Here is a 57,671-nt window from a genome sequence, read left to right on the forward strand (position 1 = left end):
AGCCGGAGGGCGAAGATTTAGATGCTGTTCTGAATCAAGTCCGATCTGTCTATGACGAGTTAACGCGATCACTGAGTGAAATTCAAAAAATAATTCAGCAGTTGGAAACACAAATGGAAAGTCAGAAAGAGACAGCAACTGAAGGTGATGCGGCAGAACCGGCAGTGACGCCCTAGGTAAACTGGTGTTAAAAATTAACGATTGACCAGGGAGGGAATGAAATTTGCCTCCCAGTGCCCTGTAAATACTAAAACCAGTAGCCTATCTGGTTATAGTGGTTACAGGGTACTCATTTATTTGAGAAAATGGCAGTCATAATTTCGTGCTTGATCAGGCTAAGTTGGTGTATAATAATAGAGGTGTCATTTCAAAGGGGGGACGTCTCATGATCGGTCATCTGTTGATCTTTGATATTGACGGGACACTGATGTCATGTGGCGGAAGCGGCAGGAAGTCAATGAATGACGCTTTCTTGGAAGTGTTTAATATTGAAAACGGATTTGAAAAAGTTAATATGGCCGGGTGTCTGGACAGGGCGATTCTTAGGACTTCTCTTCAGATGCATCAGGTAAAACTGGATGATGAAGCCTCCTTTTTCAGTTTATACGGTTACCATTTAAAGAGAAATCTTCAGAATAATCCCGGTGTCATGGCTTACTCGGGCGTTCAAACGCTGCTTGAGGCACTCGCGGTTAAACCGGAAGTTCTGTGTACGTTGGGTACAGGCAATTGTGAAATAGGCGCATATGAAAAACTCAAAGCGGTTCACCTTCATGATCGATTCATTCTCGGTGGGTATGGTGACCACCACGATACCAGAGCGCAGCTGATTCAGCATGTCATTGATCAAGCGGAGTTTCGTTATGGTCATCAGCATCAGGGTTACAACACGGTTGTCATAGGGGACACACCATTAGACATAGAAAGTGGCAAAGCCGTTGGTGCAATGACTGTAGCAGTGGCAACCGGAAATTTTTCAAAAGAGCAGTTAGCTTTACATGCGCCTGATCTTTTGCTTAATGATTTGACGGACACAAACGAATTTCTTTTCCGTATAGGTTTAAGCGTCTAATAGTGCATTCGGGGGGTGGCATCATGGAGCATAAGGTCAGAGAATGGAAGCAGATCTTAATCCCATATGAACAGGCAGTGGAAGAGCTTAAAGTCAAATTTAAAGCAATCAGAAAAGAATACCGGGACATGAATGAGTATTCCCCTATTGAGTTTATTACCGGACGGGTTAAACGCATTTCAAGCATACTTGAAAAATGCAAAAGATATAACATCCCTGAAGAAAACATTGATGAAATGGAAGACATAGCAGGCATCCGGGTCATGTGTCAGTTTATTGATGACATTTACAAAGTGGTGGACTTAATTCGTGCGAGAGATGGAAAAGATCTCAAGATTGTTTATGAAAAAGATTATATTGGCAATCCGAAAGACAGTGGCTATAAGAGTTACCACATCATTATAAGCTATCCGGTACAGACAGCTTTTGGCACCAAAGAGGTTTTGGCAGAGCTTCAAATTCGTACGCTGGCCATGAATTTTTGGGCGACTATTGAGCACTCCTTGAATTATAAATATCAGGATAAGCTGCCTCTTGACATTAAGGCAAGGCTGAAAAAAACTGCGAATGCAGCGGCCATGCTCGATTTGGAGATGAGTGACATCCGTAATGAAATAATTAGGGCACAGCTCATGTTTGAACAAAAATCAAATTTGGTCAGTGATATCATGGAAAATCTGGAAGTTTTAATATCACTTGGGAGAAAAGCTGAAGCTTTCGAATTTCAGGAGAGATTTGACCTGTTGTGGGAAAATGGAAGCGAAAAAGAACTTGAAGAACTTTTACATGAAATCAAATTGACGCTTCCGAGATTCAGGATGTTTGAAAATGCTGATCGCGACCATGGAGCTGAATCTCCAAATCTATAAGGGTGCCTTGGACTCACCCTGCAAATCCAATGACAGTCACGGGGTGATTATGTGGCGCTTTATGCCATTGCAGACACGCATTTGAGCTTCACGGTTGAGAAACCTATGGATGTATTTGGCGGTGTTTGGACAGATTACATTGAAAAAATCAGAGAAAATTGGATAGCTCTTATTAAGCCCGAGGATGTTGTCATCCTGGCGGGTGACATAACCTGGGCGATGCGGCTTGAGGAAGCGGACGCAGATTTTGAATTTCTTGATCAGCTGCCAGGACAGAAGATCGTCTTAAAAGGCAACCACGATTACTGGTGGTCCTCAGTCAAGAAGATGCAGACGCGGTGGCCTAATTTTAAGTTTTTGTATAATAACTTTCAGGTCTATTACGACGTTGCCATATGCGGGACGCGGGGTTGGGTATGCCCTGGCAGCAATGGTTTTACGGATAAGGATGAAGCTATTTATCAACGGGAACTTCTTAGACTTGAAAACAGCCTGAAGCAATCAAAAACCGCCGGTTTCCAGAGAATAATAGGTGTACTTCACTATGCACCCACAAACGAAAAGATGGAGTCCAGCGGATTCACTGAACTCTTTGAACACTACGGCGTTGAATTGGTGGTCTACGGCCATCTCCATACAGAATTCGGATTTAAAGCAGGTATCAACGGGAATTTTGGCGGCGTGGAATACCGCCTGGTATCTGCGGACTACAGAGCTTTTATCCCCCTGCGATTATTGGAGGAAAAGAATGAGGAGAACTCATGAACGAGACAGACAATAGACTTTCTGGATCTGCAAAACTGCTCCTGACGGAGTTTTTCAATCAGCGGACCAATCTTATAAATCAGTTGGAATCCGGGGCGATCTCTAAGCGATATTATTTGGAACAGTGTCACTATTATTTTGAAAAGCGTGGGATCAGGCCCTTCAAACCCCGAGCGTCAACTTTTGAAGAAGGCCTGATGAATTATCAGTATCACAATACTTATGCGAAATTCTACAAAATGATGATAGATGAAAGTTATACGGCAGCTTATGCAGAGTTGAAGACGTTTGAGAAAAAAATGGATGACCATTACCTCCAAAAGGACCGTGCGACACAGGAAATGCTGGAGCTGGTGGACTATATCAACGTAGAGGCTTATTACCTTGAAATGAGGTCGGAGCGGCTTTCCGGAAAGCTTTTTGAAATAGTCTTCACCGACCGCCCCATGGCGATCCTCCATTCCATGGATGTCAGAATTCAACGCAAACTCAAAATGCAAGGCTGTTTTTTAGAAAGTCCCAAGAGATCGTTGATTGATGATTATGTGAATACAAAGTATTAATATGCGAAAGATCATACCAAAAATGAAAAATTAGCGTAAGGCCTCAACTTTTGGTTATCTATATAGTAGAAGTCGAAAGGAGGAATCAACATGATCAATGTTCCTGTTTTTGAACCGGGAGAATTCCTGACAATCCAAAAAATCGTTACCGAGGATGACACTGCAATCCACTACGGCTCCGGCGCACTCGACACCCTGCTCGCAACACCAAGTCTCGTTGCTTTAATGATTGAAGCAGCCACCAGGCTGATCGACAGTCGACTTCCGGAAGGTTATGTTTCTGTTGGCAAGACACTATCTGTAACCCACGAAAAACCGACTGTTTTAGGTGAAACAGTAACCATCAAGGTTTCTGTCGTCAGTCAGGAAAGCAACTATATCCAGCTTGAGACGGAAGCATTTGATGAAGAAGGGATTATTGGACACGGCAAACTGGACCGTTTTGTTGTCAATAAAATCAGACTAATGGAAAAAGCCACAGAAGACGCGCTGTCAAGTCAAATTGGTGTAAACGTCTGATTCGGCTTCCGTTTAAGGAAAACAGTCAAAATAATTTTTAGCCTTCCATTGTTTATCACAGTGGAAGGCTTTTTACTTGTTCCTGACTAAGCCTCTTATGACTGGGTAAAGATGAAGAAAAGCGTTGAGGAGGGCTTGTTTTGAAGATAGATACCGGAAAATATCGCGTGGATGAAGGTCAAAAGGTTGACCTTAAGGATTGGCCTACTAAGGTAAAGCCTTATTATGACTCAAAAAAAACATACAAAGAGCAGCTTGGACAATACAAAGATAAAATGACTGAAAAACAGAATATGTTTTACGCCCAGGATCGCTATTCTCTCCTGCTGATTTTTCAAGCAATGGATGCCGCCGGCAAGGATGGTGCAATCAAACATGTTATGTCTGGCGTGAATCCTCAGGGCTGTCAGGTGTATAGTTTTAAGCAGCCCAGTGCTGAGGAGCTGGATCATGACTTTTTGTGGCGTACGACCTGCCGCCTTCCTGAACGTGGACGGATAGGCATTTTCAACCGGTCCTATTATGAGGAGGTGCTGGTAGCCAAAGTACACCCGGAGTTACTGGCAAATCAAAGGCTGCCTGAAGAAATCGAAAACGGAAAGAATTTTTGGGAGAAACGTTATGAGTCCATTGCGGACTTTGAAAAGCATCTCATTAGGAATGGCACAAGGGTCATCAAATTCTTTTTGCATGTCTCTTCAGAGGAACAGGCAAGAAGGTTTCTGGACCGGATTGATGAACCTGAGAAGAACTGGAAGATGAGTCTTGGGGACATAGAAGAACGAAAGTTTTGGGATGACTACATGAAAGCTTATGAAGACTGCCTTGAAGCCACCAGCAAAAAATACGCGCCATGGTTTGTTATTCCAGCGGACGATAAGAAAAATGCGCGTCTGATAATCTCGCAAGTAATTATTGAAGCCTTCGATAATATGGAATTGCATTATCCGGAGGTTTCTGACGCGCATAGAGAAGAACTTTTGAAAATCAAAGGGGACCTTGAGGCAATTCTGGAATCCGAAAATTAAAATTACAACACTAACCTTGAAAAGAGAAAGGACCAGGTGAAGACATGGCAAGTGTTTCAATGTCTGAGCTGTATACTTCAGCAAAGGATGCGCTGGATCGCAGAGGCGTTAAAATTTCGGATATCGCGGTTCTGGTGATGCATCTGCAAAAGAAATATAACGAAAACCTTACATTTGAGGCATGCATGGAGAGTGTGGATGCAGTTCTGAATAAACGTGAGGTGGCTCACGCCATTATGACAGGTGTCGCCTTGGATGAATTGGCAGAGCGAAAGGCATTGCCGGAACCCCTTCAGCAGATTGTGGAATCGGACGAGCCGCTTTATGGAATTGATGAGATCCTGCCATTATCCATTTCAAATCTTTACGGGACAATAGGTCTCACTAACTACGGCTACCTGGACAAAGAAAAAATTGGGATCATCAAGGAGCTCGACGCCATGAAGGGGACTCGTGTGCATACCTTTATGGATGACCTTGTAGCCGCGATCGCTGCAGCGGCTGCCAGTAGGATTGCGCACGCGGATTAACAGTCTTTACCACGCTAACAGATGCCACATCAGACGCCACATCATACGCCGCAACAGACGCGACAACAGACACAACAACAGTTACCACTGGGGGTGCTGTTCTGAAGCCGGGTTTTGCGCTATAATAAAGAGTAAGATAAAATCAGGCTTTTAATAATCGAGCTGAGCGAAAGGGCTTATACATGAAAAAAAATCAAATAGTAACTTTTTGGATAGAAAAAATGGCGACGCTACAAGAAGGGGTTGGTTTTGTTGATCAAAAGCCTGTTCATGTCAAGGGCGCTCTTCCGGGTCAAAAGGTAGAGGTCAGAATTTCCAGGAACAGGGATCACTACGTCGAAGGTAAGTTGTTAAGCGTCTTGGAAAAATCAGAGTCAGAGATATCATCATTTTGCAATCATTACGGCGAATGCGGAGGCTGCTCGCTTCAGACATTGCCTTACAGTGCGCAACTGGAAATGAAAAAGGCTTGGATTTCCGGGCTTCTTGAGTCCCATCTCCCGGAAGACGTATTCAAAAGCATAGCGTTCACAGGCGTGCTTCCGAGTCCCAAGCAGTTGGCATACCGAAACAAAATGGAGTTTACCTTTGGGAATGCTTTCAAAGGTGGTGAGACAAATCTAGGACTTCACAAAAAAGGTCAATTTGGCGCGGTGATTACGACGGATCACTGTCAGATCTGCGACTCGGATTTTACGGAAATTTTAAGCGCGGTTTTAGAATTTTTTAAGAGGCGTGGCGTGGATCATTATAATAAATTTAGTCATGAGGGAATCTTGAGGCACCTCGTCATACGCAAAGGCGAAAAAACCGGTGAGATTCTTGTCGCGTTGTCGGCTGCGGGACCATCGGCAGAAGACCTGAGGGGCTTTGTCGATTTGGTGACCGGATTAAAACTGCAAGGTGAGATTGTCGGTGTTTTGTATGTTGAAAACACGGGAAAGGCAGACGCGGTCAACGGAGACCCAGTCGTTCTGTTTGGCAGGGATCATTACTATGACGAGATTCTGGGTCTAAGGTTTCGAATCTCCCTTTATTCGTTTTTTCAGACCAACACCGTGGGCGCTGAGCTGCTGTATCAGACGGCTTTTGACGGCCTTGAGGACATTCGTGGGAAATATGTTTTTGATCTGTTCAGTGGGACGGGTACGATCGCTCAACTATTGGCTCAACGAGCAAAGCGCGTTGTCGGCATAGAAATTGTGGCAGACGCGGTCGAAGCGGCCATTGCCAACGCGGCTGAAAATGAGCTTTCCCACTGTGAATTCAGGGTTGGGGACGTGCTGGAAATTCTGGATCATTATGAAGGCCACAAGCCCGAGGTTATAGTGGTGGATCCGCCAAGAATGGGCATTTCACCAAAAGCCCTGGAGAAAATCATCGCTTTTGGAGCGCCGGAGATCCTGTACATTTCATGCAATCCAAAAACGCTCGCGGAAAATCTTTCAATGATGGCTCTGGCTGGATATCAACCCGTAAAGGTGACAGGCGTGGACATGTTCCCGCATACGAGCAATTGCGAAACTATATGCTGGCTGAGGCGTCGAGGAGGATCTGAAGAATGAACAATGTCATTGAGGCCATTTTGAACCGCAGAAGTATCAGAAAATATAAAGCGGACGGCATATCTGAAGAGGATTTGGGGCAGATCATCGAGGCGGCTAAATACGCGCCAAGCGGTATGAACGCCCAAAGCTGGCACTTCAGTGTCATTCAAAACCGCGAGAAGATTGAGGCGCTGGAAGCAGTTGTTTACGAGGCGATAAAAGGCTCAGAAGACCCTTATCTGAAAAAAATGGGTGAGCTTGCGGAGTTTCACTACTTTTATGGTGCCCCTGTTCTGGTGATCATCAGCAACGCGGCAAATTCAATTTCATTATCTCCAGTGTCAGACGCTGCCCTTGCTGCAGGCAACATGATGCTCGCGGCTCATACCCTTGGTCTTGGCAGCTGCTGGGTTCACATTCTGACGCGGCTCAGAGATGAACCGGAGGTGAAGGCTGCGCTGAGGGCACTGGGTGTTCCTAAGGGTTATGTCGTTTGTTCAGCGCTGACCCTTGGCCATCCGGAGGGTCCTTCACCAAAAGCTGCAGAGCGTCGCGAAGGTACGGTCAATTTTGTTTTATAAAGCTGTGAGTGTCGTCAGGCACACACAGGTTACTTGCAGAAATTTTAGGAGGTGATGGCAGTTGAATCAGAAAACTTATAAAGACGAAGTAGAGGAAAAACTGGCCAAGTCGCTGACAGCACAGACCCCGGAACTGATCCCGTATTTGCCGTATCTGCTGATGGATATTTGGGACCTCGGCTCTTCGCCTGAGGACATGAGAACATTAATAGAGGAACATTTACCGTCGCCACACAAACTGCATCTGATCGACATGGGCTGCGCCAAAGGCGCAGCACCGGTATACCTTGCCCGGGCGTTCGGTTGTCATGTGAAAGGCATCGACATCATTCCTGAATTTATCGAAGCGGCCGTCAAGCATGCAGAGGCGAATGGTGTTGGAGACCTATGCGAATTTGTCGTCGGTGACATCAACGAAGCGGTTCTGATCGAGCGCAATTACGATATCGCGATCCTGGACGCCATCATGGATGTCCTTGGAACGCCAGCAGAAACCATTCGAATGATCCGACACGTCATTAAGGAAAGCGGCTATCTTTTGATCAACGACGCTTATAAATTCCACCCGGAAGATCAGAATCAGAAAGATAGCGGGACAGAGGCCAAGACGACTGGCTCTAAATACAGTTCTCCAAAAATGTCATTGGATGAAATTCCGGAGTTCCCGCCGGAAGTGCTTGAAGCCCCTTATCTGACCTATGCTGAGTGGCTGGCCCTCTTTAGAGCGGAAGGTCTGGAAGTGGTCGCGACCATAGTGACTGAAGGTCAAGCCCTTTTTTCTTTCAACGACGCTCAGAAAGAACTGATCCGGGTTCGTGCGGAGGAGCTCAAAGCCCTTCATCCTGAAAAGCAAGCGCTCTTTGACGAATTTATCAGAGCTCAGGGCATCAAGCAGGCGGCACCGGATATGCCGCTGCAAGGGATTACCTGGCTGGTCAGAAAAATTCAGTTCATGCCGTCGAGGTATCGCTAAGGCTGAAATTTCAAGGACTGAGGTTATGTCAAAAAATGATCTGAAAAAGGAAGCAGACAATGCTCTGAACACGGATTCAACCCGTCGCGAGGCTTTCCTTCAAGATTGGGTTTTCGAAGCGTGGTCTGATCTTTCGCTTAAATCATTGAATTTACTGGCTGAAGAAATCACCCATGTACGTTCGGTAGCAAAATTGATGGCGGTTCTGGCACCCGGCAGAGGCCTTGACTCTGAGCTCGCGGAGATTATTGGTCAGCTCCATGATGCCGGACGGCTAAGACCGGGAGGTTCCACTGAGGCGCATGCCGAACGTGGCGCTTCAGAAGTCATGGCGTTCTTAAAAGAAAACCGGTTGTTGCCTGAGTCCTCCCAACAGATTGTGGTGAACGCGATCCGGCGCCACAGCGCAAAGGGAAAACAACAGGAAGCCTATGATGAGTTGTTGAAGGACGCGGATGTGTTTCAGCGCCTTCTTGAAGGGGAGCCTGTCCTTTCGAGGCCAGCCTGGCGAAAGCGCGCGGCGCTTGTTCTTGAAGAGCTCAGACGCTATGCTGTTAAAGCCGGAGATCACACGCTGGTTCTTTCACCAAATGATCGAACAGTCGCGGAAGGGTACTCCAGATTTCTTTCAGAGGTGGCGTCCTGGCTGATGCTTCGCAAACATCAAAGTCTGGACGAAGAGCGTGTCCATGATTTCAGGGTCTATATCAGACAGATCAAGGCGCTCCAGTCTTTCTTCAAGCCTCTGCTCAAAACACGCCGCTATGAAGGTGGTCTGGAGCAGCTTCGAAAGGCACTGCATGCCTTTGAAGACGCCAGGGAAGGTGCGGTCGAGCTGAGGGCTTTGGAAGCTTACGCCGCGAGCCTTGATGCCGGTCTTGACGACAAGGCCCAGCTGGATTGGATCGCTTTCAGATCCGGGGTGTTGACTCAGCGCACCGGCGCTGCTCTCGCTGAAGCTGCAGCTGGAGACTATTCATGGGCAGCAGCCCTTCAAGTCTGGCACCGCGACATGTTGAAAGCGACCCTTTCGAGAGGAATTTCAAAAATGCCTCTGGACACCTTCGCCCTTAAGCGTGTTAGCCGATGGTTACGTCAATGGAGAAAGCATTATGGCAGCATGGATTTTGATAATGACACTTTAATTCACGAGAGCCGAATTGGCGTGAAAAAAATCAGATATGTCCTCAGGGCAATTCAAAAGATCGTTCCTATGGAATCCAAAGCCTTGCTTGACGCCCTTGAGACTTACCAGTCTTTGTCCGGCGCGCTGCACGATGTGGCGGTGTCGAAGATCCTGCATATGGACGAAGGTGGTATCCTCTTCGATGTCCAGGCAGATCCCGCACAGGATATGAAGCTTCTTTCCATTTATCTCAGTTTTAGAGAGCGTCAGGGACGTGAGTACCGAGCCCAGCTGAGGCATGCTCATGTCAGACTTATGGAAGAGATCGAGGCGTGGCTCAAGTGAGAGGCAGTCTTCTGACTTCTGACTGAAAAGGGTGACAAAAACATGAGACCGCTTTAAAAAGCGGTCTCATTCATTCAACGGATAGGCCTTATGAAATTTGTGCTGATAGCTTGAGGCGCATTGCTTGTTAAGGCTTGAGCGACAGAAAAGTCGGACTAAATCAGCCCTTGAAGGACATAAAGGATGGGCAGCACAACAGCCAGCATACCGGTATTAAACAGCCAAAGGGAGTTGGCCAGATCTGCGTCCAGACCATAGAGCTGAGGCGGAATCAGGGAATGAAAAGCCGGTGGCATAGCCGACATGATCAGTACAACCCTGACGACAAGGCCATCCTGCAGTGCGTCCAGTCCCAGGGCAAAGGCCGCGGATACGGCAATCACAGGTACGGCTATGAATTTTATAGCTGAGATTGCCAGGCATTCTTTCAGATAACGCTGGATTGCGCTGAATCTGATGCGATATCCAATAGAGGTCACCAGCAGGAAAGACGAAAATGGAATGATGACCGCGCTGACGGACGAGAAAAAGGTTGGGCGCTGAGCACCAAGGAAGTTGAGGATCAGTCCGGCTGAGATGCTGGTGATGTAAATCTGAAAGACGGGATCTCTTAAAATCTTCATGAGCGCGGATTGCTTGTCTGCTTCGCTGGCAGTTGTACCGTGAAGTCGAGCGATTGGATATCCAACCAGAAGATAGAGAAATTCCTCCAGCAAACGGTACATGGAGGCGAGGGCGTAGCTGGCCTCTCCCAAAAAAATATAGCAGAACAAACTGCCAAAGCTTCCCAGGTTCATAAAGGCGCCAGAGCAGATAAATGCTCCGGTTTGGTACCTTTCATGCTTCATGACTTTTGAAGTTATGTAAGCCAGAACACCGCCTGACAGGATAGCAAGGGCGCCAATCAACGGAAGCGCGACGTAGCGGAGGTCATCCAGCCGAACGACCCAGAAAGCGCCAAAGGTGACGATTGGATTTAAGCCAAACATGGCGAACAACTGCATTCTGCGCACTATGACTTCCGCGTCACCCAGATATTGTGAAGCCTGGTCAGCCTCCAAACGGGCAGCTTTGCGAAGCAGGATTCTGTTCAAGACCTGGCCAGTCAGAAGCCCTAAAAAGATTATGCTTATGGAAAGTAAAAATCTGCTCATAGGCCAAGTGGTTTTTCAAACGTTGACATGAGAGTGGGAAATACAAAAAACAACCTGATCACCTCGTATTCTTATACTTAATTGTAGACACAATTTCTTCTCAAAGCAACCTTACAACAATTTTTCGGCGGAAATGCTGCAAAGCTCTCCGGAGGTATGGAGTGACTCAACTATGAGACTAAACGTTTATATCAGCAGTACAGGCCTTTGCTCAAGGCGGGAGGCGGATCGGCTCATCCTTGAGGGAAAAGTCAGGGTGAACGGGAAAGTGGCAGTGCTTGGAACCCAGGCTGACCAGGGGGATCTCGTCGAGGTCGAAGGGAAAGTCCTGCGCAAAAAAGTTCCAAGTGTCTATATAGCCCTGAATAAACCCGTGGGCATTACCTGTACGACAGAGCGCCACATTAAGGGCAATATAATTGATTTTGTGAATCACCCCCATCGGATCTTTCCGGTAGGCAGACTCGACAAAGATTCGGAAGGTCTTATTATATTGACGAATGACGGCGGAATCGTCAATGAAATCCTTAGAGAAGAAAACGATCACGAGAAGGAATATCTTGTTCAGGTAGACCGGCCCGTGACACCCGAATTTGTCAAAGCTATGTCTAATGGCGTCAGAATCTATAATCCGGTCAAAAGGCAGCACACCAAGACTAAGCCATGCAAAGTCGTGCGGGTTTCTGAATACGGCTTCAGAATAGTTCTGTCTCAAGGACTCAACCGCCAGATTCGACGCATGTGCGAGGCCCTGGGCTATGAGGTGGTCAAGCTTAAGCGCACCAGGATCATGGATCTGCGCCTGGGAGATTTAAAGAGCGGCCACTGGAGACCACTCAGCAAGGAAGAGGTTGCAGGCCTCAGGCACAAACGCTCTGAAGACAAGGACAGCAGCAGAGGAGGCGGCAAAAAATGAGGATGCCAGCATTGTTTGTTGGTCATGGCTCCCCAATGAATGCTATAGAGGACAATGGGTTTACAAATGGCTGGGCGCGCATGGCGGAAAAACTGCCGCGGCCGGAAGTGATCCTGTCAATTTCAGCGCACTGGTATACAGACGGCACACGGGTCAACAATGACCCTGCCCCCAGAACGATCTACGACATGTACGGATTTCCAAAAGAGCTTTATGAGATTGTCTATAATGCGCCGGGGTCGCCGAAAATCGCGAAAGTCGTTCTCGACAGCCTGTCTCATCTTTCCCGCCCCTGCATGGCAGACAACTCCTGGGGTCTTGATCATGGCACTTGGTCGGTTCTGCATAAGATGTATCCTGACCGCAGCATTCCCGTTCTCCAGCTGAGCATTGACGGCAGTGCAGACGCGAAAACTCACTATGAGATTGGCCGTTCACTGTCAGAGCTCAGGGACCAGGGTGTGATGATTTTTGGAAGCGGCAATGTCGTTCACAATCTGAGACGCGTTCAAATGCAGCGTGCCGATGGTTTTGACTGGGCCTATGAATTCGATGGCTACATTCGCGACAATATGGTCAAGCGCGACGTCGAGGCCATTCTGGATCACGGTCAGGCGGGGGATTGCGCAAAGCTTGCCTTTCCAACGCCGGAGCACTATGATCCCCTGCTTTACGTCCTGGGAGCGAGCAGAGACGACGATAAGCTCACTGTATTCAATGAGGCATGCGTCATGGGCTCGGTTTCAATGACGAGCTATGCGTTTCATAACATCGAGCTTAAGTGACAGACCAACAAGCATTAAGCGGCTTTGAATGTTTGGAGGAAAAAGGGGGGCGGGGTTGTGAGACCATCGGCTAAACACAGAGAAAAGGCAGTGAGGCCAACGCCAATAAGGCGATTGGAAAGAGGGGTCCGCGGCTTTGGGCGCCTTTCACTCTGTCTGCTTCTCGTACTCCTGATCCAGTGGCTGCCTGTCTTTGCCAACAGCGGACCGCCCCGAATTCTGCCAGATCAAAATAAAGCGGTTTTTACTGAGAATCCGGGGGTGGCGCTCGTTCATGAACACCTCAAAATGGTGTGGGATCCAGAGCGCTATAGAGCTGAGTTTACTGTCACCTATACCTTCGAGAACACCTTAAACAGCCCTCAGGCGCTGACTCTGTGGTTTATGAGTGGCGATTATGAGGATCGAAGTTTTAAGATCCGGAGTTCAAGCGGACTGATCCCTTCAAAAGACATTGAGCCGGAGGCGTACCACTTGGAAAACTGGGCATTTGTAAAAGATCCGCCGTTTGTCACAGCTTATAATGAGCCGCTGGAGCAGCGTCTTGATTTTTACGGACAGACTCAGACACCAGCCAGAATCACAGAGTGGCTTCTTAAACTGGCGCCGCGGGAACAGACGGAGGTTGTGGTATCCTATGAGGCCAAAAGCGGGTATCTGAGTCATTCGGACTACTTTACGGTCTACAGAACCCTGTATTATGCCCTTTCTCCGGCCCAATATTTCGATGGTGAGGCGGTTGTCGATCTCGAATTGATTGTACCGCGGAACTGGTCGGCTGCGGCCAATCTGCCGCTGGAACTCGAAGCGCCGGGACTGTACACCTTGAAGGATTACGCTATAGGCACGGAGGACTTGTATATAAGCTTGCTCAATAAGGATGAGCTTATGCTCGGACTCAATTCGAGGTCTGCTTTGTTTGGATGGACCTGGCCGGCCGCGGCAGTCAGCTTCATGGGGGCTATACTTATTGCTCGCCACAGAAAGCGTTTGGCTGTCGGGCTCGTGATAGCCGGGACTTTAGCCATGTCACTCAACCTCATCAGGCCGTCTTATGGGATGATCTTTATGATGATGCTATTATTGCCGGTGATCGTGGTGAGCCTGCTCTTTCTTGCTGCTGTACTTGCCTACATCAGGTACCAAAAGAAGAGGCGCGGGGCCTCTCACATTGACAGTAATAAACCAATGGATTAGGAGCGCTGAACATGAAGCGGGAAAATAGGAAAACACATTGCTTTATCGATTACGAAAATGTTCATGAATCCGGATTTGAAGGCGTCGAGTCGCTGTCGGACGGCGACTCTGTCACCATTTTTATCAGCAGTGTCTCACACAAGATCAGCCTGGTGGTGCTGGAGACGCTGCTTCGAAAGAAGTGCGAATTGAACATCATTCATACCATAGGCACAGGAAAAAATAATCTTGATTTCCAGTTGATTGCTGAGGTGGGGTTTCAGATCGGGCGCCACACCTATGAGGCTCAGTCGACGCAGTTCGCTATTATCAGCAAAGACCGTGGCTATGAAAATGTTGTAACCGCCTTTCTGAATCGCGGATTCCAGATTATCCAGTGTGAAACCATTGAGAAAATAGGTAAAAACGTTGAACAGATCAGTGTTGAGCCTGTTTTGGAGGAACTGGATGAGGCGTGGGAATTCGCGGCGTCCGTTCAAAAGTGTTTGGTGAGCCTAAAAATGAGCACTTCAGACTTGAAGAAAGTGGATGCCATTTTTAGGGAGTCATTTACATTGAATACGCTGCATGACCGTTTAGTGAAAGCCTTTGGAAAGAAGGGCAATCACCCCATCTATGGTAAATTGAAGTCGCTTCATAAACAATATCAAAAGACGCTGCCGCCAGTGGCACCTGAGGATTATGAGGCAGTGCCTGAGACACAGGATGCCTTTGTGCTTTTGAAGGAGAGCGCTGTAGAGAAGCAGCCCGAAGACGGGCAACAGAGCTTGGAGGGTAATGGGGATCAGCCTATTGAGGAATCCAGCAGTGGTGATATGGCGGCTACAGACGCTGGGTTGGCTGAGGCAGCAGCATCAAGACCTGATGATCCGGTGATTCATCCTGAAAAACCGGTGGCGGAGACCAAGAAAAAGACGCGTGGCCGTAAAAGAAAGCAGCCGGCTTCTAAGTCTAAAACCGAACAAGAGGTAATTCATGCAGTCTCGCCTGAATCCGCAGCAGTACATCAGCCTGAGAAGCAGGATAAAATTGAGATTGAGCGAGACCCGGAACCACAGCCAAAGTTGGAACCTGAGGAAACGCAGGTCGAAGCCTCAGCAGAACCGGCAGAAAAACAGAGTGAGAAAAAGAAAAGAAGACCAGGCCGGCCCAGGAAGAAAAATGGGTCATCCAAGCCGTCGGAATCCCCTAATGTCAAGGAAGGCAGTGAAGCGACAGCTCAGGACGGGACGAAACTTCCGGAGGCTGAATAGCATAAAAGCCATGATATTTATGATATAAAAGGTCAAAACTTGAATAATGTGGATTAAGTCGGTAAAATGCACTTAGGCTTTAAATCTAATCATCATGAGGCGTTTTCATCAGAGAGTGCCGCGAGGGAGGCTTCAGCTTGAAAGTCAACAAACTGGCTATGCTGACAGATTTCTATGAATTAACCATGGGTAATGGCTATTTGCTGTCGGGAAAAATGGATCAAATTGTCTGTTTCGATATGTTTTTCAGGAAAGTACCGGATGATGGCGGCTTTGCCATCATGGCAGGCCTCGACCAGATCATGCGCTACTTAAAGGATTTAAAATTCGAAAAAGAAGATATTGAGTTTCTCAGGGAAAAAGGTATTTTTGATGAGAAATTCTATGACTATCTCGAAAACTTTAAATTCAGCTGTGATGTTTGGGCTATGCCGGAAGGGACGCCAATCTTCCCGAATGAGCCCATCTTTGTCGTGACAGGACCGGTCATACAGGCTCAGCTTATTGAAACGGTGGTGCTCCTGACCCTGAATCACCAGAGCCTGATAGCGACTAAAGCAAATCGTATAGTCAGAGCGGCTCAGGGAAGAGCAGTCATGGAGTTTGGATCCAGACGCGCCCATGGGTATGATGGCGCGGTTTTGGGCGCAAGAGCGGCCTTTATAGGCGGCTGTATAGGCACGTCCTGCACCGTTGTCGAGCAGACCTTTGGCATTCCCGCTATGGGGACAATGGCACACAGTTGGATTCAAATGTATGATTCGGAGTACGAGGCTTTTAAGACCTATGCAGAGGTTTATCCTGACAATTGCACGCTGCTGGTGGACACCTATAATGTTTTGAAGTCCGGGGTGCCCAATGCCATCAAGGTCTTCAAGGAAGTGGTCGTGGCTCAGGGCTTCAGACCAAAGGGCATCCGTATCGACAGCGGCGACATTACTTACCTGTCTAAAGAGGCCCGCAGGATGTTGGATGAAGCCGGCTTTGAGGACTGTAAAATAGTCGCGTCAAATTCGCTGGACGAATACATCATTCGAGATATCATCATTCAGGGTGCCAAAGTAGATACTTTTGGGGTCGGGGAGCGTTTGATCACGTCCAAGTCAGAACCCGTTTTTGGTGGGGTCTACAAGCTTTCGGCGGTACAAAAAGACGGTGAATGGATCCCAAAGATGAAGCTGAGCGAAAACATCAGCAAAACGACTATTCCTGGCTTTAAGCAAGTCTGGCGGCTTTTTGACCGAACCACCGGAAAAGCTATTTCCGACCTCATTACCCATCATGACGAGGTTGTGGATGATTCTGGAGCGTATACCATCTTCGACCCTGAGCAGACCTGGAAACAAAAAACCATTGAAAATTTTATTGCCAAGCCTCTGTTGATTCCTGTCTTCAAGAGCGGGGTATGTGTTTATGAAACGCCGTCGCTTCATGAGATTCAAGCATTTTGCATGAATCAGATTGAAACGTTATGGGAAGAAGCGCTTCGATTTGAAAATCCGCATGGATACTACGTGGACCTGTCCCAGAAACTATGGGATTGCAGAGATCGCCTGAGAAAAAGCATGAGTTCGATTTAATAACAAAAAAGGAAGCTGGGATCACCAAGCCTAAGGCAGGTGACACCAACTTCCTTTTTTGTTGTGAAATTACCTGAAGCTGTGGACGAAAAGTCCGCTTCTCAATTTTGGTTCAAACCAGGTTGACTTAGGAGGCATTACTTCGCCAGCGTCCGCAATGTCGAGCAGGTCGTCCATTGTGGTTGGGTACATGGAGAAGGCGACCTTCATGTCCAGCGCGCAACGTCTTTCAAGCTCTTCAAGTCCGCGGATACCGCCGACAAAGTCAATGCGCTTGTCTGTTCTTGGATCCTCAATGCCGAGAACCGGTCCGAGAAGATTCTTTTGAAGAATGGAAACATCCAGACGATCTACTGGATCCTTCTCGTCATAGATGCCGTCCTTTGCCTTGAGGACATACCATTTGCCGTCGAGCAGCATCCCAAAAGTATGCTTGGTCATAGGCTTATAAGGAGATCCGACAGGCGCGTCAGAAACTTCGAACTTCTCCGCTACTTTTGCGAGGAAATCTGCTTCGCTGTGTCCGTTCAAGTCTGTAAGAACGCGATTGTAATCCATTATGAAAAGATCGTCATCCGGGAAGATAACAGCCATGAAGTAGTTGAATTCTTCATTGCCTGTAAACCCTGGATTTTCTTCGCGTTTCTTGAGGCCGACCTTGACAGAGGAAGCCGAACGGTGATGGCCATCCGCGATGTAGAGGAAGTCGATATCTGAAAATTCCTTTTCAATTTCACTGACGATGGCAAGATCGTCAATTGGCCAGAAGATGTGTGTTATGGCATCATCTGTAGTGAAGTTGTAGGCAGGCATATGAAACTTGATCCAGTCGTTCATAATCGTAGTCAATGATTTGCGGTTGCGGTACGTAAGGAATACCGGCTCGGTATGCGCTTCGCAAAAGCTGAAGTTTTGAATGCGGTCTACTTCTTTGACTGGACGCGTAAACTCATGCTTTTTGATGATGTCATTGAGGTAATCATCAATGGAAGTGCAGCCGACAATGCCCGTTTGAACGCGGCCGTTCATCAACTGTCTGTAGATGTAGAACAACGGCGCAGCTTCTTCTTTCATGTAGCCTTTTTCGACAAAAGCGTCCAGGTTCTTTCTGGCAGTCTCATAGACGACGTCTGCGTACGGATCCTGATCATCTGCGAGGTTGATCTCCGGACGGACGACATGCAGGAAAGAATATGGATTACCTTTGGCCATTTCCCGAGCTTCTTCAGTATTCATAACATCATAGGGAAGACATGCGACTTTTTCTACCAGATCTGTCGCAGGGCGGATCGCTTTAAAGGGTTTTACAATTGCCATTATTTACCTCCTAGTATGGGTTGAGTCTCGTAGTTTACGCAAAGAATTTTTCGATAACGTCACAGACCTCAGCGCCAATGCGAAGCTGAGCTTCTTCTGTAGATGCGCCTATATGCGGCGTCATAGAAATCTTAGGGTGCTTCATCAGCCGCTCGTCCTTGAGTGGCTCTTCGATGAAGACATCAAGGCCTGCGCCGGCGACTTTGCCGGAGTCAAGGGCTTCAAGCAGCGCGTCAGGATCGATCAGACCACCGCGGGAGGTATTGATGATGTAGACGCCATCCTTCATTTTTGAGAACGCTGCCGCATCCAGAAGAGGTTTGTTGTCAGCGGTCGCCGGAATATGCAAAGTGATGTAGTCGGCATGTTCCAGGATTGTCTCAAAGTCAGCGTAATGGTACTCGTCAAGGCCCGCTCTAGGACCGAGCAAATCTTGATAAAGTACTTTCATACCGAGGGCCATGGCACGTTTAGCCGCTTCTTGACCAATTCTGCCAAAACCGATAACACCGAGTGTCTTGCCGCAAATTTCAGTGCCGACGTAGTGTTTCTTATTCCACTCACCATGTCTCATGGTGTGATTGGAAATATGAATAAAACGCGCCAGGCTGAACATGTGGCCAATGACAAGCTCTGCTACTGAAGCACTGCTGGAGTTAGGCGTATTTCTTACAGCAATGCCTTTGGATTCCGCGTACGCGACGTCGATATTATCGATGCCGACACCGGCACGGATCATTAATTTGAGTCTGGAGCCTTCTACAGCATCAATGATGTCTTTGCGCAGTTTTGTGGCGGAACGGATGACTATGACATCATAGTCGCGCAGGGCAGTCTTCAACGTTTCCTGATCGTAATTATTGGTATCAACCTCGTGACCAAGGTTCGTCAAATGCGCTACCGCGCTTTGTTCCATACCGTCGTTTGCGAGAATTTTAAGCATATAAAACTCCTTTTCCAATTGTTTTTAATAGCTCGGGATGAAGCTGTAACTCAAGTGCCAGGGCTTATAGTCCGAGGATATCTTCGATATTTCTAAGAACATCATGGACTTCTTCCATAGTCATATCAGCCATGTGCGCGATACGGAATGTCTTTTCCTTCAAATCGCCATAGCCATTGGAAATCTCAAAACCGCGCTCGCCGAGTTTCTTGTTGAGATCAGCAACGCTGATGCCTTTGGTGTTGACAATAGTCGTGAGCGTGTTAGAAGCGTACTTTTCTTCAGGATAAAGTGCAAAGTGCTTTTTAGCCCATTCGCGGACGACTTTCGCCATTTCAGTGTGGCGTGCGAATCTGTTTTCGAAGCCTTCCTCGATGATGCGGTCGAGCTGGTAATCCAGTGCGAACATATGGGAAAGCGTTGGTGTGGACGGATATTGATCGTCCTTAATGACGTTGTCATAAAGGGCAAGGAGGTCAAGATAGAGACCGCGATACTTGACTTTCTTCGCAGCTTCAACAGCCTTCTGAGAAAAACTGCAAAGTGCGATTCCCGGAGGAAGCCCCAGGCACTTCTGGCTTGAAGTAATACAAATGTCGATGCCGAGCTTGTCGACTTCGATTTTCGCGCCGCCCAGGGAGCTGACCGCGTCAACGCAGAAAATGACTTCCGGATACTTTTTCATGACTTCCGCGATTTCTTCAACCGGGTTCTGAATGCCGGAAGAAGTTTCGTTATGTGTGACGGTAACTAAGTCGTACTCACCAGTAGCCAGAGCTTTCTCAACCATTTCAGCTGAAGTGTGCTTGCCAGGCTCTGATTTGAAAAGATCAGCAGGGACACCGTTTGAGGTGGCCATTTTGTACCATCTGTCGCCAAAAGCGCCAACAGAGAATACTGCTGCCTTTTTGTTTGTGCAAGAACGAACTGCACCTTCCATGACGCCGCTTCCGGAGGAAGTGGAAAGCAGGATGGTGTTTTCTGTGTACATCATTTGTCTAAGCTTGTCTGAAATGCCTCTTTGCAGCGCGGAAGCCGCTTTTGACCGGTGACCGATCATAGGGGTAGCCATTTTCTGGAGGACGTCTTCTCTGACGTCCACTGGACCTGGGATGAAAAGTTTTTTATGCATAGTGACCCTCCTTGACATGTTTGTAATTGTTTTTTTCAAATCTTACGCCTAACATTCTTATTCTACCCTTTTTTGAGCAAAATCAAATAAATTAATTTTTTAACAAGACGGATTATGTTATCAATCTTGCATTTTTATGCCGGAATTTGTACTCAAATCCTAAGTCCAATTGTTAAGACATCCTCAGGACAACTGGTCAATTAACGAAAAATCCAGTATAATAAAGGCAGAACACTTGATAATTCGGAACCTGGATTTCGAGGTTTTGAGTGTTTCGAACGGTTCTTTTCTATTTTACAGTTTTGTATAATAAATAAATTGGTATATAATCACAAAAATTCAGCTGTGGAGGAGGGCAGGGCGAATGCCTGAGCGCGCTTTGGCGCATCTTGCTTTGGCGTTTAGCCCGTGAGGATGATCGATTTTTCAAAGGATGCATTATTTGTATTGGAACCATTCGATTTTAAAACTGCACTGAAACGTGTGACTCCAATGCTGATCGAAGGTGAAGAAGTCTTTGCTACTTTTTGTTTCGCCAGGGATTATGTTATTTTTACTACGAAACGCGTGATCATTATTAAAGAACGCGGTACAAGCGGACTTAAAAAGGACTACACATCGCTGCCTTATATTAAAGTTAAAGCGTTTTCTGTTGAAACGGCAGGGGAACCTGGACTCGACTGCGAACTGGACCTTTGGTTCTCCGGACTCGGTAAAATAAGATTTGAATTTAAAGGCACTTTTGATATTCTCGGATTCAATAAAATGATCGGAGAATATATACTGTAACCTACTTGATCGACAATTGCAGGAGATGTATGACCTATGGAAAGAAATGAATTAATTAAAGCCAGCAAGAAGAAGATGTATTCCCTAAGAGAAGAAATTGCCAATAGTATTTCTCATGGCATAGGTATTGTGTTTAGTATTGTGGCCATGACCATCTTATTGGTTTATGGCATTTGGATGAAGAGTCCTGCGGCAATAACGGGCTTCGCGATTTACGGTATCAGCTCCATTCTTCTCTACACTGCTTCTACACTCTATCACAGCTTCAGAAAAGAAAAAATAAAACGTATTATGAGGGTGCTTGACCACTCGGCTATTTTTTTGTTGATTGCAGGGACCTATACACCCGTCACGCTGATTGCCATGCAAGGATATTGGCGCGTCGGCATCCTGAGTACCATTTGGGTGATCGCAATTTCAGGCATTGTTTTTAAAGTGTTGACCTATAACAAAATGGATAGATATAAAGGGGTTTCCCTGGCCCTCTATATCATGATGGGATGGATTGCAGTGATCGCGATAAAGCCAATGACACAAACAGTTCCGGTTGGATTCCTGATTTGGCTGCTTGCGGGGGGCGCGGCTTATACCATCGGCACAATTTTTTATGCAGTTAGAAAGATTCCTTACCATCATGCCATTTGGCATTTGTTTGTTCTGGCGGGCAGTGTCCTTCATTTTCTGGGGATCTTCAGATATCTCGCAGTAAAATAAGAGCACGTCCGTTTTAAGGCAGTCGAGATTCTTGAAAGGATGGAAGGCATGCTGGAAGTTCAATTCTCCCGTTATACCGTTCAAGGTGTGATGTCCGACAATGTGCTGAAACTGGAGCCGAGTGAAAAGCTTTCCTCCGCGGTGGAACAGATGCTGAGGGAAAACATTCCCGAAGTTCTGGTGGTCAGGAGTCTCAAGGAAGAAGAGCATCTATTGGGCATACTGACATTCAGGGATATTTCTGAGTGGATCAAACTCGGGAAAAGTCTTGATGCGCCTCTGTCGCAGTTTGCTCTGAAAAAAGTTCTGACTGGCACTGAGGATATGCTTCTGAGCGAAGTGCGGCAAATTCTTATAGAACGAAAAATTGGTTGTCTGCCCATCTTCAACGGGAACAGAATTACAGGCATAATACGCAGCGAAAATCTCAGAGACAGTTATTACAGATTTTTGGAGATTATCAATAAACAATATATGGCGGTCATCCATCAGATGCACGAAGCTGTCACAGTTACTGACCGGGATGGCAATGTGCTGCTTTGGAACAAGAACGCAGAACGTATTTATAACCTGAAGGCTTCGGAAATCCTATACAAAAAACTGGAAGACTTTTTTCCAAATGCCCTCAGTTTGTCAGTCATGAAAACGGGGATTCCAATTGAAAACGTGTATCATGCTCCAAAACCAAACTACTTCGTCATAATCAGTGCGCTGCCCATTGTCGTGGACGGCGAATATTTAGGCGTCGTTGCTACAGAACGGGATGTCACGGAGTATAATCAATTGACCAACGAACTGGTCAACGCGAATGTTGAAATTGATTTGCTCAAAAAAGAAGTTGAAAAAATGTCAAAAGGAAGTTTCACTTTTAACGGCATTCTGGGCAACAACTCGGTGATTCAAAACCGCATTGAACTGGCAACCCATGTCGCCGCGACGGATACCAATGTCATGCTCACGGGAGAAAGCGGCACGGGCAAGGAAGTTTTCGCCCGGGCGATTCATGAAGGCAGCCGCAGAGCGGGATTATTCGTTCCTGTCAATTGTAGTGCGGTGCCCGCGGCACTCTTCGAGAGCGAATTTTTTGGCTATGTCGGCGGCTCGTTTACAGGTGCACTTAAAACAGGAAAAATCGGATTTTTTGAACTGGCACACGAAGGGACGCTGTTCCTGGATGAAATTGGCGACCTGACACTGGAACATCAGGCAAAACTTCTGAGGGTGCTTCAGGACGGCATGGTGTCTAAAGTTGGAGCAGAACGCAGAACGCCTGTAGATGTCAGAGTCATCTGTGCAACCAATAAGAATCTTTTGGAAATGGTAAAAGCGGGCTCTTTTAGAGAAGACTTATTTTATCGTCTGAATGTCGTGGAAATCAGTCTTCCACCGTTAAGAGAAAGACGTGAGGACATAGCACTTCTGTTTAATCGCTTCCTCGAAGAAGGCTGTAAAAAGAATCATAGAAAAATGCCACATGTTGACAATGCTGTTTTCAACGTTTTGCTTCAGTATAACTGGCCAGGCAACATACGTGAATTGCGAAACGTCGTTGAATATATGCTGGTTGTTGGTCGATCGGACCAACTGACTATTCAGACTATGCCGCCTAATCTGGCTAACAGCGAAATAAGATCCCCTTGTCCGGGTGAAGAATCGGAAATGTTGAATGAGGCAGAAACACTGGCTGAAATTGACAAAACGATTAGGGACAAGGAAGTGGAAATGATCGCCAAGGCTCTGATGGCCTGTAAAGGTAATAAGAAAAAAGCGGCAGAAGCCTTAAATATTCCGAGAAGTACACTCTATTACAAAATCAATCACTATGGGATTTGAGTAAACGAGTGTCGGAAAACCGACATGTGTCATATATTCGACATTGTCGGTTTTTTTTCGTAACTGTATAAATTTCAATACATAAGTAGGATTTCAGTTAAAATAAATGAAAATTATTGAAGCTAAAAGTGTCGGAAAGCTGACACAAACAGTGAAAGCGCGTGCTCTGATCACTACTTGTCAGCGCTAAAAGTGTTGCAATCAGCGCCTTGAATATTTTTTTAGGCGATAAGTCAGGTTTTCAAATAGTTGGCACAGCGCTTGCTCTATTAAGTTGATGAAGCGTCCTTATACATTGACAAGTGCTGTCACAAGTAAACCTAACCTAACAGCAGTAGTATGAGATTGGCCCGTCACGCTTGTTCAGTGTGGCTTTAAGTTATAATAATCTTGGCCAAGAAGGAGGATCGTCGTTCGTACTAAAAAATCAAAGGGGGACTATGTGAATGAGCAAGAACACCGAACAATGGGGAAGTCGTTGGGGATTCATTCTGGCTTCGATTGGCATGGCAATCGGAACCGGGAATATCTGGAGATTTCCGCGTGTCGCAGCTGAAAATGGCGGCGGACCGTTCATAATCGCATGGACAATCGCTTTATTAGTATGGTCTATTCCTCTGCTTATGGGTGAAATGGTCATGGGCAGAAAGACAGGCTTGGGAACCGTGGGTGCCTTTAGAGATTTAATAGGCAAGAAGTATACTTGGATGGGCACCTGGATCATGGTGGTCTGTTTGGCAATCGCATTCTACTATTCTGTGGTCATGGGCTGGTGTGTCAAATACTTCACATTGGCTGTCGCAGGAACGTTTAAACCAGGAATGGGTACAGAACAGACTGCTGAAATCTGGAACGTCTTTACGACAACACCTTCACAGACCATTTTGTTCCACTTTATCTCCATGGCAATTGCAGGCTTTATCATTTATCAAGGCGTCTCGAAAGGAATCGAAAAAGCATCTAAAATCATGATTCCAACACTCTTTTTTCTGTTAATTACAGCAATGATTAGAGCCGTCACCCTTCCAGGCGCGGCACAGGGTCTGGAATATCTCTTCAGCCCGAAATTCCACATGCTGGCAGAACCTAAAATTTGGTTGGCTGCCTTTACACAAGCCGCTTGGTCAACCGGAGCCGGCTGGGGCTTCATTATTACATATGCCGTCTATACGAAACGTAAAGAAGATGTTGCAGGCAATTGTCTGATCATGGGTGTCAGCGACAACGTCGGTGCTTTGCTCGCGGGTATGACGGTTCTTCCTGCGATTTTTGCCCTTTCTCCTTCTATCGAATTTGCCAATGAAGCACTTGCTCAAGGCAATACAGGCATTACTTTTATTTATCTGGCCCAACTCTTTACAAGACTGCCATTTGGCAATGCTGCGGCAGCACTGTTTTTCCTGGCTATGTCCATTGCTGCGCTGACATCGTTGTTGCCAATGATTGAGGTCGGTGTTCGAAATATGATGGATATGGGCTATGATCGTAAGAAATCGACGCTCACGGTCGTTATTGGCAGCTTTATCCTAGGCATACCATCTGCCTACAGTCTCAACTTCTTGGACAATCAGGACTGGGTATGGGGCATTGGTCTGCTCGTTAGTGGCCTGTTTGTCTCATTTGCAATGGTAAAATATGGCGTCGAAAAGGCTCGCACTCAAGATATCAATATGCCGTGGTCCGATTACCAAATTGGAAAATGGTGGTCAATCTGCATTAGACTCTTTCCTGTATTATTTGTTTCAATCACCGCATGGTGGTTCTGGCAGGCGGTTGGCTGGTATCCGGACAATTGGTGGGCTCCATTTGAGGTCTTCACACCTGGTACAATTATCTTCCAATGCGCGCTTGTTATAATTGCTGCATTATTGACAAACAACTGGTTTGCAAAGAAAGTCGGATCAGGACGGGATATCACTGTTGATACAGAAACAATAATTGTAGCAGAGGAGCGTGCGTAAGATGTCAACAACTTCAATGATTATGATGATCATCGTTGTGGGTTCATATTTTATTGGCTTCGGATTACTGCTTTACAAAGCCAGCAAACCCAAACCGGAATAAGTCATAACCTTTAGGCCTTTGAAGGAGAACAATGCTCATAGTGACTGAATAGCCATTATGAGCATTGTACCAAAGGTCATCAGGTGCAAAGCGCGATTACTGAATGTATTCAGACAGTCTTCGGTCCCCGAAGCAAAAGGAAGGTTGTCGACCAGGGGGGTATGTCAACATGTCATCCAGACTTGAAAAGCATCCAATATTGAGTTTTGATCGAGGAAAAAAAATCAATTTCAATTTTGATGGTTCAGAGGTAACAGGGTATGAAGGCGAGACCATTGCCGCTGCGCTTCACGCTGCTGGTGTAAGAGTTCTCAGTCACAGTATTGAGCGAAATAGGCCGCGTGGCTTTTATTGCGCGATTGGAAATTGTTCCTCCTGTATGATGGAGGTCAACGGTGAAGCAAATGTCAAAGTTTGCGTCACCATGCTGGAAGAGGGCATGACAGTCAGGACACAGGAAGGAAAAGGTGAGCTTCTGTGAAAAAAGTGGAAACACTCGTCATAGGCGGAGGCCCTGCCGGATTGTGCGCCGCCCTGAGCGCTGCGGAAATGGGCTGTCAGGTATTATTGGTTGAACGAGACGGTGCCCTGGGTGGGCAGCTTGTCAAACAAACACACATGTTTTTTGGTTCGGAAAAGCAGTACGCATCTACAAGAGGCATTGACATTGGCAAGCTTTTGCTTGAAAAAATAGATCAGTCACCCAATATTGAAGTGTGGAAAAACACGACTGTAGTTGGGCTTTATGAAGATCGCATTGTGACACTCGAAAAAGAAGGCACTTACCTTAAAGTCGATCCAGAGGCCATTGTCGTGGCAACTGGCGCTAGTGAAAAAAGCATACCGTTTTCAAATAACGATTTGCCGGGGATTTATGGCGCCGGGGCGGTTCAAACCTTGATGAATGTCTATGGCGTCAAACCTGGGGACAATGTTCTGATGATTGGTGCCGGTAATATTGGTCTGATCGTCAGTTACCAGCTGATGCAGTCGGGGATCAATGTGAAGGCCATTGTCGAGGGCGGTCCGAAAATAGGCGGTTATCTTGTGCATGCTTCCAAAATCAGACGCTTGGGGATTCCGATTTATACGCGTTATACAGTCAAAGAAGCCCGTGGTAAAAACGCTCTTGAAAGTGCGACCATCTGGCAATTGGATGAAAATTGGTCACCAATTCCGGGAACTGAAATTGATCTGGATGTCGACGTCATGTGCATAGCGGTTGGACTTTCACCTTTGTCTGAGCTGCTTTGGCAAGCGGGATGTGAAATGAAATATTTGGCTGCCCTTGGCGGCTATGTACCAATTCGAAACTCAGAAATGATGACGTCAATTGAGGGCCTCTTTATTGCAGGAGACGTCGCAGGGATCGAAGAAGCCAGCAGTGCAATGGTTGAAGGTTACTTGGCAGGATTGTCTGCAGCAGCTTTTACTGGCCGCCAGTCAGACCGCCTGGATGCGCTCAAATCAGATTACATAAGCCAGCTCAGCGCGCTGCGGGCAGGCCCTGAAGGCACGAGAATCAGACAGGGAATCTCTGAAGTTTCAACAGTTCATTACTCCGGTGTTTAAGCAGTCAAAATTGAATTTGGTTGAAGTGCTTCAAAACCATCATTTTAAAGATAAATAAATCAACCAATAAACACTGGGGCAATAACATCTTTTCTCGAGAGCCGTGAATTGCTCATCATGAATTGGAGGTGCCAAGCGTAATGCTCGAAAATACAGGAATACCAACACCTGAGGACATCGACAGCGTTTTTCCGTCTGAAGAGCGTCTGAATCGGGGGGCAATTATTGTCGTCGAATGTTACAAAAAAATTCCATGTAATCCATGTTATACCGCCTGTCATCGCGGAGGCATTCAACCCTTTGAAGACATAAATGATCGGCCGGTTGTTATCGAGGACAATTGCAATGGCTGTGGCCTCTGCATCGGCAAGTGTCCCGGCCTTGCGATCATGGCCGTGGATATGACCTATTCGGATACGGAGGCATTGGTAAAGCTGCCTTATGAATTTCTGCCTATGCCCGAGCCAGGCATGATTATTAAAGGTCTGGACCGAGAAGGAAATTTTATTACGCCTGTCAAAGTCATAAAAGTGTTGAACACCAAGGCTATGGACAGGACGGCGGTGGTCTCTGTCGCCATAGGAAAACCTTTCGTCCGTCAAATTAGAAATATCAAAGTCGAGCCTGTTGAGGTGAGACAGGCGGATGATGACGTGATCATATGCAGATGCTCTGATGTGAGTCTGGGTATGATCAGGGGGCTGATCAGAAAGGGTTACAAGACCTTTGATGAAATTAAGCGGCTCAGCAGGGTAGGAATGGGACCTTGCCAATCCAAAAACTGCGGGCCTATAGTTCTGAAAGAGATCTCGGTCATGACTGGAAAGTCCATGGAGGAACTGACACTGGGTACCTACAGACAGCCTGTAAAATCTCTCAAACTCGGCGAAATTGCAGATGAAGCCGTAAGGGGGCACAGCAAATGATGAAGACAGCAGATGTGGTCATTATTGGCGGCGGGATCTCCGGGTGTGCAACAGCCTATTTCCTGGCGAAAAAAGGTGTGAAAAACATACTCCTGATTGAAAAAGGTTATCTGGCCAGCGGGGCTACCGGCCGCTGTGGCGCCGGCATACGCCAACAGTGGGGGACTGAGCTCAACTGTTTGATTTCAAAACATTCCTGTGATTTCTTTGAAACAGCGAATGAGGAGTTGGAATACGACGGCGACATTGAATTCAAGCAGGGCGGTTATTTATTGGTGACCAGCACCGAGAAAGAGCATGAACAATTTATCAAAAATATTCAAGTCCAAAATCGAATGGGGATCCATTCAAAGCTTTTGAATTTAGAAGAGGCGAAAGAGATCGTTCCTTTCCTCAATACGGAGGGTTTGATTTCCGCGGCATTCCATGAAAAGGATGGCCATCTGAATCCCTTTCATACCACTCAGGCTTTTGCGGACGCCGCGAAACGTCTGGGCGCTACGATCATGACGCATACAGAAGTAACGGGGATTGATATTGAAAACGGAAAAGTCAGGGGCGTCAGAACCAATAAAGGTGATGTGGCTACGGCTGTTGTTCTAAATGCCGCAGGGGGCTATTCACAAAAAATTGCTCAAATGGCGGGCGTGGACCTTCCTGTTTATTCTGAAAGACATCAGATTCTCGTCACAGAACCAATTGAAGAGATTCTTGGACCTATGGTCATGTCTTTTTCTCTGAACATTTATTGTCAGCAAGTCCCCCATGGTGGGATCATCATGGGACGCGGAGATGAGAACGAACCGCGGGACCTCAGAACGACCGGCAGCTGGCAATTCCTCGAGGAAATGGCGCTCAGCGCTACTAAGCTTTTACCGCCGCTCAGAAACGCAAAAGTGCTCAGGCAATGGGCAGGTCTGTACAATATGTCACCGGACCGTCAACCTATTTATGGACCGGTTGAAGAGGTAGAGGGCTTCTATGTTGCGGCTGGTTTCAGTGGTCATGGTTTTATGTTTGGCCCTTCGACAGGTCTGATCATGTCAGAATACATTTTGGGAGAAAAACTGACATTGCCGGTAGAGACATTGACGCTTAGTCGAATTAAACAAAACAAGCTGGTCTTTGAGCCTTCGGTGGTCTAGGATCTAACAAATTTCGGAGGTGAAGGGTTTGAAAATTCTGCAAAAGATAGAAGAGCGGTGCATAGCCTGCAGCGCTTGTGAGATGGCTTGCTCAAACGCCTATTTTAAAGTGAAGGACCGTGAAAAATCCGCGATCCGAATTACCGAGCACGGTCAGGACAAGCGGATTCACGTCTGCAATCAGTGCGGCTTCTGCATTGATATTTGTCCGGTTATGGCCATCAAAAGAGACGCCCTGGGCGTGGTGCGCATCGACAAGAAAAAATGTGTGGGCTGCCTGATGTGCGTGGGCTTCTGCGATGCCTCCGTCATGATGCAGCACGATGAGTTCCAGGAGCCGTTCAAATGTGTGGCCTGCGGCATCTGCGCCGGCGTGTGTCCGGCAGAGGCGCTCTACATTGACAAGGACGCTGCGCAAGCGCCCCTCGAAAAAGTGACCTTTTTCAAGTAAGGCGTGAGCGCCGTAGTAACAGCAGAATTCAAACAGACAGGAGGGCACTCAGTGGAGATCAAAGCCATGAAAGAAGCGCGGACGCTGCTGACAGCGTTCGATTATGAGCCCGCGCCAGTGGAGCGGGGCTATACAGACAGATCCTTACATATCCGGCTGGGAGAGAACCGGGTGGAAGCCAGAGAGGTTCCCGCCCTGGTACGGGAAAAGTTTATAGGCGGCAAGGGCTATGGCCTGAAGCTGCTGTGGGATGCGGTGAAACCGTCGACCAGATGGAACGATCCGGAAAATGCCATCATTGTGGCAGGGGGGCCGGTCTGCGGCATCACCCAGTATCCCGGTTCGGGAAAATCCCTGGTCTGCACCATTTCGCCCATGACGGACATGCCCATTGATTCCAACGTCGGCGGGTACTTTGGTCCCTACCTGAAATTCTCCGGGTATGATGCCCTGGAGATCAGCGGCAAGTCTGAAAAGGACGTCGTCATTTTCATAGACGGCAACAGCGGCCGGGTGACCATAGAAGAAGCGCCTCTGGAGGCGGTGGACGGCCATGTGGTGGCAGAGCAGCTGACGGAGATGTACGCAGAGGATGAGGAAGACAAGAAAAACATTTCAGTGATTTGCGCCGGAACGGCAGCGGAGCATGCCAATATAGGCCTCCTCAACTTCTCGTTTTACGACCTCCGGCGTCAGGCAGCCAGGCTGAAGCAGGCGGGACGCGGCGGCATAGGCCGGGTCTTCAGGGACAAGAAGATCAAGGCGGTCGTCATACGCTTTCGGGGCACCAAAGGCAATCTCAATAAGCCGGCAGACCAAAGCCGGATCAACAAGGCGGGGATCAAGCTCCACCGTCAGATCCACGACCTGGATGATGCCCAGTGCCGTATGCGTCAGATTGGCACGGCCAACATCATAGAGGTCATGGATGCCTATGATCTGCTGCCGACCCACAACTATCAGTACGGCAGTCACCCGGATACCCATAAGATCGCCTCCAATGTCTTTATCGAGAAATACATAACCCAGGGGATGCCGGACGGATGCTGGTATGGGTGCTCGCTCTCCTGCGCCAAGACGGCAGATCATTTTGAACTGAAGACAGGACCCTACAAAGGCCATAAGGTGACCATAGACGGACCGGAATACGAAAACGCGGCGGGTCTTGGCTCCAACTGCGGGATCTTTGATCCGGAAATCATTCTGGAAGCCAATTTCTACTGTGATACCTACGGCGTGGATACCATCTCCTTTGGCACCATTACGGCTTTTGCCATGGAGTGCTATGAGCGCGGGATCATTGACAAAACCCATACCGGCGGTCTTGAGCTGACCTTTGGAAATGCCATGGCGCAGCTGGAGCTGCTGCACCAGATGTCCAGGGGAGAAGGCTTTGGGTATCACATAGGTCTTGGGGTCAGACACCTGAAGCAGTACTTCGCGGAGGAAATTGGGGCGGACCGGGCGTTCCTTGAGGATATTGGCATGGAGCAGAAGGGCCTTGAGGTCTCCGAATACCTGCCAAAGGAATCCCTGGCACAGCAGGGGGGCTATGGCCTGACCAACAAAGGACCACAGCACGATGAAGCCTGGCTGATCTTCATGGATATGGTCAACAACCAGATCCCGACCTTTGAGGATAAGGCAGAGGCACTGCACTACTTCCCAATGTTCCGGACGTGGTTTGGCCTGATGGGTCTTTGTAAGCTGCCGTGGAATGATACGACGCCGGCGAACAATGGCATGACAGACGAGCCGGCGAAGATCCCAGAGCACGTACAGAACTACGTGGACCTTTACAATGGGGTCACGGGGGCTTCCATTGACAAGCACGAGCTGATTCGTCAATCTGAGCGGGTCTACAATTTTCAGCGGGTCTTCAACATCCGGATGGGCAAAGGCCTGCGCGTTCATGACGCCATGCCGTACCGGTCCATGGGTCCGGTGACAGCGCAGGAGTACCTGTCCAGGCAGGAACGGTATGATCAGCAGATGAAAGAACTCATTGGGGTGGACCCGGCAGATAAGTCGGTGGAAGAGAAGATTGCCATAGTGCGGGCGTATCGACAGGACCAGTATGAAAAGCTGACGGACGCGGTTTACAAGCGCCGGGGCTGGACTGCTGAGGGCGTCCCTACAGCAGCGTATCTCAGAGAGATTGGCATGGACCTGCCTGAGGTGCTTGAGGTGGTCACGCCGCTTCAAGTTTAAACTCAAACCCTTAAAGAGGCGAGCGATCGCCTCTTTTTGTTTTGGTGCATGGAAATACTATTGTAGGAACGAATATTCAAAGGTACACTGAAGAGAGTAGAGAGGTGAGAAGGATGATTCAGGTCAACGGCAAGCCTATGGCATGGTCGGAAGGCATGACGGTAGCAAGTATGCTGAAAGAGAAAAACTATATCTTTGCGAAAATTGTAGTCAAAATCAATGGTGTATTTGTACCGGTTGATAAATACGAGTCGACGTCTATTCATGACGGAGATGATGTAAAGGCCATTCATATGCTGGCCGGCGGATAGCCAATAGAAGCAGATAATAGAGATCGGGGGCATGATAAGGTATGGAGAAGCGTTATCAAAGAAACATGAAACTAATGACACAAGATGAGATCACAGCTTTGAAGGAGAAAAAGGTCTGTGTCGTGGGATGCGGAGGATTGGGTGGTTATATTATTGAAATGCTGTCTCGTTTGGGCGTAGGCAACATTACGGCCATTGACGGAGACGTTTTTGACGAAACAAACCTAAACCGTCAGTTATTGTCTGAAGAAGCGCTGATAGGATCCTCCAAGGCAGAGGCTGCAAAGTCTCGAATTCAAAAAGTCAACTCAGAAGTCGAAGTATTCGCCAAAGCAGTCTTTTTAAGAGAAGATAACGCAGTGGCGTTGGTTGCCGGTCATGATGTGGTTGTGGATGCGTTGGATAATATTTCGACGCGCAGAATTCTGGAGAAAGCTTGTTCAATTTCTGAAATACCTTTGATTCACGGTGCCATAGCGGGATGGTATGGTCAGGTGACGACAATCATGCCTGGATCCGGTGTCTTCTCAAAACTGTACCCTGAAACTGCAGAGAAGGGCATTGAAACTGAACTCGGGAATCCTGCCTTCACACCAGCCCTTGTGGCCTCCATTCAGGTCAGCGAAACTTTGAAATTGTTGATAAAAAAAGGAGAACCGTTGATTGGCAGACTGCTCACCTTAAATCTGCTGGACCATGAATACCAGATCTTTGAATATTAGTTTGGGTGCAAACCTAACCGCCTCCACATAATCTCCATAGATCTTTGATAGTATTATGATCTGCCAATACTAACAAAATTGATAGCGTGGATTCACTCGTTATCGCAAAGCTAATAAGAACGGCAGACTATGGTGTTGATGGAGTGAGCGCATGGGCCAACATGAGAAAAAGCTAAGTTTAAGAGTGGACGGCATGACCTGCAGTGCCTGTGAAATCAGAATTGAAAGTGCTTTGGGCGGACTGCCGGGCGTCTTTTCAGTGCAGGCAGACCGTCAAAAGGGAAGCGTCGAGATTGTTTACATTGTTGGACAAACGACGGATGACAAAATCAAAAATAGAATTGCAGCTGTCGGATACAAAGTAATCTCCGCCGGAAACCAAAGAGGCAGTACGCTGCGCGAACATAGTGAAAGTAATGAGACCCAAAATGAAGTTTGGAAAAATGGACAAGGGATCATCTTAGTACTATTAATCTTTGTACTATTTTGGATGCTTCAAAAAATTTCAGGATTGACACTCATCCCTGAAATTACCTCCGAAGCGAGCTATGGCATAATTTTTCTCGTGGGTTTGATGACCTCCGTTCATTGTATCGCAATGTGTGGAGGCATTAACTTATCGCAGTGCATTCAACGTGAGGATCGAGTGTTGCATCAAGGCAGTCACAGCGCTGCAATGAAACCCAGCCTGCAGTATAATGCGGGTCGCGTCGTGTCTTATACTATCCTTGGTGGTATTGTTGGGATGCTGGGACAAGTCGTTGGCTTTGACAACAGCGCAAAGGGCTTTGTAACCATTTTTGCCGGGGCTTTCATGATTCTGATGGGGCTTAATTTGATGGGCGCAGGTTCCTGGGCTGGAAAACTGATACCGCGTCCGCCCGCTTTCATAAAAAACGGACTTATTCGACATAATCGATCTCATAAACCCTTTCTGGTAGGCCTACTCAATGGCTTTATGCCCTGCGGACCGCTGCAGTCCATGCAGTTATACACCTTGGGTACGGGCAGCTTCGCAGCGGGGGCGCTGTCTATGCTTGCCTTCAGTTTGGGTACAGTACCATTGATGTTTGGAATGGGATTTTTGAGTACGTTGATCAGCAGGTCGGTATCACAGAAATTGTTCAGATTGAGTGCCATAATGGTTATTGCGCTTGGTGTCATTATGACTGGCAGAGGACTTAGTCTTGCAGGCATCTCATTTAATCCAGGCATGACTGAAACCGAAATGGAAACCCTTGAGGACTATGGACAAATTGCTGTGGTGAAAGATGGTGTTCAAACCGTCACAATTGACCTTCATCCCGGATACTATGAACCCATTGTCGTGCAAAAGGGCATTCCGGTCAGGTTTAATATAAAGGCCGCAGAGGGCTCACTTAATGGATGCAATGATGCGGTGCAGATCCCTGAGTTTAATATTCAAAAGCCATTAATGGTTGGAGACAACTGGATCGACTTTGTTCCGGAGCAAGCGGGTGTATTTCCATTCTCTTGCTGGATGGGGATGATTCGCAGTGAGATTTTGGTAGTGGATTCATTGAGCAATTCGAACTGAACGCGGTTCAGTCAAGGCGTGGCAATGGTGATGGGCAAAGGAGTGAAATGTTAATGACGCGAAAGACTAAAATCCTGCTAATTGAAGATGAGGCGAGCCTGGCAGAGGTTATCAGGGAGTATCTCGCAGCGAGTGGCTATGACGTCATTACAGCCCACAATGGAACCAGAGGAATAGATTTGGCGCGTCGTGAAGAGCCGGCGCTGATCCTCCTGGACCTCATGCTGCCCGATCTCCCGGGCGAAGAAGTATGTACGGCCATCCGCAAATGGTCCCGTGTCCCCATCATTATGCTCACAGCCAAATCTCAGGAAGAAGATCTGCTGAGCGGGCTTGGACTCGGCGCAGACGATTATGTGACCAAACCTTTCAGCCCCAGACAGCTTGTGGCCAGGATCGCCGCGCTGCTCAGACGGAGCTCGGAGGATCCAACGCTGCTTTCGAACCGCATGTCCTATCAGAACGGCGACCTGGTTATAGACACGCTCGCCCATGAAATATGGAAATCCGGCAACAAGGTCTCATTGACGCCCAATGAGTACAAAATACTACTGGCATTAGCCTGCTATCCCAGAAAGGTCTTCACGCGTGCTGAGCTGATTGAAATTGCTTTGGGCAGTGATTATGACGGCTTTGACAGAGGCGTGGATTCCCACATTAAAAACATCAGGCAAAAAATTGAAACAGATTCGAAAGCCCCTCAGTATATCAGGACAGTTCACGGTATTGGGTACCGTTTTGGCGGTGATGTGGATTGAACAGACTTGTAACGAAGCTTAGAACTCGAATGGTCGTATCCCATATAACCATTGCGCTGATCGCGGTTGGACTGATCAGTCTGTTGTCCAATTTATTTCTGGAACAGCAATTTCAGGATTATGTGACGCGTAAAATCGATAGCAGACATTTGGAGATTGTCGATCAGATCGAGAAGTTGTATCAGTCTGAGGATGAATGGAATGTGGCGCTGATTGAGACCATCGGCATGAGCGCTTTGGGGGAGGGACTGATTCTCCGGGTTGAAAATTTAGGCGGGAAAGAAATTTTCAGCGCACGCGCCATGGACCACATGATGTGTGATCTCATGCTCAATCAGATTTCGGAGAATATGCGTTCGCGCTATCCACAGTGGCAGGGAGAATATGTTGAAGTGCCCTACCCGCTGATGGTCGACGGACAGAAGGTCGGCGTGGTTGAGATTGGATTCTTTGGACCCTATTTTTATTTGGAGTCGGACCTCAAGTTTCTGCATACTTTGAATCGGATTTTGCTGGCGGCTGGGATCATCAGTTTCCTGACAGCTGCAGGTGTGGCGATCCTGATATCCAAAAGGCTCACGCGGCCAATTCTGCGTGTCACAGCAGCAACGCAGCGCATAGCTGAGGGGCATTATGACGAGCGCATAGGCAGTGTGGAAGTGCGTACGCACACCTTGGAGATAGACACTATGACAAAGAGTGTGGATCATTTGGCGCAGACCCTTGAGCAGCAGGCTATTCTGAGAAAAAGACTGACCTCGGATGTCGCCCATGAGCTGAGAACGCCGCTTTCGACGGTGCAAATCCATCTTGAAGGCATGCTGGACGGGATCTTCAAGCCGGATGAATACAGACTCTCCCTGTGTCACGAGGAAATCAAGCGGCTTCAGCGACTGGTGGGCGACCTGGAGCAGCTTTCCCGGGTGGAGCAGGATATGAGCCTCCTGCAGAAGAAGCCCTTTGATTTGGCGGAACTCGTGCTACAGCAGGCAGAACTTCACCGAAATCAGGCAGCTTTAAAATCCATCGATTTGAAAGTCAAGAGCATAAAAAGCGAGGATCAGCCGATGGTCTTGAGCGGCGACCGCGACAAGATCAGCCAAGTCCTCGTTAATATTCTTGCCAATAGTATAAAGTTCACCCCCGAAGGCGGCAGCATTGAGATTGATTGTCGTAGAGAAGGCGGTGCAGCTCTCCTTCAGGTGACGGACACCGGAGTGGGGATTGCCGAGAAAGACTTAGCCTTTGTCTTTGAACGATTCTACCGCGTGGATCCATCCAGAAGCCGGGGCACCGGCGGTGCGGGGATAGGGCTGACAATCAGCAAGACCATTGTCGAGGCCCACGGCGGAAAAATTGAAATTAAAAGCCCTGGTCTTGGCTGCGGCACGCAAATTGTGATCAGACTCCCTATAGAACCATTAAATCTCCACAATTAAACGGTATACTCGGAGTTGCAGCTGGCAGTGGGGCTCGACACATTTTGAAAACAAACAGCCTGTCAGTCAGTCTTATCAAAATCCAATTCTGGGGGAAGTTCAATGAAAAAGAGAGTTTTATTCAGCAGTGTTTTTGTTATTACCGCTTCGTTAATATTGACCGGATGCGGTTCCACAGACGTGGTTGCCAGCTCAGCGGTGACATCATTTGAAGCCATGGCGAACAAAGAGGCAGTACAAATTCAGACAGCAGATATTGGGGATGTGGCGTATTGGCGTCTTCAAGCGTCCGAAGCCGCCGTGTTTGTGCTCGGAAAGAGCGCTGAGGCTGATCTGGACATCGCCATTGAGGTGGATGCGGCACCGTTCATAAACGCGGGTTTAAATCCGTCTCTGTTGTCTGAAGACCGCTATAGCTTTGATCCAGCGACCAATCGATTATCTGTAGTCGGCAGCCTGGGGGATACACCGTTGGGCGGCGCACCTGGTGACACCATTGCAAAGACCTTTGAACAATGGGTGAAGGGTTACAGAAAGTCCATAGGCTATCATGCGCCCATGGATCACTTCGGCATCAGCCTAGGTGACGGTAATATGTTGGAGTGGGCAAAAACGCTGGAAACCAATGATAAAGATCTCGTCTTTGTCCTGAATCCGGAGCCACTCATTCAGGCGGGCGTTGACCCTGCAAAGCTCGAAAATTGGGTTTTTGGTGAAGTGGAAGTCATGGATGAAGCCGGTAAAGCGGTCATGGTGGAAAAGTTTCTGATGGTTTATAGTTTTGACTAATTTGTGTTCATAAAATGACGGGGAAGAGGAGACCGACAGTTCAAGGTCTGCTCTTCCGCTTTTTTTGAAGCGTTGCTTCTGCAATGACGTTCATGGTAAAATTGAAGCAGAATTGAAATGGATTTCCAGTTCGGCACAGCACATCAACACACTGATGATTCCAGGTGTAGATTAAACGGGATCAACACACAATAAAGGAGAGACAAAATCCATGTTGAATTTCAAATATTACAGTCCGACGTCTGTCATTTTCGGGAATGATGCCGTTGACAAATTAGGAAAACAAATTGCGCCAGAGGTAAAGACAGTGCTGTTTCATTATGGCGGAGGGAGCATTAAGAGAAGCGGTCTGTATGATCAGGTCCAGAGCATCTTAAAGGAAAAGCAGGTCAAGGTTGTCGAACTTGGCGGGGTAGAGCCCAATCCAAAGCTTACCCTTGTCAGAGAGGGGATCACGCTTTGTCGTGAACATCAAGTGGATCTGATCCTGGCAGTTGGCGGCGGCAGTGTCATTGATTCTGCAAAGGCCATTGGTATTGGCGTGAATTATGAAGGCGATATCTGGGACTTTTTTGTGGGAAAAGCCCAACCAAGTTCGTGCGTGCCAATAGGCGTCATATTGACGATTCCCGCGACCGGCAGCGAGACCAGTCCAAATTCTGTTGTAACTAAAGAGGAAGGTCTGATGAAACGCGGTGTGAAGTCAGACTTGATTCGACCGGCATTTGCCATTTTGAATCCGGAGCTGACGCTGACCCTTCCGGAGGAGCAAACCTTTGCGGGGATCATGGACATATTGTCCCATGTCTTCGAACGTTACTTTACAACGACCACTCCAGTGGATGTGACAGACCTGATGTGTGAAGGCGTTATGAAAGCGACCATTGAGAACGCTTACAAGCTTCGAAACAATCCGAATGATTATGACGCGCGGGCGGAAATAATGCTTGCGGGAACAGTGGCCCACAACGGCATCCTGGGTGTTGGTCGTTTGGAGGATTGGGCAAGTCACAGGATCGCCCACGAAATCACGGCTTTGTATGGAACGACTCATGGCGTGACGCTTGCGATTATTTTCCCGGCATGGATGAAATACGTGTCTGCTGAAAGGCCTGATAAGTTTGTACAATTTGCCCAGCGCGTCTTTGGGGTCTCGCGCGAGGCATTCACTGATCCGGCAGAGCTTGCCAATGAAGGGATTCGAAGATTTGAGGCATTCCTCTCTGATATGGGATTGCCAAAATCTTTTAAGGAGGCAGGCTTGCCGGCAGATCAGCTCGATCTCATGACAGAAAAAGCCACTCTCTTTGGTGCTCTGGGGGGATACAAAAAGCTTGAGGCAGCAGATGTCAAAGGAATTTATAAAATGGCGCTGTAATCGTTGGACACTGGTATGGCTGTATGGTAAAATGATTTCATCTACTCAGTGACTGTCAACAAAATAAGAAAATTGACTCAGGCTGCAGAAATTATGTTCTGCAGCCTTCAAGTATAATTCGGAAAGGTGAGGGCTCTCATGAAAATCATGATCATAGGTGCCGGAAAACTAGGTTACCGGCTTGCCGAAACCATGATGAACGAACAAATCGACATTACCCTGGTCGACACTAATCCCAAAACCGTTGAACGCGTTCAGGACCACCTGGATGTCCTGGCAGTCCTGGGAAATGGTCTCGACATGGAGACCTTAAGAGATCTGAGCATTCAAACCTATGACATGATGATCGCAGTGACGGGGATTGATGAGGCCAACACTATCATTTGCTCAATTGCAAAAAAGCTTGGGGTCAAGCGGACTATTGCCAGAATCCGAAATCCTGAATATATCAGACAAAAAGAATATTTGACTGTGGACATGGGCATAGATCATATTGTCAACCCTGATCTGGCAACAGCTCATGAAATGCTGAGGTTTTTAATGAAGGGTTATCATTTCCATACAGGTGACTATGCCAAGGGCAAAGTCACCATGATGGATATTAAAGTCAACCAGCTTCAGGATTTGATCGGAAAAAAAATCATGGACCTCGTCAATTTTGAAGGACTCTTGATCACTGCCATCAAACGGGAAGGCACGATCCTGATTCCTGACGGCACAACCGTACTCAAGCCTGATGATTTGCTTTATATCATTGGGAAAACACATCGCTTGAATGAGTTTGTCAAGCGTTTCAAGCTTTGTCTGGATGTACGGCCGGTGAAAGATGTCATGATTTTTGGCGGCGGTAATATTGGGTTCTATCTTGGCAGTCAGCTGCTTCAAAACAATGTCAACGTCGTCATAGTCGAGCAGGATCGTGACCGGTGTTTCTATTTGAGCAACAAACTTCCGGAAGCTGTCGTGATCCATGGAGACGGCACCGACCTTCAGCTACTCGAAGAGGAGTCGCTGGCTCAAATGGACGCCTTTGTAGGGGCAACGGGATATGACGAGCAGAACCTCCTCATGGCAATCATGGCGAAGCAGGAGGGCGTTGACAAAACCATTGCGAAGATCTCACGCTCGAGTTATGTGAACCTGATTGACAAGCTGAATATCGATTTTTCATTAAATCCCATTGATATCACAGTCAGTGAAGTTCTGAAATATGTCCGGGGCGGTTTAATCGTCTCTGTAACCATGCTGTTGGAACGCCAAGCGGAGGTTGTCGAGGTAATCGTTAATGACAATCTCGACTGCGTGAATGAAAAAATTAAAGATTTGAGATTGCCAAAAGGTATTATTATTGGCGCGATCCTGCACAATCATCAAGTGGTCATTCCGAATGGCGAAACAGTTATTTATGCAGGTGACCGGCTTGTTATTTTCAGTTTGAATACCTCTGTGGAAGCACTTCAAAAATTTATTCGACCAAATGATGGAGGTCTTCTCCGTGAATTATGGAATCGTACTAAAGGTCCTAGGAAATCTTCTGTTTCTTGAATCTGCTCTCATGATGCCGTCTTTGATGATCGCGCTGGGGCTCGGTGACCCCGATCTCATGGCCTTTGTGATTACAGTGGCATTTACAATGACGGCAGGTTTTGTCATGAGCAGAATTCAGGTAAATAAGCAAAAGATGAAGGTCCGCGAAGGATTGTCCATTGTGACACTGGGCTGGGTGGTGTTCTCAATTTTTGGCGCCTTGCCATTTGTGTTATCTGGTACGCTAAATTTTGTAGACGCCTTTTTCGAAGTCGTGTCGGGCTTTACAACAACTGGGTCCACAGTTGTGACGGATATTGAAATTCTGCCGAAAGGTTTACTGTTTTGGCGTTCACTGACACACTGGATTGGCGGTATGGGGATCCTGATTTTTACAGTGGCTTTTATGCCGACCCTCGGCTCTGGAACCTTTCATTTGTTCAAAGCGGAATCCCCCGGTCCAACGGCAGATAAAATTGCACCTCGAATGAAGGATACGGCCGTCATACTCTATACCACTTATATTGTGATAACGCTCATAGAAATCATTCTCCTCAAACTGGGCGGCATGTCGTTATATGAATCGGCACTGCATACCTTTGGTACTGTCGGCACAGGCGGATTCTCGACCAGAAATGCCAGCGTAGGGGCCTTCAACAGCACCTATATCCACCTTGTCATCGCATTTTTCATGATGTTCAGCGGCGTGAACTTTTCACTATATTACAAGGCTTTTAAAGGCAAATGGCAAGAGGTTTTACATAATGAGGAGCTGAGATTATATCTTGGCATTATTTCATTGGCGACGCTGGCTATTACCTTGAATCTTACATTCAGTATTTATGATAGTGGATGGATCGCTCTTCGAGATGCTTTTTTCCAGGTAAGTTCCATAATTACAACAACAGGCTATGCGACCGCAAACTTTGATTTATGGCCGGATTTCAGCAAAAGCATATTGTTTTTATTGATGTTTACCGGTGCCAGCGCGGGCTCCACGGGTGGCGGCATCAAAATCATCAGGATTCTATTTTTGTTTAAACTGATCAGACGAGAAATTTCAAAGATTTACCATCCTAGAGCTATGCTCCCAATCCGCATTGGAGGCAAAGCGTTGTCCGGTGACATAAATGTGAGTATCGCGAGTTTTTTTGCACTTTACATTGTGGCATTCGTAGGCGGAACGGTTTTAATTTCACTGGAAGGGCATGGTTTGGTCAGTGCGGCGAGCGCAGTTGCTGCGTCTATCGGCAATATTGGTCCTGGTTTTGACTTCGTTGGACCAACACAGACCTACGCAAATTTCAGTGATCCATCCAAGTTGCTGTTATCTTTCCTCATGCTGATTGGGCGTCTCGAGCTCTATACAGTCATAGCGCTGATTGTTCCAGGGCAGCTCCGCGAGAGGGTGTTCCAGTCTTAACAACATGCTCAAATCATAGCTTGAGAGGTTTAGTAAAAAAGAATTATACTTTATTATGCCAATAAAAAAGGGTGCCTGGTTTTCTCTGAAAACTAAGCATCCTTTTTAAATGGGTGGTTCAATCATCTTTAGGGGATTTATTAGCCGCTCGCTAAAATTTAGCGAGGGCGTCCAAAAAAGAAGGGAGAGGCGAGGATAAACCCAACAAGAATACCTGCGCCGGCCTTGACGTAATCGCCCTGGAACAAGTAAATAATGCCGAAGACCACTAAAGCTATTCCGCCTGCCAGCGGGGCATAATGTTTGATCTTATTCATATATGTCGCCTCCAAAAATGATAGTCTGTACTGGGACCAGCGCTGATGCGCAGTTTAACCAATGACGGTCAGTGCTTTTGTGAAATGATTCAAGACGTCGCATCCGGTTTCTGTGACAAGGACCAGGTCCTCAATCCGAACGCCAAATTCGTTTTGGAGATAGATTCCCGGTTCAATGGAAAATACCATGCCCGGCTCGAGGCGTGCGGTATTGACGGAGGAGACATCCCCGAACTCGTGGACTTCAATGCCAATGGAATGACCGGTACGATGCGTAAAGTAAGCCCCATACCCACCGGCTTCGATGACCTGTCGCGCCGCAGCATCGACATCACAGAACCGGGCGCCGGGGCGAACCGCAGCAATGGCAGCAAGGTTGGCCTGATGCACAAGGTCGTAAACCTGGCGGGCCTTTTCAGAGACGGTTTTGTAGAAAAACGTCCGGGTCATATCCGAGCAATAGTCGTCTTTGATACAACCTATATCGCAAATGACAGACGCCCCCGGCTGAATCATTGCATTTCCTGTATCGTGATGCGGCAGTGCTGCGTTGGCGCCAAAGGCAATGATGGGTGTAAAAGAAATACCATCCGTACCTAATACCCTATAGGTTTCCTTCAAAAGGCGGCTGAGTTCAAGCTCGGTGCATCCCTCCTCGACAGAGGAGGCCAGAACGTTCATAGCCTGATCATTCAGTTCAGAGGCTTTTCTCATCAGTGCCTGCTCGTCGACATCTTTGATCAGCCGAACTGAATCCACAGCCTGAGAGCCATTGATAAAAGCAGCATGCGGAAGCTTTTCCATAAGCGGCAGCAAAAAGCGCGCCGGCCAGGTTTTATCCACCCCTATGTCGCCTTCGTCTGTCATAAACTCAGCGAGCAGAGAAATGTTGTCATCCGTGTCGCTGAAATAGGTAATTTGAAGGCCTGAAGCATCTTTCACCTGAATTGGGAAGAGCCCATTGACAAATAAACGCTTCTCACCGCTCAAATTCAGATAGAGTACGAGCATTCTTTCACCCGGATGAATCCATTCTCCAGTTAGATAAAAAATGGAAGCGGGATCAGAAATAAGTAATTGTTCCATTTGGGTTTGATGCATATAATCCGTTACTTGGTCTAATCTCAACTGGTTCACTTTTACCCCTCCACGCTCAGAACTATTCTAATTATAACAGGTTGAGCAGGGCAAGTGGTACTGATCTTTATGCCAGAGCATGAATTTTGCCGATGGTTTCAAGACCGGCAAAAAGGCCTGTAACATTGTGCCCCTAAGATCAGATCCACAAAAAAGAAAATTGGATCGAACTGCAGACGGAAGTCGGCTGCAGTTAAAACCAATTTTCTATTGATGAAGCTTTTTATTTACCTTTACTCTCGAGATATTCGTCGAAGGTCATCAATCTGTCAACCATACCTGCAGGGGAGAGTTCAATAATGCGGTTGGCCACAGTTTGGATGAGCTCATGGTCGTGGGAGGACAATAGAATGTTGCTGCTGTAAGCGCCCAAGCCGTTGTTGAGGGCGGTGATGGATTCGAGATCCAAGTGGTTTGTCGGTTGGTCAAGGACCAGGACATTTGCACCCGAAAGCATCATTCGGGAGAGCATGCAGCGCACGCGCTCGCCGCCGGAAAGCACTGTAGCGGATTTGAGCGCCTCTTCGCCTGAAAACAGCATGCGTCCCAGGAAGCCGCGGATATACGTTGCGTCTTTTTCCACGGAGTATTGTCTGAGCCAATCCACGAGATTCAGATCGACATCATTGAAGAACTCCGAGTTGTCTTTTGGAAAATAGGACTTTGTAATGGTGACACCCCATTTGATCGTACCGCTGTCGGGCTCGAGCTCGCCCATCAGGACTTTGAAAAGGACGGTGTTGACCAGCTCGTTGTCACCGACAAACGCGATCTTGTCACCCTTACGTACGGTAAAGCTGACATCCTTAAACATGAGCTCGCCGTCGATGGACTTGGAGAGATCTTCGACAATCAGAATGTCATTGCCAACCTCGCGGTCAGGTTTGAAACCTACAAACGGATAACGTCTTGTGGAAGGCTGAATATCATCCAGCGTAATCTTATCCAAAAGTTTTTTCCTGGAAGTTGCCTGTTTCGATTTTGAGGCGTTGGCGCTGAACCGTGTGATAAAATCCTGAAGCTGCTTGATCTTTTCTTCTTTTTTCTTATTTTGGTCCTTGGACATCTGAAGCGCCAATTGGCTGGATTCATACCAGAAATCATAGTTGCCCACAAACATCTTGATCTTCCCAAAGTCGACGTCTGTCACATGGGTACAGACTTTGTTCAAGAAGTGCCGGTCGTGGGAAACGACTATGACGGTACCTTCGAAGTCGATCAGGAAATCCTCCAGCCAATTGATGGACTGGATGTCGAGGTTGTTGGTAGGCTCGTCCAGGATCAGGACGCCAGGCTTGCCGAACAGAGCCTGCGCAAGCAAAACCTTGACTTTTTCGGAGCCCATGAGCTCGGACATTTTTTTGTAGTGCATGTCCGTTGTGATGCCCAAACCTTGAAGCAGGGATGAGGCTTCTGACTCAGCTTCCCAACCACCCATTTCGGCAAATTCGTGCTCGAGCTCAGCGGCGCGCATACCGTCTTCGTCAGTGAAATCTTCTTTCATGTAAATTGCGTCTTTTTCTTTCATGACCTCGCTAAGCCGCGGATTGCCGAGAATGACCGTTTCCATGACTTCGTTCTGGTCAAATTCAAAGTGGTCCTGTTTCAGGACAGACAGTCTTGTGCCGGACGCGACAATAACTTCGCCGGTATTAGGCTCGAGGTCGCCGGACAGGATCTTTAGAAAGGTACTCTTTCCGGCGCCGTTTGCGCCTATGACACCATAACAGTTGCCGGGAATAAATTTTAAGTTGACGTCTTCAAAGAGCTTGCGCTCGCCAAAACGCAGACTGACGTTGGATACTGTAATCACAATGCATCTTCCTCAATTCATTATTTGTACAACTTAGCATTATATCATAAAAGTTGCTTTTGTGCTCATAAAACTGAATTGACGCAAAATTCGCATTGTAGGCGGATTTATGGCATGCTATACTGAAAACAGCGGTTCACAACTTAATGCGCTTTTTTCGAGCTGAATAGCCTAAAGCATACGGTCAAACCTGAAACATTCGGACTGACAGGTTGTGTCATGGCATTCAGCCGCCGGGTCACAGGAGAAATTCTGGGGCCTCCCACTTGAGGAAAGGAAAAAGCCCTATACGAACTTTTAAGGACAGGTCATTACATAGGCGACGTGACTCGCGGAGTCAAAAGACGCCAACACTGCGTGACTATGACATTCGTGTACTTAAAAGATCTGACTTCGGGCGTCCTTTTTTTGAGGATGTTTTTTTATCCCCAAAATCTAGGAGGCAATCAAATGAAAAAGAAAATTTGGTCAAAGTCAAAAAAATCAATCAACACCATGTTGCTGACAATGCTGCTCTTGTGGCTCATCCTGTTTGGCGCGGGCTGCAGCCAGTCGTCCCCGGCGGAAGTGCCAGCCGAGACACCTGCCGAGACACCTGCTGAATCGCCAGCTGAAACGACGCTTCCTTCCCTGGAGGGTCAGACCCTGATTCTTTCTACCACGACGAGTACCCAGGACAGCGGTCTTCTGGAGTTCATCCTTCCGGATTTCGAGGCTAAAACCGGTGCTGAAGTCAAAGTGGTTGCCGTGGGTTCCGGTGCGGCGATTCAGATGGGCGTCGACGGAGAAGCGGATGTCCTGTTGGTTCATGCTAAGGCAGATGAAGAAAAATTTGTGGCTGATGGTCATGGACTACAGCGGTTCTCAGTTATGTACAACGATTTTGTCGTTGTGGGACCATCGGCAGACCCTGCAGCACTTAAAGGGGCATCCTTCGCGAATGCAGGCGAAGCCCTCAAACAGATCATGGACAAAGGCGCGTCCTTTGTTTCCAGAGGGGATGACTCAGGCACCCACAAAAAAGAGAACAGCCTTTGGAAATTGGCGGACATGACGCCATCCGGCGATCAGTACGTGTCAGCGGGCAAAGGGATGGGCGACGTTCTTCAAATGGCGGACGAGCTTCAAGCTTACACGCTCACTGACCGGGCGACTTATCTCAGCATGAAGGATAATCTGGAGCTTGAGATCGTCACGGAAGGTCTGGATGGACTGCTCAATCCTTACGGTGTCATAGCTGTCAATCCTGACAAGAATCCACAAATCAATGCAGAAGCAGCTCAGGCCTTCATTGATTGGATCGTTTCAGATGAGGTACAGACGCTGATTGGAGAATATGGCGTGGAGAAGTTTGGCGCGCCGCTGTTCTTCCCGGACGCGGAATAGTTTGACTTGTGGACCGCTGCTACACCATGAAACAAAGGAAGAGGGTCTCTGCGGCTTGCGCCTATCGACCCCCTCTTCCGCAATTATGAAGATGATTTCGACAGGCTTAAGACGCAACAGGCCAAGGCCACGGCGACCTTTGGCCTGTCGACCAGTATTATTCGCAAAGGAGGGAAAACAGATTGGACTATATCGCTGATGGTTTTAAGGAAGCTTTTAATCTGTTGATCTCCATGGATCCAGAGGTGTACAGCGTCATAGGCTTGTCCCTCGTCGTTTCGACATTGTCAGCCTTGATCGCGGGTATTCTTGGAACTGTGATTGGCATTTACACAGGCCTCAAGGCGTTTAGTGGAAAACGTCTCTATGCCAGAATCCTTTATACTATGATGGGACTGCCGCCGGTGGTCGTTGGACTTCTGGTGGCCATCCTGCTCTCCCGCCGCGGGCCTATGGGTTCCCTGGAACTGATTTTTACCCCCACGGCTATGGTCATAGCCCAGGTCATCCTGGTCACGCCTATTGTGACGGGCATTGTCTTCAATGTCACCGTCAAAAGGGGCAGAGAGGTCTATGAGCTGGGGAAGACCCTGGGTGGCGGTCATGTGGCGATCCTCGGACTCTTTCTGAAAGAGCTGAAAGCAGAACTCATAGCGGCTTTCATCACGGGATTTGGCCGGGCCGTCTCAGAGGTAGGGGCTGTTATGATTGTAGGCGGTAATATTCAAGGCCATACACGGGTCATGACGACCTATATAGCTATGAATAACAGCATGGGCAATTACGCAAAATCCATAGCAATGGCTATAGTGCTTCTCAGCTTGTCCTTTCTGGCGAATGCATTTGTCTATCACGCCGCTGGGGAGGAGAACTGATGGAGCTCAGAATAGAAGCACTGGTCAAGCGCCACGGAAAGCGGCTTTTATTTGACATTGAAAATCTCAGACTGCCTTCAGGCGGGCTGTACGGACTGATGGGACCGAATGGCGCCGGTAAGACAACGCTGCTCAAAATGGCAGCAGGTCTTGAAAAGCCGGATCATGGAAGGTTTCTTTACGACGGTCGCGCCTGGCATAAAGGTCTGTTTACCGAAACGACTTATCTCAGTCAAAAGGCATATATGATGAACGCAACGGTTGAGGACAACGTGGGTTGGCCCCTTGAAGTGAGGGGCGTCAGAGGACTGGAACGGGACAAAAGAGTCAGGCTTGCCCTGGAACGGATGGAAATTCCGGAACTCTCCCACCGAAAAGCGACGACGCTTTCCGGCGGAGAAGCCCAGAAGGTGGCATTGGCAAGAGCCTTGGTCTTTGAGCCCAGACTTCTTCTTATGGACGAGCCAGCCGCCAGCCTGGACCGACAGGCAACGGAACTCTTTGAGTCCAGGCTGATGCAGTATCACAAAGAAACCGGCGCGACCATAATTCTGGTGACACACAGCGCAGAGCAAGCTCAAAGATGCTGTAAAGAGCTGCTGTGGCTCCAGGAGGGCCGACTGGAAATTTCAATGCTGCAAGGCGTCAATAAACTACACTACACGAGGTGATGGATTTTGGATCTTTTTAACGTCATGACACTACGCGAAATTTCAGCAAAGTTAAATGAAATCTTCACGGAAACCACACTGCGTGAGGAAAGTCTTCCCCTTGAGAAAGCACTCGGCAGAATTCTTGCTGAAGATCAAACAGCTGCTGAGGATGTCCCGCATTTCACAAGATCCGTTGTGGACGGCTATGCGGTGAGAGCCAAGGATACCTTTGGTGCCAGCGAGAGCATCCCGGGGTTTCTGAATCTTGTGGGCGCTGTTGAAATGGGAAAGCCTGCGCTGCAGTCTGTTAAGTCCGGTGAAGCCATTTATGTCCCCACGGGAGGTGCGCTGCCTGATGGTGCGGATGCGGTGGTTATGATTGAGTACACGGAGCTTTTTGGCGCTGGTCAGATTGCGATCCATCGACCATCGGCACCACTCGAGAATGTGATGTCGAAAGGAGATGACCTGGCCAGCGGTGAAATCGTCCTGAGGCGCGGTACCAGACTCAGGCCACAGGACCTTGGGGTTTTGTCGGCCCTTGGGATCGACAGGGTTCAGGTGTTTGCGCCTTTTCAGGTCAGCGTCCTGTCGACGGGGGATGAAATTGTGCCCGTAAGGGAAAAGCCAACCCCCGGCCAAATACGGGACATCAACAGCTACACCATTTCCGGGCTGATTGAAGGGGCAGGCGGATGTGTGAAACGTGCGGTCCTCGTGAAAGATGATTTTAACGCGCTGAAATTGGCAGTCGCTGAGGCGCTCGCGGACAGTGACCTGGTACTGCTCTCGGGAGGCAGCTCCGTAGGTGAGAAGGATTACACGCAAAAGGTGATCCAGTCCTTCGAGGACTCGGAAATCCTGGCTCATGGCCTGGCAATCAAGCCTGGGAAGCCAACCGTTGTGGCAAGAGTTGGCGGCGTCCCTGTCTTTGGCCTTCCCGGTCAGCCCGCTTCGGCCATGATGATTTTCAAGGCGGTCGTTGAGCCGCTCCTGCAGAAACTGACAGGAGAAGCGCTTTTTATTTTAACCGATGGTTCCGAAAACCTACATAACGACAAACTCGCATCCCTGCTTCGAACTCGGACGGTGACTGCAGTCGCGTCATCGAACATTCATGCGGCACCTGGCAGGACAACCTTCCAAATGGTTTCCCTGGAGCGCAGATCAGGCAGTTTGGCGGCCATCCCTGTCCACGGCAAGTCGGGCATGATTTCATTGATGAGCAGAGCAGACGGCTATATTCAGATCGAACCGGAACAGGAAGGGATCCTGCAGGGCGAAGTCGTGCAGGTCATTCTGTTTTAAACCCAAATTTGACCGGAGGTGTTGGCAAATGAAGCACGAAAGGAATATCTATCTGAGCAATATGGCGCTGGATGAGGCCATTTCACACTATACGAATGCCTGTGCCAGCGGCGAAATAGCACTGGGTGAAGAGGTTGTGACAACCGTGGAGGCACTGGGCAGGGTGACAGCCGGACCGGTGTTCGCTGCATTGTCCGCGCCTTGGTTCAACGCCAGCGCCATGGATGGGATCGCGGTGAACGCAGCTTCGACCTATGAGGCCAGCGAGCGGCGGCCTGTAGTGCTGAATAAGGGGAAAGACTACATTATTGTCGATACCGGGGATCCAATACTGGACCCATGGGATGCTGTGATAATGGTGGAGGATCTCGTCGATTTGAGCGAGGACCAAGTAGAAATCAGAGCGGCAATTTCACCTTGGGACAACGTCCGGCCGGTAGGCGAAGACATTGTCGCGGGTGAACTGATTTTGCCGGCTTATCATAAAGTGACGCCAATTGATTTGGGTGCCCTCCTAAGCGGCGGCATCAACGAGGTCAAGGTGATCCGCAGGCCGCGTGTGGCCATTTTGCCGACTGGGACAGAAATCATTGAGCCCGGACAGCCCATGGAGATTGGAAAAATCATTGAGTCCAATTCCAGGGTATTTGAGGGGATTGTTCAGCAGTGCGGCGGCGAGGCTATTCGCCTGGCACCTGTGGCAGATGACTACCCGCTTCTGGTGGACACTGTTCGAAAAGCTGCCCAGAGCAGCGATATGGTCATTATAATTGCAGGCTCCTCTGCCGGGACGGAGGACTTCACCTCCCGGATTGTAGCCGAATTAGGCGAAGTCTTCGTACATGGCATCGCCCTTAAACCCGGCAAGCCGGCGATCCTGGGCAAAATTGGGCACGCTCCTGTGATTGGCGTCCCGGGTTACCCCGTCTCTGCATGGGTGGTGTTTGATACCATTGTCAAGCCACTCCTGTATACCATGCAGCACCAGCGCCCTCTGGAGAGGCCAACCACTGCAGCGGTGCTCTCAAGAAGACTGGTCTCTTCTTTAAAGAACCTTGAGGTCGTTCGCGTGAAGCTGGGCAAGGTTGGGGATCAGTTGATCGCAACCCCGCTGAACCGCGGTGCCGGTGTCACCATGTCCCTGGTGCGCGCGGATGGTTTGCTTGAAATCCCTCAAAACAGCGAAGGCTTCGAGGCAGGGATGAAGGTCCCGGTGCGGCTTCTGAGGCCTCTTGAAGAAATTGAGAGTACGGTCGTGGTCATAGGCAGTCATGACCTGGTCATAGACCTTCTGGCGGATCAGATCCATACGCAGTGGCCGGATGCCGGCCTCTCCAGCGCCCACGTGGGAAGTCTCGGCGGCGTCATGGCTGTCGTGAAAGGGGAGGCGCACCTGGCGCCGATCCACTTGCTGGATGAAGCGACAGGCGAGTATAACCTCTCCTATGTGAAAAAGCTGTTTCCAAATTTCAGTGGCTATCTGATCAAAGGTGTCAAACGAACACAGGGATTAATGCTCCCAAAAGGGAACCCTAAAGGGATTCAAGGCTTGGAAGACCTGACCCGCAGCGACCTTCGCTTCATTAACCGGCAGAAAGGCTCCGGGACGCGGCTGCTTCTGGATCATAGTCTAAAGATCAGGAACATGGATTCTGACGATATTCAAGGGTATGACCGGGAAATGACGACCCATATGGCGGTAGCCTCTGCGGTCGCTTCCGGAACGGCAGATGCAGGCCTTGGCGTTCGCTCAGCGGCTGCTCTGTCTGGGCTGGATTTTATTCCGGTAGGGGACGAGTCCTATGATTTTCTGGTGGCAGTGGCGCACTTTGATGCAATTCCGGTTCAGCGCGCCATTGAGGCCCTCAGATCAGAGGTGTTCAAGCAGAAAGTGCTGTCCCTCGGCGGTTATGGCGTCGAAGGGTGTGGAGAAATTATCACCATTGAGTAGAACTGATTGGGAGGAGATTGCGCAGTGCTGACACATATTAATGAAAGCGGACGGGCCAAAATGGTCGATGTAGGAGAAAAAGGCGAAACCCTCCGGATTGCCACTGCACGCGGCAGAATTACCATGCTGCCGGAAACCTTTGAGCGCATCATGAACGGCGGCGTCAAAAAGGGCGATGTGCTCGCCGTCGCCCAAGTGGCAGGGATTATGGGGGCAAAGCGGACTTCGGATCTGGTGCCAATGTGCCATCCTATCTTTCTGACGGGCGTTGACATGACTTTCACACCGGATGAAGCGCATTCGGTAATTGAGATCGAGGCGGTTGCCAAGACCATCGGCAGAACAGGGGTGGAGATGGAGGCCCTCAGCGCGGTGACCACGGCGGCGCTGACCATCTATGACATGGTAAAGGCCATGGACCGGACCATGGTGATTGAGGACATCCGGCTGGTTCAGAAGTCCGGCGGGAAGTCCGGCGATTTCGTTCTGGCGGAAGAATAGGGGGGGCTTTTCTGTGAGAGTCACAGAGATCCAGACAAAGGCCTCAAAGGGTCTGCCGATGGTCAGCCGGGAAACCGTCCTGCTGATCGAGAACACCGGGCTGGAAGGCAACTATCATAGCGGCGGATCCCGCCAAGTCAGTCTTGTGGCTTCAGAGGCTTTGGAGGCCCTGAGCCCCTTGGAGGGTGCCGGGCTATGCCTGGAAAAATATGCGGCCAACCTGATCACAGAAGCCTTGGACTACGTCCTCCTGCGGCCAGGTGACCGGCTTTTGGCCGGAGACGCGGTGCTGGAGCTGACTGAGGTCGGAAAACCCTGTCACTTTGAATGCGCCTTATTTCAGCAGAAAAGCGTCTGTCCGCTGACGGCCATGTCGGCATTCGCCATCGTCATTAAGGGCGGGAAGCTCCAGGTTGGAGATTCAATGAGGGTCTTGTGAAAAAGTGCCTCGTTGGCTGATCGTGCAGTGAAATATTTAAAAGAAGCGGCTTTCTAATGGAAGAAGGTGTTTAATAACACCCTCTTCTTTTTTTGCCGTAATTTGTCATGGAATTGTTTATACTTTCTCAGAAAAAATATGGTATGATGTAGTACGAATTTATTGATGAATGGAGAACGATTATGGAATATGTATTGCTGTTGATAGGTTTTTTAATTTTGGTGAAAGGCGCGGATTTCTTCGTAGAAGGCTCCTCGGAAATCGCGACATTTTTGAGGATTCCACCCCTTTTGATCGGTCTGACAATAGTCGCTTTTGGAACCAGCGCTCCGGAGGCGGCAGTCAGCATATCTGCGGCACTCAAAGGCACCGGTGATATTGCTGTTGGTAACGTCGTGGGCAGTAACCTGTTCAATATTTTGTTTATTCTCGGCATCACCGCTATTATTCAGCCCTTGGTCGTTGAACGGCAGACTATCAAAAAGGAGATTCCCTTCGCGCTGCTCGGCAGTATCGTTCTTCTGGTTCTGATCGCAGATCGTATTCTGGCCAATGCAAATTCGGTGCTGTCACGTGGGGATGGTCTCATTTTACTGACTTATTTCAGCGTTTTCATGTACTATATCCTGGAGGTCGCAAAGAACAGCCGCGAACAATTTGAGTTGGATGATATCGATCCATCTCCGACGCATATTGGAAAGTATGTGCTTTATACCATCGGCGGATTGGTGGCTATTGTATTTGGCGGTGATATGGTCGTAAAAAATGCCATCGTCATTGCCATGGCCCTCGGCATGAGCGAGACTTTGGTTGGTCTTACAATTGTGGCTGTAGGAACGTCATTGCCTGAGCTCATCACTTCTGTCACCGCTGCGCTCAAGAATAAAAGTGAGATTGCTGTAGGTAATATAGTCGGCAGCAACATTTTCAATATTTTCTTTATTCTTGGCATTTCATCTGTCATCCACCCAATTGTTGTGGACAGCAATATTTTAATTGATACTGTCATTATGATCCTATCAACGGTGATTCTGCTGATCTTCTCACAGACGCATTCAAAAATTACTCGAGCCGAAGGTGGCGTGTTTATGTTGATGTACGCTGGGTACATGGCATATATCCTGATTCGGAATTAGTGTGACCTCTTAAAATCTACTAATTGAAGAATCGGATAAATCATCTAACCGAGGGTGGAATCCATGAGTAAGATGTACGAGCGCTATTTGAATGAGAAACGGCAATGGCTTGAAATAGTCAAGCAGGCAGAAACCGCTGATTCTGGCGGAGGGCGTGGCCGGACTGAGCCTGCTTTTCAGATCACGTCGCTGCCGGAACCGGTTCAGCGGTACTTAAAAATGGCGGGTTTCGCGGACCGGCCACTGCCCAAAGCTGGCGAGGTCGTCTGGAAAGAGAGCAGGATCAAGTTTGGTCCCGACAAGCCGTGGACGAGTCTGAAGACCCTTCAGTTCAATGCGACACCCTCACCGGTAAGAATGGCGTACATGACGACCAAAATGTTTGGTATTTTGCCCTTTGAAGGCAGAGATCTTTTTGCCGATGGTCACGGGCACATGCTCGGAAAGATCGCAGGCCTGATTCCTGTGTTTGACGACCTGAGTCAGGAAATTTCACAGTCCGGCGTAGTGACTGTACTTGCGGAAGCTTTTTTGGTGCCCGGTTACCTGACAGAGCCTTATGTGACCTGGGAAGCCATCGATGAGAGGACTGCCAAAGCGAGGCTCACGGCTCATAGTCTGACCGGGGAGGGCATCTTTACCTTCAACGACCTTGGGGAAATGACAACTTTTGTCTCCCACGACCGTTATTTCGCGAATCCAAAAGGCGGCAACGAACGTCAAACCTGGACTGCTTACTGCGATAATTACATAGAAAAAGATGGCGTTCGATTCCCATCTGTCGTTCGGGCGGCATGGAACCTGCCTGAGGGAGAGTTTGAATACTGGAATGGAACCATTGACAGGGTGATCTACGATATAGTGGAATAAAAGGTGGGCGGTCTATGCAGAGACGTTCAAAATTTGTGGGACGGTTCGCACCGAGTCCTACGGGAAGAATGCACCTTGGCAACATTTGGGCAGCGCTGCTTGCATGGCTTGCCGTCCGGTCCGCTGACGGTGTAATGATTCTCAGGGTGGAGGACCTGGATCCGGAGAGGTCGAAAAAGACTTATTCTGAGCAGCTGATGAAAGACCTGGACTGGCTTGGACTGGATTGGGACGAAGGACCGGACTGCGGGGGTCTCTACGGCCCCTACTTTCAGAGCGAACGGTTTGAGCGCTATGACGCCGCCTTCCGTAAGCTGGTTGAAAGCGGCCACGCCTATCCCTGCTTCTGCAGCCGTGAAGAGCGAAATGCCGCGAGCGCGCCCCATAGAGGAGAGCAGACCGGCATTATCTCTGATCCTTGTCTTGAGTTGAGTTCTCTTCAGCGTCAAATTGCCCTGGATACCAGACGCCCTACCTGGCGTCTGCAAAATCAAGGGGAAGAGATTTACTTCTCAGATTTGAATTATGGTGATTTACGGCACCGGTTGAATATGGCTCAGGATCACGTGGTCCTAAGGCGTTCGGACGGTGTCTATGCCTACCCGCTCGCCGTGGTGGCGGATGATGGAGAAATGGAAGTTACCCAGGTGGTAAGGGGTTCGGATTTGCTGACCTCGACACCTGTTCAGCTCTATTTGATGGATCTCTTGGGGTACCAGCGCCCGCGATACGGTCACGTGCCTCTATTGGTGGATGTCCATGGTCACCGCCTCTCCAAACGACAAAAATCTTTGGATTTGGGTGCTTTGATCGCAGCAGGCTGGACGGCTGAAGGCATTATAGGGTTTCTGGCCTGTCAGGCCGGATTCTCAAATGAGATAGCACCGGTCAAAGCGCGCGATCTGCTTGATCGATTTAATTGGGGAATCATAGGAACTCAGGATCTGGTGCTTTCAGAAGAGGCATTGGCCCGGGTCAGGTAGATGCTAAACCAGCGGTTTTCAAGCGGAAGGGAGATGAAACAGATGAACAGATTGGAAGAACTGCGAGCTAAAGTTGACGCCTGCGATCAGCTTTTGGCGGAAACCCTGGAAAAACGCATGGAGATTATCCTGGAGATCATGAAGGTCAAAAAGGAATTGGCTGTGCCAATTTTCAGCAAGGACAGAGAACGCGAGGTTATTCAGAAGATTGGAAATTATGTCGATAATCCTGAATTCAGGGAAGAGATCAAGGGCATACACACCCATGTGCTGAGAAGCTGCCGCAGGATTCAATCCAGAAAGCTGTTTCCTTACCACATCTCCCTGGTTGGCTTCATGGGCAGCGGCAAAACCACCGTGGGCAGAGAACTTTCGAAGCTGCTTGCTATGGATCAGATTGACGTGGACAAAGTGATCGAGGATCGTGCCAAAATGACCATCAGTCAAATCTTCAAAGAACATGGCGAGCCCTATTTCAGGGAACTCGAGCGCAAAACAGTCGAGGAGCTTGCCCAGTACAACAACATCATTGTGTTCTGCGGCGGCGGCGGTATTGTGCTGGATGACCGAAATGTCGAAAACATGAAGAAAAACGGCGTGCTTATCTGGTTGAAGGCGAGTCCTGAAGTTATTTATGACCGTATCGCCAAAGAAGGCACAAGACCGCTTTTGAAAGATGACATGTCCGTATCGAAGATAGAATCCATGATGGCTTCCAGACTATCGCTTTATGAAGGTTCAGCAGATCTCGTCATAGACACGGATTATAAATCTGTGGAAGAGGTCAGCTTGGAAATTGTCGAGCAGCTGATGCGGCTGGATATCATGCGGATGATTGACTTGAAGTCCTTGTAAGAACTTCGATTCAAAAACAAAAAACCCCCGTCCAGGGGGTTTTGTTTTTTAGGTGGGCCCGGTATGAGCATGGGTTGAATCTCCGGTTTCACAATTATTGACAATTTTGAAGTGTGATGTTAATATAAGATCATTCCGCATAACGGAACGATATATTGACATGTGGAACGAATTTAATATTGTTGGGGTGCAGTCATCATGAGAAAGACTTTCAATATTCGCGGAATAATCATTGGCGAGGGCAAGCCCAAAATAATTGTGCCCATAATTGAAAAGGATGAGGTTTCAATTATTGAAAAAGCAAACAGTATGGTCCATTTTCCTATAGACGTTGTAGAATGGCGGGCAGATGCCTTCGGGGATGTTTTTGATCCTCAGAAATCTATGGCGGTGCTGAGGGCACTGCGTGATATTTTTCCGAATAAGATCCTCATCTTTTCCTTCAGAATACAAAAGGAAGGCGGGGAAAGGGAGATTTCTTCTGAAGCTTATACGCAATTAAACCAAATCGCTGCTGAAAGTGGTGTGGTTGACATGGTGGATGTCGCGCTGATTTCCTGTTCAGATGTTGCAGCAGATAATATTTCCAGAATTCACAAAGCGGGCGTACTTGTCATGGGTTCATATCACAATTTCGCAGGCACTCCTGAAAAGGCAGTACTCATTCGGACTTTGATGAAAATGCAGGAGATGGGTGCGGATGTATCCAAAATTGCCGTCATGCCAAATACCGCGGATGATCTACTAACCTTATTGAACGCGACCTATGAAACGGCATCCAAGTATGGGGATAAACCAATTGTGACAACAGCCATGTCGCCGGCAGGCCTGCTGAGCAGGCTGGCGGGAGAAATTTTTGGTTCATCTATGACTTATGGCGCAATAGGTGAGGCAACTGCACCTGGACAAATTTCCGTAGAACTTTTGGATGACGTCTTGAATTTACTTCATGGGGATCACAACAAATTCAGACTATAATTCAACCTATTTATTAAAGGAGGTTATTCTGCAGTCGGAGACAGATTGCACAATAACCTCATTTTTTTGCCAAAAAGAGAGTGTTGAAACACTAGAACGCCACATTGTTTCATTTAGTGGAATCTAGGATTATTTAGTGGAAAAAATCGTTGACAAAAATTATAGCGGGTGGTAATCTAAAAACAAGATAAAAAACGACACAACATTCCGCTGGGTGGAATAACATTTACGAAATTAACTCACACAGACCATCATCCTTCTTAATAAAAGCGTGATTCGTACTGGGTGTTTTTTTATGTCATAAGTTATACGCCAATCCCAAAAATAGAGGAGAATGATAATGAACAGCAAATTTTCTTTAGCGCATTTGACCGTATTAGGCTGTCCACCGCCGGAAATGATCTACATAGCTTCAATGGCGGGATATGACTTTGTCAGCCTAAGACCTATTTATATGGGATTGCCCGGTGAGCCGAACTATGATCTGGCTGTCAATAAAGACATGATGAAGCTGACAAAAACCGCCCTTGCTGAAACCGGTGTCAGACTTTTGGATATTGAACTCGCGAGAATCTTTGACGGTATGGATCCAAAACGCTATGAGCCAGCTATGGAAGTGGCGGCTGAGCTCGGTGGCAAACATGTCCTCAGCAGCATTTGGACA

The 57,671-nt window shown here is 48.1% G+C and carries 56 protein-coding genes and 1 riboswitch (2 of these 57 only partly in view); of the genes, 49 read left to right on the forward strand and 7 right to left on the reverse strand.

Annotated elements, in window-relative coordinates:
* From AC4PHM_RS16215 to AC4PHM_RS16270, 12 genes are all read left to right on the forward strand, one after another.
* On the forward strand, window positions 1-176 hold the end of the coding sequence (locus tag AC4PHM_RS16215) for a UPF0182 family membrane protein (protein ID WP_492018757.1). Its footprint begins 2,605 nt before the window's first position; 176 of the gene's 2,781 nt are visible here — the last part of the coding sequence; its start codon lies off the left edge, out of view; the stop codon is at window positions 174-176.
* 209 nt (window positions 177-385) lie between these two features.
* Window positions 386-1,072 (forward strand): HAD family hydrolase, encoded by a 687-nt coding sequence (locus AC4PHM_RS16220; RefSeq protein WP_492018758.1) that lies wholly within the window; start codon window positions 386-388, stop codon window positions 1,070-1,072.
* Window positions 1,073-1,095: 23 nt separating this feature from the next.
* On the forward strand, window positions 1,096-1,941 hold the full coding sequence (locus tag AC4PHM_RS16225; RefSeq protein ID WP_492018759.1) for a GTP pyrophosphokinase: 846 nt from the start codon (window positions 1,096-1,098) through the stop codon (window positions 1,939-1,941).
* Window positions 1,942-1,992: 51 nt separating this feature from the next.
* Window positions 1,993-2,706 (forward strand): metallophosphoesterase, encoded by a 714-nt coding sequence (locus tag AC4PHM_RS16230; RefSeq protein WP_492018760.1) that lies wholly within the window; start codon window positions 1,993-1,995, stop codon window positions 2,704-2,706.
* Window positions 2,703-3,269, forward strand: coding sequence for a DUF6648 family protein (locus AC4PHM_RS16235; protein WP_492018761.1), 567 nt, complete (start codon window positions 2,703-2,705; stop codon window positions 3,267-3,269). The genes AC4PHM_RS16230 and AC4PHM_RS16235 overlap by 4 nt, the downstream gene beginning before the upstream one ends.
* 90 nt (window positions 3,270-3,359) lie before the next feature.
* Window positions 3,360-3,788, forward strand: coding sequence for a thioesterase family protein (locus AC4PHM_RS16240; RefSeq protein WP_492018762.1), 429 nt, complete (start codon window positions 3,360-3,362; stop codon window positions 3,786-3,788).
* A gap of 140 nt (window positions 3,789-3,928) precedes the next feature.
* The gene (locus AC4PHM_RS16245; protein ID WP_492018764.1) at window positions 3,929-4,816 is read left to right on the forward strand and encodes an ADP-polyphosphate phosphotransferase; all 888 of its coding nucleotides are present in this window, start codon (window positions 3,929-3,931) and stop codon (window positions 4,814-4,816) included.
* A gap of 44 nt (window positions 4,817-4,860) precedes the next feature.
* Complete coding sequence (locus tag AC4PHM_RS16250) at window positions 4,861-5,346, forward strand: phosphatidylglycerophosphatase A family protein (RefSeq protein ID WP_492018765.1); 486 nt, start codon at window positions 4,861-4,863, stop codon at window positions 5,344-5,346.
* A 221-nt stretch (window positions 5,347-5,567) separates the two neighbouring features.
* Window positions 5,568-6,911 carry a 23S rRNA (uracil(1939)-C(5))-methyltransferase RlmD gene (rlmD, locus tag AC4PHM_RS16255; RefSeq protein WP_492018766.1) on the forward strand — a complete coding sequence of 448 codons (1,344 nt, stop codon included), beginning with the start codon at window positions 5,568-5,570 and terminating at the stop codon, window positions 6,909-6,911.
* Window positions 6,908-7,474: a nitroreductase family protein gene (locus AC4PHM_RS16260; protein ID WP_492018767.1), complete on the forward strand. Its 567-nt coding sequence runs from the start codon at window positions 6,908-6,910 to the stop codon at window positions 7,472-7,474. The genes rlmD and AC4PHM_RS16260 overlap by 4 nt, the downstream gene beginning before the upstream one ends.
* Before the next feature lie 61 nt (window positions 7,475-7,535).
* Window positions 7,536-8,447, forward strand: a complete 912-nt coding sequence (locus AC4PHM_RS16265) for a class I SAM-dependent methyltransferase (RefSeq protein WP_492018768.1) — start codon at window positions 7,536-7,538, stop codon at window positions 8,445-8,447.
* A 25-nt stretch (window positions 8,448-8,472) separates the two neighbouring features.
* Window positions 8,473-9,918, forward strand: coding sequence for a CHAD domain-containing protein (locus tag AC4PHM_RS16270; protein WP_492018769.1), 1,446 nt, complete (start codon window positions 8,473-8,475; stop codon window positions 9,916-9,918).
* Window positions 9,919-10,073: 155 nt separating this feature from the next.
* Here the strand turns inward: AC4PHM_RS16270 and AC4PHM_RS16275 are convergent, their stop codons facing one another.
* Entirely contained in the window at window positions 10,074-11,012 is a 939-nt protein-coding gene (locus tag AC4PHM_RS16275; RefSeq protein WP_492018770.1) for an AEC family transporter, read from the reverse strand.
* 232 nt (window positions 11,013-11,244) lie between these two features.
* Here AC4PHM_RS16275 and AC4PHM_RS16280 point away from each other — a divergent pair, with 232 nt between their 5' ends.
* The 5 genes from AC4PHM_RS16280 (at window position 11,245) to AC4PHM_RS16300 (ending at window position 16,803) form a co-directional block, all read left to right on the forward strand.
* On the forward strand, window positions 11,245-11,988 hold the full coding sequence (locus AC4PHM_RS16280; protein WP_492018771.1) for a pseudouridine synthase: 744 nt from the start codon (window positions 11,245-11,247) through the stop codon (window positions 11,986-11,988).
* Window positions 11,985-12,773 (forward strand): 4,5-DOPA-extradiol-dioxygenase, encoded by a 789-nt coding sequence (ygiD, locus tag AC4PHM_RS16285; RefSeq protein WP_492018772.1) that lies wholly within the window; start codon window positions 11,985-11,987, stop codon window positions 12,771-12,773. The genes AC4PHM_RS16280 and ygiD overlap by 4 nt, the downstream gene beginning before the upstream one ends.
* Before the next feature lie 57 nt (window positions 12,774-12,830).
* Entirely contained in the window at window positions 12,831-13,970 is a 1,140-nt protein-coding gene (locus AC4PHM_RS16290) for a hypothetical protein (protein ID WP_492018773.1), read from the forward strand.
* Between the two features lie 11 nt (window positions 13,971-13,981).
* The gene (locus tag AC4PHM_RS16295; protein ID WP_492018774.1) at window positions 13,982-15,223 is read left to right on the forward strand and encodes a PIN domain-containing protein; all 1,242 of its coding nucleotides are present in this window, start codon (window positions 13,982-13,984) and stop codon (window positions 15,221-15,223) included.
* A gap of 137 nt (window positions 15,224-15,360) precedes the next feature.
* Window positions 15,361-16,803, forward strand: a complete 1,443-nt coding sequence (locus AC4PHM_RS16300) for a nicotinate phosphoribosyltransferase (protein WP_492018775.1) — start codon at window positions 15,361-15,363, stop codon at window positions 16,801-16,803.
* A gap of 69 nt (window positions 16,804-16,872) precedes the next feature.
* Here the strand turns inward: AC4PHM_RS16300 and AC4PHM_RS16305 are convergent, their stop codons facing one another.
* The 3 genes from AC4PHM_RS16305 to AC4PHM_RS16315 all read right to left on the reverse strand — a co-directional run bounded on the left by AC4PHM_RS16305 (window position 16,873) and on the right by AC4PHM_RS16315 (window position 20,195).
* Window positions 16,873-18,120, reverse strand: a complete 1,248-nt coding sequence (locus AC4PHM_RS16305; RefSeq protein WP_492018776.1) for a DUF1015 domain-containing protein — start codon at window positions 18,118-18,120, stop codon at window positions 16,873-16,875.
* A 34-nt stretch (window positions 18,121-18,154) separates the two neighbouring features.
* Window positions 18,155-19,063: a D-2-hydroxyacid dehydrogenase gene (locus AC4PHM_RS16310; RefSeq protein ID WP_492018777.1), complete on the reverse strand. Its 909-nt coding sequence runs from the start codon at window positions 19,061-19,063 to the stop codon at window positions 18,155-18,157.
* Window positions 19,064-19,127: 64 nt separating this feature from the next.
* On the reverse strand, window positions 19,128-20,195 hold the full coding sequence (locus tag AC4PHM_RS16315) for a pyridoxal-phosphate-dependent aminotransferase family protein (RefSeq protein ID WP_492018778.1): 1,068 nt from the start codon (window positions 20,193-20,195) through the stop codon (window positions 19,128-19,130).
* Window positions 20,196-20,609: 414 nt separating this feature from the next.
* On the opposite strand from AC4PHM_RS16315, the gene AC4PHM_RS16320 reads away from it, so the two are divergent.
* From AC4PHM_RS16320 to AC4PHM_RS16410, 19 genes are all read left to right on the forward strand, one after another.
* The gene (locus AC4PHM_RS16320) at window positions 20,610-20,984 is read left to right on the forward strand and encodes a PH domain-containing protein (RefSeq protein WP_492018779.1); all 375 of its coding nucleotides are present in this window, start codon (window positions 20,610-20,612) and stop codon (window positions 20,982-20,984) included.
* Between the two features lie 36 nt (window positions 20,985-21,020).
* Window positions 21,021-21,698: a PAQR family membrane homeostasis protein TrhA gene (trhA, locus tag AC4PHM_RS16325; protein ID WP_492018780.1), complete on the forward strand. Its 678-nt coding sequence runs from the start codon at window positions 21,021-21,023 to the stop codon at window positions 21,696-21,698.
* 48 nt (window positions 21,699-21,746) lie between these two features.
* Window positions 21,747-23,531, forward strand: coding sequence for a sigma 54-interacting transcriptional regulator (locus AC4PHM_RS16330; protein WP_492018781.1), 1,785 nt, complete (start codon window positions 21,747-21,749; stop codon window positions 23,529-23,531).
* A gap of 446 nt (window positions 23,532-23,977) precedes the next feature.
* Window positions 23,978-25,492: a sodium-dependent transporter gene (locus AC4PHM_RS16335; protein ID WP_492018782.1), complete on the forward strand. Its 1,515-nt coding sequence runs from the start codon at window positions 23,978-23,980 to the stop codon at window positions 25,490-25,492.
* 272 nt (window positions 25,493-25,764) lie between these two features.
* A complete protein-coding gene (locus AC4PHM_RS16340) occupies window positions 25,765-26,076 on the forward strand; it encodes a (2Fe-2S)-binding protein (protein ID WP_492018783.1) in 312 nt (103 codons plus the stop codon).
* Entirely contained in the window at window positions 26,073-27,167 is a 1,095-nt protein-coding gene (locus tag AC4PHM_RS16345) for an NAD(P)/FAD-dependent oxidoreductase (protein ID WP_492018784.1), read from the forward strand. Before AC4PHM_RS16340 ends, AC4PHM_RS16345 begins: the two co-directional genes overlap by 4 nt.
* Window positions 27,168-27,307: 140 nt before the next feature.
* Window positions 27,308-28,093, forward strand: coding sequence for a (2Fe-2S)-binding protein (locus AC4PHM_RS16350; protein ID WP_492018785.1), 786 nt, complete (start codon window positions 27,308-27,310; stop codon window positions 28,091-28,093).
* Window positions 28,090-29,238: an NAD(P)/FAD-dependent oxidoreductase gene (locus AC4PHM_RS16355; RefSeq protein ID WP_492018786.1), complete on the forward strand. Its 1,149-nt coding sequence runs from the start codon at window positions 28,090-28,092 to the stop codon at window positions 29,236-29,238. Before AC4PHM_RS16350 ends, AC4PHM_RS16355 begins: the two co-directional genes overlap by 4 nt.
* Window positions 29,239-29,266: 28 nt before the next feature.
* The gene (locus AC4PHM_RS16360) at window positions 29,267-29,689 is read left to right on the forward strand and encodes a 4Fe-4S binding protein (protein ID WP_492018787.1); all 423 of its coding nucleotides are present in this window, start codon (window positions 29,267-29,269) and stop codon (window positions 29,687-29,689) included.
* Window positions 29,690-29,740: 51 nt separating this feature from the next.
* A complete protein-coding gene (locus AC4PHM_RS16365; RefSeq protein ID WP_492018788.1) occupies window positions 29,741-31,900 on the forward strand; it encodes an aldehyde ferredoxin oxidoreductase family protein in 2,160 nt (719 codons plus the stop codon).
* A gap of 113 nt (window positions 31,901-32,013) precedes the next feature.
* Complete coding sequence (gene thiS, locus AC4PHM_RS16370; RefSeq protein WP_492020530.1) at window positions 32,014-32,211, forward strand: sulfur carrier protein ThiS; 198 nt, start codon at window positions 32,014-32,016, stop codon at window positions 32,209-32,211.
* Window positions 32,212-32,252: 41 nt separating this feature from the next.
* Complete coding sequence (locus AC4PHM_RS16375) at window positions 32,253-32,933, forward strand: HesA/MoeB/ThiF family protein (RefSeq protein ID WP_492018789.1); 681 nt, start codon at window positions 32,253-32,255, stop codon at window positions 32,931-32,933.
* Window positions 32,934-33,084: 151 nt separating this feature from the next.
* A complete protein-coding gene (locus AC4PHM_RS16380) occupies window positions 33,085-34,491 on the forward strand; it encodes an urease accessory protein UreH domain-containing protein (protein ID WP_492018790.1) in 1,407 nt (468 codons plus the stop codon).
* Window positions 34,492-34,544: 53 nt separating this feature from the next.
* A complete protein-coding gene (locus AC4PHM_RS16385; protein WP_492018791.1) occupies window positions 34,545-35,249 on the forward strand; it encodes a response regulator in 705 nt (234 codons plus the stop codon).
* The gene (locus tag AC4PHM_RS16390) at window positions 35,246-36,688 is read left to right on the forward strand and encodes a sensor histidine kinase (protein WP_492018792.1); all 1,443 of its coding nucleotides are present in this window, start codon (window positions 35,246-35,248) and stop codon (window positions 36,686-36,688) included. The genes AC4PHM_RS16385 and AC4PHM_RS16390 overlap by 4 nt, the downstream gene beginning before the upstream one ends.
* 102 nt (window positions 36,689-36,790) lie before the next feature.
* Window positions 36,791-37,477, forward strand: coding sequence for a hypothetical protein (locus AC4PHM_RS16395; RefSeq protein ID WP_492018793.1), 687 nt, complete (start codon window positions 36,791-36,793; stop codon window positions 37,475-37,477).
* 211 nt (window positions 37,478-37,688) lie between these two features.
* Entirely contained in the window at window positions 37,689-38,855 is a 1,167-nt protein-coding gene (locus tag AC4PHM_RS16400; RefSeq protein WP_492018794.1) for an iron-containing alcohol dehydrogenase, read from the forward strand.
* Between the two features lie 138 nt (window positions 38,856-38,993).
* Complete coding sequence (gene trkA / locus AC4PHM_RS16405; protein ID WP_492018795.1) at window positions 38,994-40,400, forward strand: Trk system potassium transporter TrkA; 1,407 nt, start codon at window positions 38,994-38,996, stop codon at window positions 40,398-40,400.
* Complete coding sequence (locus tag AC4PHM_RS16410) at window positions 40,351-41,805, forward strand: TrkH family potassium uptake protein (RefSeq protein WP_492018796.1); 1,455 nt, start codon at window positions 40,351-40,353, stop codon at window positions 41,803-41,805. Before trkA ends, AC4PHM_RS16410 begins: the two co-directional genes overlap by 50 nt.
* Window positions 41,806-41,963: 158 nt before the next feature.
* On the opposite strand, the gene AC4PHM_RS16415 is transcribed toward AC4PHM_RS16410, so the two are convergent.
* From AC4PHM_RS16415 to AC4PHM_RS16425, 3 genes are all read right to left on the reverse strand, one after another.
* Window positions 41,964-42,122 (reverse strand): hypothetical protein, encoded by a 159-nt coding sequence (locus tag AC4PHM_RS16415; protein ID WP_492018797.1) that lies wholly within the window; start codon window positions 42,120-42,122, stop codon window positions 41,964-41,966.
* Window positions 42,123-42,176: 54 nt separating this feature from the next.
* A complete protein-coding gene (locus AC4PHM_RS16420) occupies window positions 42,177-43,259 on the reverse strand; it encodes a M24 family metallopeptidase (RefSeq protein ID WP_492018798.1) in 1,083 nt (360 codons plus the stop codon).
* A gap of 223 nt (window positions 43,260-43,482) precedes the next feature.
* Window positions 43,483-45,072, reverse strand: coding sequence for an ABC-F family ATP-binding cassette domain-containing protein (locus AC4PHM_RS16425; RefSeq protein ID WP_492018799.1), 1,590 nt, complete (start codon window positions 45,070-45,072; stop codon window positions 43,483-43,485).
* Window positions 45,073-45,215: 143 nt separating this feature from the next.
* Window positions 45,216-45,367: riboswitch (molybdenum cofactor riboswitch) on the forward strand.
* 155 nt (window positions 45,368-45,522) lie between these two features.
* Between AC4PHM_RS16425 and AC4PHM_RS16430 the strand changes: the two genes are divergently transcribed.
* The 13 genes from AC4PHM_RS16430 to AC4PHM_RS16490 form a co-directional block, all read left to right on the forward strand.
* Window positions 45,523-46,458 carry an ABC transporter substrate-binding protein gene (locus AC4PHM_RS16430; RefSeq protein ID WP_492018800.1) on the forward strand — a complete coding sequence of 312 codons (936 nt, stop codon included), beginning with the start codon at window positions 45,523-45,525 and terminating at the stop codon, window positions 46,456-46,458.
* A 182-nt stretch (window positions 46,459-46,640) separates the two neighbouring features.
* Entirely contained in the window at window positions 46,641-47,333 is a 693-nt protein-coding gene (locus tag AC4PHM_RS16435) for an ABC transporter permease (RefSeq protein WP_492018801.1), read from the forward strand.
* The gene (locus AC4PHM_RS16440) at window positions 47,333-48,004 is read left to right on the forward strand and encodes an ATP-binding cassette domain-containing protein (RefSeq protein ID WP_492018802.1); all 672 of its coding nucleotides are present in this window, start codon (window positions 47,333-47,335) and stop codon (window positions 48,002-48,004) included. Before AC4PHM_RS16435 ends, AC4PHM_RS16440 begins: the two co-directional genes overlap by 1 nt.
* 6 nt (window positions 48,005-48,010) lie before the next feature.
* Window positions 48,011-49,294 (forward strand): molybdopterin molybdotransferase MoeA, encoded by a 1,284-nt coding sequence (locus tag AC4PHM_RS16445; RefSeq protein WP_492018803.1) that lies wholly within the window; start codon window positions 48,011-48,013, stop codon window positions 49,292-49,294.
* A 28-nt stretch (window positions 49,295-49,322) separates the two neighbouring features.
* Window positions 49,323-51,245 carry a molybdopterin biosynthesis protein gene (locus AC4PHM_RS16450; protein WP_492018804.1) on the forward strand — a complete coding sequence of 641 codons (1,923 nt, stop codon included), beginning with the start codon at window positions 49,323-49,325 and terminating at the stop codon, window positions 51,243-51,245.
* Between the two features lie 24 nt (window positions 51,246-51,269).
* Window positions 51,270-51,746 (forward strand): cyclic pyranopterin monophosphate synthase MoaC, encoded by a 477-nt coding sequence (gene moaC / locus AC4PHM_RS16455; RefSeq protein ID WP_492018805.1) that lies wholly within the window; start codon window positions 51,270-51,272, stop codon window positions 51,744-51,746.
* Between the two features lie 13 nt (window positions 51,747-51,759).
* A complete protein-coding gene (locus tag AC4PHM_RS16460; RefSeq protein WP_492018806.1) occupies window positions 51,760-52,185 on the forward strand; it encodes an MOSC domain-containing protein in 426 nt (141 codons plus the stop codon).
* A 182-nt stretch (window positions 52,186-52,367) separates the two neighbouring features.
* Complete coding sequence (locus AC4PHM_RS16465) at window positions 52,368-53,321, forward strand: calcium/sodium antiporter (RefSeq protein WP_492018807.1); 954 nt, start codon at window positions 52,368-52,370, stop codon at window positions 53,319-53,321.
* Between the two features lie 63 nt (window positions 53,322-53,384).
* Window positions 53,385-54,191 carry a DUF6544 family protein gene (locus AC4PHM_RS16470; RefSeq protein ID WP_492018808.1) on the forward strand — a complete coding sequence of 269 codons (807 nt, stop codon included), beginning with the start codon at window positions 53,385-53,387 and terminating at the stop codon, window positions 54,189-54,191.
* 14 nt (window positions 54,192-54,205) lie between these two features.
* Window positions 54,206-55,174, forward strand: a complete 969-nt coding sequence (gene gluQRS / locus AC4PHM_RS16475; RefSeq protein WP_492018809.1) for a tRNA glutamyl-Q(34) synthetase GluQRS — start codon at window positions 54,206-54,208, stop codon at window positions 55,172-55,174.
* A 42-nt stretch (window positions 55,175-55,216) separates the two neighbouring features.
* Window positions 55,217-56,029 (forward strand): shikimate kinase, encoded by an 813-nt coding sequence (locus tag AC4PHM_RS16480; protein ID WP_492018810.1) that lies wholly within the window; start codon window positions 55,217-55,219, stop codon window positions 56,027-56,029.
* A 198-nt stretch (window positions 56,030-56,227) separates the two neighbouring features.
* Entirely contained in the window at window positions 56,228-57,007 is a 780-nt protein-coding gene (aroD, locus tag AC4PHM_RS16485) for a type I 3-dehydroquinate dehydratase (protein ID WP_492018811.1), read from the forward strand.
* Between the two features lie 340 nt (window positions 57,008-57,347).
* A protein-coding gene (locus AC4PHM_RS16490; protein WP_492018812.1) for a sugar phosphate isomerase/epimerase family protein crosses the window boundary here: on the forward strand, window positions 57,348-57,671 show its start. The gene runs 495 nt beyond the window's last position; the window shows 324 of its 819 coding nt (coding positions 1-324); the start codon lies at window positions 57,348-57,350; its stop codon lies beyond the right edge, outside the window.

The organism is Acidaminobacter sp. QWL-03, from assembly GCF_058683855.1.

Excerpts from the sequence above, each read along its gene's own strand:
- AC4PHM_RS16380 (WP_492018790.1), top strand. The coding sequence starts at position 33,085 with ATGGGCCAACATGAGAAAAAGCTAAGTTTAAGAGTGGACGGCATGACC.
- aroD (WP_492018811.1), top strand. The coding sequence starts at position 56,228 with ATGAGAAAGACTTTCAATATTCGCGGAATAATCATTGGCGAGGGCAAG.
- AC4PHM_RS16430 (WP_492018800.1), top strand. The coding sequence starts at position 45,523 with ATGAAAAAGAAAATTTGGTCAAAGTCAAAAAAATCAATCAACACCATG.
- AC4PHM_RS16320 (WP_492018779.1), top strand. The coding sequence starts at position 20,610 with ATGATCGATTTTTCAAAGGATGCATTATTTGTATTGGAACCATTCGAT.
- AC4PHM_RS16395 (WP_492018793.1), top strand. The coding sequence starts at position 36,791 with ATGAAAAAGAGAGTTTTATTCAGCAGTGTTTTTGTTATTACCGCTTCG.
- AC4PHM_RS16220 (WP_492018758.1), top strand. The coding sequence starts at position 386 with ATGATCGGTCATCTGTTGATCTTTGATATTGACGGGACACTGATGTCA.
- AC4PHM_RS16470 (WP_492018808.1), top strand. The coding sequence starts at position 53,385 with ATGAGTAAGATGTACGAGCGCTATTTGAATGAGAAACGGCAATGGCTT.
- AC4PHM_RS16305 (WP_492018776.1), bottom strand. The coding sequence starts at position 18,120 with ATGGCAATTGTAAAACCCTTTAAAGCGATCCGCCCTGCGACAGATCTG.
- ygiD (WP_492018772.1), top strand. The coding sequence starts at position 11,985 with ATGAGGATGCCAGCATTGTTTGTTGGTCATGGCTCCCCAATGAATGCT.
- AC4PHM_RS16250 (WP_492018765.1), top strand. The coding sequence starts at position 4,861 with ATGGCAAGTGTTTCAATGTCTGAGCTGTATACTTCAGCAAAGGATGCG.
- AC4PHM_RS16415 (WP_492018797.1), bottom strand. The coding sequence starts at position 42,122 with ATGAATAAGATCAAACATTATGCCCCGCTGGCAGGCGGAATAGCTTTA.
- AC4PHM_RS16340 (WP_492018783.1), top strand. The coding sequence starts at position 25,765 with ATGTCATCCAGACTTGAAAAGCATCCAATATTGAGTTTTGATCGAGGA.
- AC4PHM_RS16350 (WP_492018785.1), top strand. The coding sequence starts at position 27,308 with ATGCTCGAAAATACAGGAATACCAACACCTGAGGACATCGACAGCGTT.
- trkA (WP_492018795.1), top strand. The coding sequence starts at position 38,994 with ATGAAAATCATGATCATAGGTGCCGGAAAACTAGGTTACCGGCTTGCC.
- gluQRS (WP_492018809.1), top strand. The coding sequence starts at position 54,206 with ATGCAGAGACGTTCAAAATTTGTGGGACGGTTCGCACCGAGTCCTACG.
- AC4PHM_RS16310 (WP_492018777.1), bottom strand. The coding sequence starts at position 19,063 with ATGCTTAAAATTCTCGCAAACGACGGTATGGAACAAAGCGCGGTAGCG.
- AC4PHM_RS16480 (WP_492018810.1), top strand. The coding sequence starts at position 55,217 with ATGAACAGATTGGAAGAACTGCGAGCTAAAGTTGACGCCTGCGATCAG.
- AC4PHM_RS16385 (WP_492018791.1), top strand. The coding sequence starts at position 34,545 with ATGACGCGAAAGACTAAAATCCTGCTAATTGAAGATGAGGCGAGCCTG.
- AC4PHM_RS16280 (WP_492018771.1), top strand. The coding sequence starts at position 11,245 with ATGAGACTAAACGTTTATATCAGCAGTACAGGCCTTTGCTCAAGGCGG.
- thiS (WP_492020530.1), top strand. The coding sequence starts at position 32,014 with ATGATTCAGGTCAACGGCAAGCCTATGGCATGGTCGGAAGGCATGACG.
- AC4PHM_RS16450 (WP_492018804.1), top strand. The coding sequence starts at position 49,323 with ATGAAGCACGAAAGGAATATCTATCTGAGCAATATGGCGCTGGATGAG.
- AC4PHM_RS16315 (WP_492018778.1), bottom strand. The coding sequence starts at position 20,195 with ATGCATAAAAAACTTTTCATCCCAGGTCCAGTGGACGTCAGAGAAGAC.
- rlmD (WP_492018766.1), top strand. The coding sequence starts at position 5,568 with ATGGCGACGCTACAAGAAGGGGTTGGTTTTGTTGATCAAAAGCCTGTT.
- AC4PHM_RS16270 (WP_492018769.1), top strand. The coding sequence starts at position 8,473 with ATGTCAAAAAATGATCTGAAAAAGGAAGCAGACAATGCTCTGAACACG.
- AC4PHM_RS16355 (WP_492018786.1), top strand. The coding sequence starts at position 28,090 with ATGATGAAGACAGCAGATGTGGTCATTATTGGCGGCGGGATCTCCGGG.
- AC4PHM_RS16440 (WP_492018802.1), top strand. The coding sequence starts at position 47,333 with ATGGAGCTCAGAATAGAAGCACTGGTCAAGCGCCACGGAAAGCGGCTT.
- trhA (WP_492018780.1), top strand. The coding sequence starts at position 21,021 with ATGGAAAGAAATGAATTAATTAAAGCCAGCAAGAAGAAGATGTATTCC.
- AC4PHM_RS16330 (WP_492018781.1), top strand. The coding sequence starts at position 21,747 with ATGCTGGAAGTTCAATTCTCCCGTTATACCGTTCAAGGTGTGATGTCC.
- AC4PHM_RS16225 (WP_492018759.1), top strand. The coding sequence starts at position 1,096 with ATGGAGCATAAGGTCAGAGAATGGAAGCAGATCTTAATCCCATATGAA.
- AC4PHM_RS16400 (WP_492018794.1), top strand. The coding sequence starts at position 37,689 with ATGTTGAATTTCAAATATTACAGTCCGACGTCTGTCATTTTCGGGAAT.
- AC4PHM_RS16375 (WP_492018789.1), top strand. The coding sequence starts at position 32,253 with ATGGAGAAGCGTTATCAAAGAAACATGAAACTAATGACACAAGATGAG.
- AC4PHM_RS16465 (WP_492018807.1), top strand. The coding sequence starts at position 52,368 with ATGGAATATGTATTGCTGTTGATAGGTTTTTTAATTTTGGTGAAAGGC.
- AC4PHM_RS16235 (WP_492018761.1), top strand. The coding sequence starts at position 2,703 with ATGAACGAGACAGACAATAGACTTTCTGGATCTGCAAAACTGCTCCTG.
- AC4PHM_RS16260 (WP_492018767.1), top strand. The coding sequence starts at position 6,908 with ATGAACAATGTCATTGAGGCCATTTTGAACCGCAGAAGTATCAGAAAA.
- AC4PHM_RS16295 (WP_492018774.1), top strand. The coding sequence starts at position 13,982 with ATGAAGCGGGAAAATAGGAAAACACATTGCTTTATCGATTACGAAAAT.
- AC4PHM_RS16240 (WP_492018762.1), top strand. The coding sequence starts at position 3,360 with ATGATCAATGTTCCTGTTTTTGAACCGGGAGAATTCCTGACAATCCAA.
- AC4PHM_RS16335 (WP_492018782.1), top strand. The coding sequence starts at position 23,978 with ATGAGCAAGAACACCGAACAATGGGGAAGTCGTTGGGGATTCATTCTG.